Here is a 57671-nt window from a genome sequence, read left to right on the forward strand (position 1 = left end):
GCCTTGCAGGCTCAAACCCCTGCGGCGTTGCAGATGCGTCAACAGGTGCGGACCGAGTTCCCCCGTTACTGGCAGGAAATCGAGGGACTGGCCGACGGATTGCAACTGCCACTTGACGAAGTGTTCATGTGGAATTGCCGAGGTGACTACGTACATGAACAGAGCGTGGACGGCTGCACGACAGTGTTCGGTCCAACCCGCGCCGGTACGCTGATCGCCCATAACGAAGACGGCCTGCCGCAGCTCAAGGGGCATTGCGCGCTCTTGCATGCCACGCCCGAATCGGGGCTGGCGTTCAGCAGCTTTATCTATCCAGGATCCTTGCCAGGGCACACACTGGCGATCAATGAGCGCGGCCTGGTGGCGACCGTCAACAACATTCGCCCGGCACGCATTCCTGCCGGCATTCCTCGACAGATCCTGGCGCGCGCGACCCTCGACGCCGGCAGTATCGACGAAGCCATTGCCGTGGTGACCCGCACGGATCGCGCCGGAGCGTTTCACCACACCTTCGGCCAGGTAGGGAGCGCCCGAGTCGTCAGTGTCGAGGCCAGCGCCGAGGGCAGCAATGTCAGCGAAATCCAATGGCCGGCGGGGCATTCAAACCACCTGGTATCGCTGTCGTTGAACCAGGTGAAACAGCGCATCACCGCCAGCTCAGGTGCCCGACAGCGGTGTATCGACCAGCGCCTGCAACAGCTTCCTGGCGATCTGGACGCCAGCGTAGCGCTGAGTATGCTGCGCGACACTTCGGGGGAGGACCTGCCTGTCTACCGTTGCGCAGCGGATGATTCGGACAACGAAAACACCCTGGCAACCGGTGTTTTTCTGATCAGCGCCAACACTGTAGAGTGGCGCGTCTATACGCAACCGAACCCTGACCAGCCCGATGCCGAAGGTGTGGTCCACCGCTCATTGATTGACGCTTGTTCGGGTCGTTGAGGGTGGAGCGCAGGCGCTCACTGAATAATGGATACCGTTAATGAATAAAGTCCCGGCAGCACTTCCCGACACGTTGGACGGCCTCAAGCAACTGCTCGCGGCCATCGAGCGGCGTGAGGTCGATATTGCCTTGGGCAGCAGCTCCAGGCGCGTGCTGATGGCGCTGATCGAATCCCCCCAACGCACGGCAGTGTGTTCGATCAGCGAGCTGGCGCAGCAACTGGATGTCAACGCCTCGACCCTGTCCCGGCTCGCGCAACGGCTGGGCTATGGCGGTTTCAGCAAATTGCAGGATGTGTTTCGCCGAGAGATTACCGAGGGCAAGCATTTCTATAGTGATCAGGCCTCACGGCTGGTCATCAATCATGAAGACAAGGACATCCTCAATCAGCTGACGCGCCTGGGCCGCCAGGAAAACGCCAACATCGCCAGCATGATCGAGCAGGTCGATCCCGATGTGTTTGTACAGACGGTGGAACTGCTGGCCAGTGCCCGCCGGGTTCGGATCCATGGCATGCGCCAGTTCAATTCACTGGCGCTGTTCATGTCCTACGGCTTGGGGATGTTGCGTCCGGATGTGGCGGCCCTGGATTCCAGTCGCCAAGGTGTGGCGGATGCCCTCGCACAACTGGACAAGGGTGACGTACTGGTGGTGTCCAGCTGCTTTCCCTACACCCCCAGCGTCCTCGCGACTGCCGAGGTCGCCGCTCGCCATGGGATCAAGGTCATCGCACTGACCGACTCTGCCAGCTCGCCACTGGCGAAGGTGGCCTTGCACAGCTTCTATGTCCCCAATCACAGCTTGTTCTTCAGCAACAGCATGTGTGCCTTTATGTTGCTCGCGCAGGGTTTGTTAAGCGCGGTTGCCAGCAAGCTCGGTGAGCTGTCGATATCGGCGCTGAAGTACCGAGAGACGCTGATCGACGAACTTAACGCATCGCTGTAAGCGCGCTCATGAGCCTTCGAGTACTGTTTATCCTCGCCGTGGCGTTAATCGCGGCGGACGTGCTGATTAATCTCTTTTATTCGTGAAGCAAGCAACAACTGCCGGCCCAACGCATTGGGTCGGGCCCACAACACACGCCCGCCGTTCGCAGTATGGCGACGATGTGACACACCCCTCATTTTGCTGCCAGTGCCTGCGCGAACAGTTGTGTGTAACAGCGCAACAGCTGAAAATCGCGCGCCCATCCATTGAGCACTACAGGGATATTCCGCACATGGCTGCTTCCAATAAATGGCTGATGTCGTCAGTCGCTTATTACCTCGATTTTTTTACCGTTCCGCTGTTCGTCGTCCTGGCCCTTTACCTCGCACCGTTTGACCTGGCCCTCGCCCTTGCAGGCTTGCTGGCCTGGACGTTGGTGGAGTATTCGGCGCACCGTTTCCTGTTCCACTCGCTGTATCGCCGCGAGCATTGGACCCACCATATCGACGTGCTGGCCTACATCGGCGTGTCCAGCTGGAAAACCAGCTCGACCTTTGCCCTGCTGTTGCTGCTCGCCTGGTTCACCGGCCTCACCTCGGCCTTTATCGGCGCCGTAGCCGGCTATTTCGTCTACATCTCGCTGCACTACGTGATGCACCGCCCGCAGCATTGGGCCTACGCTTTTATTCCGGGGCTGGTGGCCAATCACGATCTGCATCACCGCAAAGGCATCGAGAAGAACTTCGGGGTTTCTTCGCCGCTGTGGGACCATGTGTTTCGCACTTATATTCGAACAGAGCGCGCCTGAACCTCTTCTTGGCGATTGTTTTTATTACGAACAAATCTAGCCGCCCATACACCTGCGCCGCCAACCTTATCTACGCTCTAGCCCGTGCCAGGAGGCGCATTGAAGAGTCCATGACGGACCCACTGTCTCCTGGCGTCTGATGCCTAGGAGATACCGATGAGAATGGAAACCCATCGCCCCCGGCCCGGGTTCGGCTGTGCGCTGTTTGGCGCGTTGCTGAGCCCCCTGGTCGTCGCGGCCCCCACGTTGTCTACGCAAATACCCTTCGATGTCACGGCGACCCCGCCCTTCTCTCTCGACAGCCTGCAAGCCAACTTCGATGAAATGTCGTGGCAGACGTTCATTGCGTTGAACTGGCCGGCGCTGGATACGGGTCAACCCAATAGCGGTGTGCAGATCGGCCAGCAGGACGCGGCCACCGTGTGGGAAAGCTATAAGGAGAGCTATCAGATATTCCTGGCCCAAGGGCAGAAGCCACTGCCTTTTCACGCGCCCGCCAGCGTACCGAAAGCCTGTGAAGGCAAGGGCTCCGGGCGCTTGCTGCAACAGATGGGCAAGGTTCCGGATGTGCTCGACGAGTTTATCCAGCCGTTTGAAAGCGGCCCTCTGGTGGATCAGAGCGGCGTGTACACGCGCAATGAAATCGTGGTCAACCAATCGATGTTCGACGGCATCGTCAACAACGGTCTCTACAGCATCCAGGGCCAACAGGCGTTTTTTGCCGCCAGCCCGACCAATGCAGTGGCGTTCAGTTGCGGTAACCCGAACACCAGTGAGGTGGGCTCGCTGATGGTCAAGGCATCATGGAAAGTGCTGGACGGCAACGACAATCCCGCCAGCTTCCATAGTGTCGACGCGCTGGTGTATACGCCAGGCAACAGCGACCCGAGCAAGGGGCCGGTGGTGGCCGAGTCCTGCGTGGCCGAGCCGGTCGGGCTGGTGGGCCTGCATATCGTGCACAAGACCACCAGCGCGCCGCAGTGGGTGTGGTCGACCTTTGAGCACGTCGACAATGTGCCGGAAAAAACCACGCCGCCCGCCGAGCGCAAAGGCCCGTACCTGTTCTACAACGCCAGCAGCCAGGCCGAGGTCAATCAGCCGCCGCCCAGGCCGTGGAACCCGGCGGTGAAGGCCACGCCCTCGCAGATCGTGCGCGAGATACCGTTGACCAATGAAACCAAGGCCCTCAACACCACCTACCAGACCCTGCTGCGCACGGTTAACCCCGACAGCGTATGGGCCAACTACCAGTTGATCAGCACCCAGTGGCCGACACTCAGCGGCCAACCGCCGTGCCAGATCTCCGCAACCAAGCCTTTGGGTAACCCGGCACCTTCGTTCCTCGCCAATGCCACGCTGGAGACCTATATCCAGGGCACTGTGCCCCAGGCGTCGTCCAGTTGCATTGCCTGTCACGGCAATGCCGCCACCCACGTGACCCAGTCGCCGCGCACCAGCTTCGCGGACTTCACCTACCTGCTCGAGCGCGCCCAATCCACCGGTGTGACAAGGAGTCAGCCATGAGTACCGACCTGGACAATTTCACCGGCCTGAGTGTGGTGCTCACCGGCATCAATCAGGAACTGCTGGCGCCGTCGGTAGACCCCATCGGCCTGCCCACGACCTTTCTCGCGTTCATCGGTCCGCGTGTCGGCCAAAGCGTGCTCAGCACCCTGCTCGCGCAATACGCAACGCTGGTGGCCGAGCAGGCGACACCGCAGCAAATCGGCACAGCGATTCTGATGCAGAACGGCCAACCGGCACCGACGCAAACCGCCCAGGTGGCACGCGCGATCATGAAGCTCTGGCTGCTGGGCGTGTGGTACCAGCCGTATACCCAGGGTGCATTTCCGGTCGGCGAGCAAACCGTGGTCAGTGACGAGGCCTACACCCAAAGCTGGGCGTGGAGTATCGCCCAGGCTCACCCCATGGGCTACAGCGAGTTTTTCTTTGGCTACTGGAACAGCCCGCCGCCCAGCCTGGAAGACTTCACCGGGGTCACCGCCAGCACTCAGCCAGGAGCGTCGTCATGAGTAGCGAACAAGCAGATGTGGTGATTGTCGGTGCGGGCCTTGCAGGCAGCATCATTGCCTATCAACTGGGCCTGGCCGGGGTGCAAGTGCTGGTGCTGGAGTCCGGCCCGGAAATCCCGCCCAATCGAAACCAGTACTTGGAGCGTTTCTACACCGCCACACTGAAGACGCCCGAATCGCCCTACCCGCCGGTGAGCACCCTGAGCCCGGCGCGCAGCCCGGCTGAGCAGAACGCACCGCGCGCGACCATCGCCGACCTGATCAACGGCTGGAACAACCCCGATATCAGCTACCTGGTGCAAAAAGGCCCGCTGCCGTTCACCAGTACCTATGAGCGCGTGGGCGGCGGCACCACCTGGCATTGGGTCGCCACCTGCCTGCGTATGTTGCCGAATGACTTCAAGATGAAGACGCTGTACGGCGTGGGGGTGGACTGGCCGATCAGCTACAACGACCTGCAAAGCGCGTACTGCCGTGCCGAGGCGGAAATCGGTGTGGCGGCGAACGTGGCCGACCAGGCGTACCTGGGCATTACCTTCCCGGCCAACTACGAATACCCGATGACCAGCATCCCGCTGTCGCTGGTCGATGGCAGCTTCGTCAGCGCGGTGCAGGGCCAGGCGTTCCAGGGCCTGCCCCTGGTGGTCAGCCCGACGCCGGCCGGACGCAACTCGCAACCGTATGCCGGGCGACGAGTGTGCGCGGGTAACACCAACTGCACGCCGATCTGCCCGATCCAGGCCAAGTACGATGCCACGGTGACCATGAACAACGCGCTCAACACCGGCAATGTGCGGGTGCTGTACAAGACCGTGGCGAGCAAGGTCACTGTGGCGGCGGACAACAGCATCAGCGGTATCGAGTTCATCCAGTATCAGCTCGGCGATGGGCCACCGACCGGCACTGGCGTTGCCGTGGGGCAACGTTACGTGATCGCCGCCCATGCCATCGAGACGCCCAAGTTGCTGCTCAACTCCACCAGCAGCGCCTGGCCCAACGGCGTGGCCAACAGCAGCGGCCAGGTCGGGCGCAGCCTGGCGGACCATCCGATCTACCTGGCCTGGGGCCTGATGCCCGAAGGCAAGACGGTGTTCCCGTATCGCGGCCCGGTGTCCACCTCCGGCATCGAAAGCCTGCGCGACGGCGCGTTCCGCAGCCAGCGCGCGGCCTGGCGGATCGAGATCGGCAACGAGGGCTTCAACTGGCCGATCGGCGATCCCTACACCACCGTCGCCGACCTGATTGATGGCACCAACGTGAGCAAGACCAACCCGCTGCCAAACGCCCCGGGCGCGCCCCAGGTGCTGTTCGGCACGGCACTGGTGCAACAGCTGAACAACCTGCTCACGCGGCAATTTCGGATAGGTTTCCTGGTGGAGCAAGTGGAGGAAGATCCCAATAACGCTAACTGCTACATCGTGCCGTCCAGCCAGTACAAGGACCGCCTGGGCATACCCCGCCCGGAAATCCACTACGACCTGTCCGACTACACCAAGGAGGGCTTCAAACAGGCACGGATCCTGGCCAGCCATATCATCACCGAACTGCTCGGGGCCACCGAACTGACTGCCGACATCCCGCCTGGGGTGTTCACCTACCAAGGGCAATCCTATTCGTTCCAGGGTGCCGGGCATTTGATGGGCACCTACCGCATGGGGGACGACCCCAAGACCTCGGTGGTGGACAAGACCCAACGCAGTTGGGACCACGACAACCTGTTCCTGGTGGGCGATGGCGTGTTCCCCACCACCGGCACCTCCAACCCGAGCCTGACCATCGCCGCGCTGTCGATCCAGGCCGGCGACACCCTGTGCAACGAGCTTAAAGCCGCGACGCTACAGGTGCAGGCCAACCAGCCATGGCAAGGCACCGGCGTGCAGATCAGCGGCCCGAGCCCGCGCCTGGTGCGTTATGTCAGCGGCAAGTGGCTGGCCAGCCCGGTGGGCGGCATGGTCGATGGTAATGGCAGCCCAGGGTTGATCGCCAAGGCAGGCTACACCTTGCCGGGGGCGAATGAGGGGGCGCTGATTGGCCGTGTGAGCAGCAGCGGGACACCGTTTCTGGTGGGTGACCTGGCGCAAATTCCGGCGGGACAGACCGGTGAGCTGCAACTGTGCATCAACGATGATCTGGACGGACGTTATGGCATTGGCTTGGGGGATAACCAGGGAGCGCTGACGGTGCAGGTGGGGTTCGGTACCGTGTAAAAACCAGGGCTGCGAGTGAGGTTGGCTCGCAGCCCTGTTGCTCTCAAGCGAATGCCAGGCAGGCCCTCGGCATTTCACATACGGTGACTGTACTCAAGCTCGTCCCCACCCATCTGTTTCCTTTCTTTCTTAGTCAGCGGCATGTGCAGGTCCACATAGCGTTCACGCACACGCTGCGCAAGCTCATGAACGTACGCCTCATCTTCGATCGCGATCATGAACAGGCGCAGGGGTAGCTCACCGGTCTCGCCACTGCCCAGAATCTGCAGCGCCTCATCAATGGTTTCGAACGGCTCACCGATGCCCGAATGGGCGTCACACAGGCCAAAACTGATAAAGCTCGCCCAATCCCACCCCGTCTCGCGCACGTCCACGGGCAGGTAAGTGCCATCCGGCTTTTTGCCCGCCGTGAGCAACAGCTGCTCCAACGCTTGAGCAGAGCTGACCGTTGGAACAGCGCAGGCCAATTGCAGGTTCGCCGACTCGTGATAGAACAGGTAATACCCTCCCCGCTGCAACGTGGAGAGCTTGGGTAGCTGGCCTTTTCTACTGCCAACATCGGCAACCCAGTCCTTTGCCCGCTTGGCTTGCAAAAGCACGGCTTTGCGACAGACCAGACCACCAATATTCAATGAAATGATTACGCCAAGATCGGCACCCAAGCGACTTTCTTCGGGGGTACCCGCCAGTTGTAACGTGCCGAGGAAAGACTGGGACATGGGGTAACCGAACTGTGGGATCTGTTTGGATGCCCAGCCCGTGAGCCAGTGTTCGACGTAGGCACTGAACCGGCCATTCAAAAGATCTTCAATAGCCGCCGCGCTGTTCAGGAACCTGGCCATTTCCTGTTCGCACTGAAACATCGCCCAGTAGATCGCCCAGAGCACATCGTTGGACAGGTGAGTGGGTGACGTTGCCAATTGGCTCAACAGTTGCCACTGATCGGCAGTTTGACGACATTGCAACAGCTCACTGGCTGGGCCGCTGTGCATGTTGGCCGCCGCCAGGCTGGCGCAAGCCGCAACAATGTTGGGAAAGCCGCCCGTCACCGCGACGCCGAAGTGATCCTGATTGGCGCGTTTGCGAATAGCTTCGGCCCCCTTGTGCAACGCGCCATAGGCTGCCATATCCGGTGTTTTTTGAAATATCAGTTGTGCCAGATAGTGGTGGGCCTGTGGCATATCTGCCTTGCGCACAGAGTCTATGACGCGGGCGAAGGTGATGGCGAAATCAGGGGCCAGCCATCCGTCCCCACTTGCGGCGGCCAACGCCTGCGTCGCCGCCAATTTGAAGTCATTCAACTGACGCTGGGCTTTAATCAGCTTCTCCAGTAGCGCCTTGAGTCTGAGCTGTTCCTCGCGCTGGGCGGCGACGTAACGGTTGTGCTGGTCGATGTCACTGTCGCGCTTCGCAGTGATGGTTGGCTCATCGAACGCCAAGACAGCCTGCTCATGCTTGAGCCGGGCGGCCTTGAGTTCACGGGACGCCTGACGCGTACCCAAAGGGTTGAGCAGCCAACCGAGCCCGTACCCTTTGCTTTTCTGCTGTTTGAACCTCTGCAGGCACTTCTGCACACGCGCCAGGGTCGGTGCCAGGGCGTCGAGGCGTTCCCTTTCGGCGCTGCGCGTACTCAGGCCGTTGATGGAGGTAACTGTCGCTTGAGCCTGGGTGATGCGCTCGGACAAGACTGTGAGGGTCCGGCTGAGCGAAAGCGAAAAAGCGTTGCTCTGTGTCCTGAGTTTCTTACGGAGCGACGTTTGGAGCGTGGTCATGAATGACTTCCTGGTCGAAATAACGGCGTGCGCCATAGTAACCATACGGCTGCCGAAATCGACGTTACTTGCACGCTGCGCAACAGTCCTTTGTCATCACGCCCATTGATAGCTCCCTAACGAAAGCCCCATGCTAGAGGGCTAATCTCGCGCTTATATCATTCCGAATGATAGTTACCTTTGCTTCATTCGATTCGTGACATACCGCCTCGCCGCGCATGATCCGCCCATCTCAAATACATTGGCGGATGCACCTCATGGAACAGTCACTCAAACATTTGCGCTTCCCCCTGGCGATCTTGGCCGTGGTGGTGATGAGCGCGTGCGGCAAGACCCCGGAACAAGCGGCCGCCATGCCTGCGGCGAAAGTCAGCGTGGCCAAGGTGCTTGAGCAGCCGGTCAACGAGTGGGATGAGTTCACTGGTCGCCTGGAAGCGCCCGAAACCGTACAGATTCGTCCACGGGTCTCTGGCCAGATTGACCAAGTCGCTTTCACCGAAGGCGCTTTGGTCAAGAAAGGCGACCTGCTGTTCCAGATCGATCCGCGTCCGTTCCAGGCCGAAGTGCGCCGCCTTGAAGCCCAGTTGCAACAAACCCGCGCCGCTGCTACCCGCAGCGACAACGAAGCCCAGCGCGGCGAACGCCTGCGCCAGAGCAATGCGATCTCCGCCGAACTGGCCGACTCGCGCACCACCGCCGCCCAGGAAGCCCGCGCCGCCGTCGCCGGGATCCAGGCGCAGTTGGACCTGGCCAAGCTGAACCTGAGCTTCACCCGCGTGACCTCGCCGATCAGCGGCCGCGTCAGCCGTGCCGAAATCACCGCCGGCAACCTGGTGACCGCCGACGTCACCGCGCTGACCAGCGTGGTCTCCACCGACAAGGTCTACGCCTACTTCGATGCCGATGAACGCGTGTACCTCAAATACACCGAGCTGGCTCGCCAAGGCCGCCGTGGCGCCACCACCCCGGTGTACCTGGGCCTGTCGAATGAAACCGGCAACCCGCACCTGGGCCAGATGAACTTCGTCGACAACCAGGTCAACCCGGCCACCGGCACCATCCGTGGTCGCGCCGTGTTCGATAACAGCAAGGGCGAATACACCCCTGGCCTGTATGCGCGCCTGAAGCTGGTCGGCAGCGGCACCTACTCGGCCGTGTTGATCAACGACGAGGCCGTCGGCACCGACCTGGGCAAGAAGTTCGTGCTGGTGATGGAAGGCGACAAGCCAGCGTACCGCGCGGTGGAACTGGGGCCGAAGATCGAAGGCTTGCGCATCGTGCGCAGCGGCCTGAACAAGGACGACACTATTATCGTCAAGGGCCTGCAACGCGTGCGCCCAGGCTCGCCGGTCGCCCCGGAAACCATCCCGATGGCCAGCCAGGAAACCCTCGCCGCCTTGGCCCAACAACGACAAGCGCTTGAAGCCAGCAACCTGGAGCAAGTGGCGCCGGAAAAAACCGCGCCCAAGCTCGCAGCCGTTGCGACTCCACGCGGTTAAGGGATACGACTCAAGATGAATTTTTCCAAGTTCTTCATTTCGCGGCCGATCTTCGCAGCAGTGCTGTCGCTGCTGATCCTGATTGCCGGTGCGATCTCGCTGTTCCAATTGCCGATCAGCGAATACCCGGAAGTGGTGCCGCCGACCGTGGTGGTGCGTGCCAACTTCCCCGGCGCCAACCCCAAGGTCATCGGTGAAACCGTAGCCGCTCCGCTGGAGCAAGCCATCACTGGCGTCGAGAACATGCTGTACATGTCCTCGCAGTCGACCGCCGACGGCAAACTGACCCTGACCATCACCTTCGCCCTGGGCACCGACCTGGACAATGCGCAGGTGCAGGTGCAAAACCGGGTGACGCGGACTCAGCCAAAACTGCCTGAGGAAGTGACACGCATCGGTATTACCGTGGACAAGGCCTCCCCCGACCTGACCATGGTGGTGCACTTGACCTCCCCGGATCAGCGCTACGACATGCTGTACCTGTCCAACTACGCGATCCTCAATATCAAGGATGAGCTGGCCCGCTTGGGCGGCGTCGGCGACGTGCAGTTGTTCGGCATGGGCGACTACTCCCTGCGCGTCTGGCTGGATCCGAACAAGACTGCCTCGCGCAACCTGACCGCGACCGATGTGGTCACGGCGATCCGCGAGCAGAACCGCCAGGTCGCGGCCGGTGCCTTGGGCGCGCAGCCTGCACCGTCTGACACCAGCTTCCAGTTGTCGGTGAATACCCAGGGCCGTCTGGTCACCGAGGAAGAGTTCGAGAACATTGTGATTCGCGCCGGCGCCAACGGCGAAATCACACGCCTCAAGGACATCGCCCGGGTCGAGCTGGGCTCCAGCCAATACGCACTGCGCTCGCTGATCGATAACCAGCCGGCCGTCGCGATACCGATTTTCCAACGCCCCGGCTCCAATGCCATCGACATCTCCAACGATGTGCGCAACAAGATGGCCGAGCTGAAAAAGAGCTTCCCGGCAGGCATGGATTACCGCATCGCCTATGACCCGACGATCTTTGTACGCGGCTCCATCGAAGCGGTGGTGCACACCCTGTTCGAAGCGCTGATCCTCGTGGTGCTGGTGGTGATCCTGTTCCTGCAGACCTGGCGCGCCTCGATCATTCCGTTGGTGGCCGTGCCGGTTTCGTTGATCGGTACCTTTGCGGTGATGCACCTGTTCGGGTTCTCGCTCAACGCGCTGTCGCTGTTCGGATTGGTACTGGCCATCGGCATCGTGGTGGACGACGCCATCGTGGTGGTGGAGAACGTCGAACGTAATATCGAGCTGGGCCTGGAGCCGTTCCCGGCGACTGAAAAAGCCATGAGTGAAGTGACCGGGCCGATCATCGCCACGGCGCTGGTGCTGTGTGCGGTGTTCATTCCAGCCGCGTTTATCAGTGGCTTGACCGGGCAGTTCTACAAACAGTTCGCCTTGACCATTGCGATCTCGACGGTGATCTCGGCGTTCAACTCGCTGACCCTGTCCCCTGCCCTTGCCGCCGTGTTGCTGCGCAGTCATGACGCACCGAAGGATCGCTTCTCGAAGGTCCTCGACAAGCTCTTCGGCGGCTGGTTGTTCCGTCCGTTCAACCGCTTTTTCGAAAAGGCCAGCCATGGCTACGTGGGCACTGTGCGCCGGGTGATTCGCGGCAGTGGGATTGCCCTGTTCGTGTACGCCGGCCTGATGGTGCTGACTTTCTTCGGATTTGCCCACACCCCGACCGGTTTCGTACCGGCCCAGGACAAGCAATACCTGGTGGCCTTCGCCCAATTGCCCGACGCTGCGAGCCTGGATCGCACCGAAAACGTGATGAAGCGCATGTCGGACATCGCCCTGAAACAGCCCGGCGTGGAAAGCGCGATCGCCTTCCCTGGCCTGTCGATCAACGGTTTCACCAACAGCCCGAACAGCGGCATCGTGTTCGTGACCTTGAAGCCGTTCGATGAGCGCAAAGACGCAAGCATGTCCGCCGGTGCGATTGCCGGTGCACTGAACGGCCAATACAGCAATATCGAAGAAGCCTACATGGCGATCTTCCCACCGCCGCCGGTACAGGGCCTGGGCACGATCGGCGGGTTCCGCCTGCAGATCGAAGACCGTGGCAACCTGGGTTATGACGAGCTGTACAAAGAAGTGCAGAACGTCATCACCAAGAGCCGTGGCGTGCCCGAGTTGTTCGGCCTGTTCACCAGCTACACGGTCAACGTGCCCCAGGTCGATGCCGCCATCGACCGCGAAAAGGCCAAGACCCACGGCGTGGCGATCAGCGACATCTTCGACACCCTGCAGGTTTACCTGGGCTCGTTGTATGCCAACGACTTCAACCGCTTCGGGCGTACCTATCAGGTCAATGTGCAGGCTGAGCAACAGTTCCGCCAGGACTCCGACCAGATCGGCCAGCTGAAAGTGCGCAACAACAAAGGCGAGATGATCCCGTTGGCGACCTTTATCAAGGTCAGCGACACCTCGGGCCCGGACCGCGTGATGCACTACAACGGCTTTATCACCGCTGAAATCAACGGCAACGCGGCACCGGGCTACAGCTCTGGCCAGGCCCAGGTGGCGATTGAAAAACTGTTGAAGGATGAATTGCCCAACGGCATGACCTACGAGTGGACCGACCTGACCTATCAGCAAATCCTCTCGGGCAACACCGCACTGTTCGTGTTCCCGCTCTGCGTACTGCTGGCGTTCCTGGTACTCGCCGCCCAATACGAAAGCTGGAGCCTGCCGCTGGCGGTGATCCTGATCGTACCGATGACGCTGCTGTCGGCCATCACCGGGGTGATCATCTCGGGCGGCGACAACAACATCTTCACCCAAATCGGCCTGATCGTACTGGTGGGCCTGGCGTGTAAGAACGCGATTCTGATCGTCGAGTTCGCCAAGGACAAACAGCAGGAAGGCCTCGACCCGCTCGCCGCGGTACTGGAAGCCTGCCGCCTGCGTCTGCGGCCGATCCTGATGACCTCGTTCGCCTTCATCATGGGTGTGGTGCCACTGGTGTTGTCCAGCGGTGCCGGTGCCGAGATGCGGCATGCCATGGGCGTGGCGGTGTTCTCCGGGATGATCGGTGTGACCTTCTTCGGTCTGTTGCTGACGCCAGTGTTCTACGTACTGATCCGTCGCTATGTAGAGCGCAGCGAAGCGCGCAAAGCGGCCAAGGCCTTGAAGCTGGAGACACAGCAATGAGTGTGAAAGTATTCCTGCCGAGCTTGCTGGTACTGGCGCTGAGCGCCTGTGCCGTGGGCCCGGACTACAAGACCCAGACCCCGGAGGCGGCGAACATTACCGCCGCCGCGGATGCCAAGCAGTATGACCACGCCAAGTTCGAAGGCATCTGGTGGCAGCAGTTCGACGATCCGACCCTCAACCAGTTGGTCACGCAATCGCTGCAAGGCAACCGGGATCTGCGCGTGGCGTTTGCCCGTCTGCGGGCCGCGCGGGCGATCCGTGATGACGCCAGCAACGACGCCATGCCGACAATTACCAGTCGCGTCAGCAGTGACCAGGGCAAGGGCCAGATACCCGGCCAGACCACCAGCCGGGTCAAGACCGAGCGTTACGACCTGGGCCTGGACATGGCCTGGGAACTGGACCTGTTCGGGCGTATCCAGCGCAACCTGGAAGCCACCGACGCCGACCAGCAAGCCGCCGAGGCCGACCTGTACCAACTGCAAGTCACCATGATTGCCGAACTGGTGGACGCCTACGGCCAACTGCGTGGCGCGCAACTGCGTGAACGCATCGCCCTCGACAACCTGAAGAACCAGCAGGACTCGCGCACCATCACCGTCAGCCTGCGCGACGCCGGTGTGGGTGACCAACTCGACGTGGAGCGTGCCGACGCACGCCTCGCAGCAGTGGAGGCCAGCGTGCCGCAACTGCAAGCCGAACAGGTGCGTGAGCGCAACCGCATCGCCACCCTCCTCGGCCAGCGCCCCGACAAGCTGACCGTGGACCTGGGCCCGAAAGACCTGCCGGCGATTGCCAAGGCATTACCGATCGGTGACCCAGGGCAACTGCTGCAACGGCGCCCGGACATCCTCAGCGCCGAACGCAAACTGGCCGCCGCCACCGCGCGCATCGGCGTGGCCAAGGCCGACCTGTTCCCACGGGTCAGCCTCAGCGGCTTCCTCGGCTTTACCGCCGGGCGCGGTTCGCAGATCGGTTCGTCCGCCGCAAATGCCTGGGCCCTGGGCCCGAGCATCACCTGGGCCGCCTTCGACCTGGGCAGCGTACGTGCCCGGCTGCGTGGCGCAGACGCCGAAGCCGACGGCGCCCTGGCAAGCTACGAGCAACAAGTGCTGCTGGCGCTGGAAGAATCCGAGAATGCCTTCAGTGATTACGGCAAGCGTCAGCAACGCCTGGTCTCGCTGATCCGTCAAAGCGAATCCAGCCGTGCCGCCGCCGACCTCGCCGCGATCCGCTACCGCGAAGGTACCGTGGACTTCCTCGTCCTGCTCGACGCGCAACGCGAACGCCTGGCCGCCGAAGACTCCCAGGCCCAGGCCGAAGTGGACCTGTATCGCGGGATTGTGGCGATCTACAAGGCGCTGGGGGGTGGCTGGAAGCCAGACACCGTCGTAGCGACTGCCAAGTAACGTAAAGAGCTCCTTTGGTTGGTCGCATCCAGCCAATTTTTAGCCCCGTGGTCCATTCGGTCATGGGGCTTTTTTTGGTTTTAATTACGCGCTTAGCCATTTGTAAAAGGTGTCGGCTATGGCAACCGACATAAAAATTATTCCCCCAATAGTCATTCCCTGAAGTACACGCTTTAGACCGCGGGGGAAATCCTGCACTTGCTGCCGGTCCACGGTACCGCGCTTTATATTCCACCACGGCATTGCAACCGTCGACATCACGACACACAGACGAACCATTCTTCCTCGAATCGAGTTGCCCCAGAACCCTTTACTAAAGGTGACAAGCTTGCATTTACTTAAACGCGTCTCCATTTCATCCAATCGTCGATACGCTAGGAAAACGCTTAATATATTGAAAACAAGGGCAATAAACAGGATGCCCGCACTAAACCAGAACTTCATAGGAAGGTTGAGTAAGCGGTCAATATTCATATATTTTTTCTCCTAGGTGCTCACCGAGCTCCCCCCCATAACTCCCCATAACTGCACCTCCGGTTCCACCGGCGATCAACAAGCAACTCAATGACACAGGCCCAGTTGTAATGCCCAATACGGTTACGCATAGGACTGTCGCGATGGTCCCGCCTGCCATCCCACCCAAAACACCTCCGCCCAGCTTACCCACCTCCACATACTTCGCCTTACTACACTGCTCCTCCCTCCCCGTTGAACACGCCTCCTTGATCTCCAGCGCAGTAGATGCAGTACTCAAGGCAATCCCCAACGGCGTCCCGGCTTTAAGCACCTTCGCCGTCCTGGCAATCTTCGTAATCCTCTCGGCATACCGACTGATCGCTCCGGTATGCAGATAGCTCCTGGTGGAAATCCCCAGCATCTTCTTGATCGATCCGTCATTACGCAAGCCGGTGCCGTAACGGGCGAACCCACGCATTTGCTTTTCCAGTTGGGTAAACAAAACCTGGCGACGTGCCAGGAACTCATCGCGCGCAGCACCGCCGCCTCGGCGCAGGGACTGTTTGTGCAAGGCGTCAATGTCTTCCAGGGTCTTGGCGATGTCCTTCAAGTGCCGACTCCACGCATCGCCCGCCGTTCCGACGCCGAGCGAGGTGTAGCCCAGCAAACGCTGCAACAGGTCATAGTTCTGCAAAGCAAACTCAGCTCCGCCTTCGGCCATTACGCTATGGCGAATGTCCCATGCAGACTGCATCAACCGCGACTCTTGCGGCGTGCACATGGCCGTCGAGTCGTCTCCGATGATCACCAGTTGGCCCGGTAGAACCACTACGTTGCGGATATGGCTGTTGAGTAAGTCGAACTTCTTGGCGGCGGGTCCGCTCAGGTCAAGACGGGCCTTGAGTTCGGTCGACGTTTGTTGGCGTTCGTTGATGAACGCATAGGGCTGAGGCATCTGCAGCTCCATCGAATAGAAAGAACTGCGAAATCTAAGTAACGCTCAGTGGAGATGTCGTGATTTTACCGGGCGAATTTGCCGGCTATTTTTCACTTTAGGAAATGGGCTACGCGGTGAATTCCAATATATGTCAGGCATTGCACTTTTTTTGGACATTTATGGGGGCGTTTTGGCGGCCGACTTGCAGATGGACTAACGGAATATTGATAGCTCGGAGACGTGAAAACACATTCAGGAAGTGCCCGTCTCGTAAAGTCGATTTTTCCGACATCTCGCTGCCGAAACCCCGCTCGCCCGGGACGCCTGTTTCAGCCTGCACGGCGTGGTCATTGGCTTTGAGCGCCAGTCCGGCTCCAACGACCAGGCCAGTTATCCATACTGATAAAGCTGGGCGCATCCAGCCATTCCCAACCTCCCGATCATTTCGCCGAAGTCGATCTGCGATTCATCCAAGCCGTTTTTACCCTATGCATTCGAACATGCGCTTCAATGCCACTTGAACACCTCTTGAACAACATCACTCACAGTCCGCGGTGCTTGACGACCGTGCACCACCGGCCGGGGGACCCGCTCCAGCACCTGGACGATGTTGCCCGTCTGGTCGTGGCGCATCAGTACAAAGCGCGGCAAAGGAGCGCTGCTGACTGCACGCTTGCGAATGATTCTGACGGGCAAGTGTTCGGTAATCACGCCGCCATTGGCCTTGGCCTTGTCCAGTGCCTGTTGAATCGCCTTCACATTTTCCTCGTACAACGCCCGGTTGTTTTTAGCCTGGTCCAGCAACGCAATGCCGAACAGGGTCGAGTCGGCGTTATGCGCCTGGGGCGTCTTGGCGAACAAGCTCAAGGTCGCCTCCTGCACCTCGTCACCCAAGTGGCGAAAATGTTTGGGGTCCGTGGTGTTGCCCAGGTTGAGCAGGTCTGCAATGTCCTCGCGTCCGCCTTTGATCGCGCCGGAATAGACATAATCCTCATCGCCGGGGAAACCATGGGCCTGCTCGTGGATCAGGGTGTTGGCCATGGCGTCGTCGCTACGCCCCATGTAGCGGTAATAGTGCGTGGCGCCGTCCACATTCACTTCAATGTATTTTTCCTGAAGGTTGCCTGCTTTGTAGCGGCTATAGGACGACGGCAGGAGTTGGGCCTGCCACTCCGTGCCCTCGTTTTCGAGGAAATTGATGTTGGAAAGATCGAGCTTATCCAAATCCACTTTCATCGTGCGCTGCTTGCGCGCAAAGGCCGCCAAGGCTTCCTCGGAATCCGCGCCGAAGAAGGTTTTGCAGACGAATTTAAGGTCTTTTTCGAACTCAGGATCGGACAACGTACTCAAGGCGCCATTGAGTCGCTCCCGGGCGATGGGCAGTGCTCGTTCAATGGCTTGGCGGCTTTGTTCAAGCGCAGGTGTCGCGGTGGTCGCTTCGGCAGTTTTCAGGATCGGCAGTTGAGCCGAATCGTGTGGACGCGATTGCTCACCCTCAACGGATGGCCTGCGCATTTTCCGGGGACGTTCAGTGGCAACCGGCTGGGCATTCAGTTGCTCCTTCATCGTGGTCTTCCAGGTCGCACGGAGCTCACCCAACGGTCTGTCCAGACGATGAACACTGCGGCTGCTCAACCATTCGTAACCTTCCCGTAACGGTTGCTCCAAACCCGCAACAGGATTGAACAGGTTATTGCTCAGCGTGCCGAACGCTCTAGTAGCCGCCGACACCTTGGACGATAGGGTTTCTGCCCGCCCGATAGCCTGCGCCCCTTCAACCACCTCGCCAGCGACCACGGACCCCATCATCACGGCGTCGAGCGCACAGCCGGTAAGCGCGCCCAGGTCGGTCTTTACACGACCGGAGGCGATGTCGTCGTAGCATCCCTTAAACGGAATAAGCAGGTCTTCAATGGTCGTTACCGCTTTCTGCGTACGCGCCGCGAAACGCTCGCGCGGCGTCGCACCCATGGCGGAGTCCAGGAGGTCCTGGCGATTGAGCACCAGATCATGGCGCCGCACATAGGCGGCAAAATCCCTGGTTTTCTGCGAAAAATAACCGCCGTCTGCCAACGATCCGCGCCCGCTGCCGGCCGGCAGGGTTTCGCGCAAGGCTCGTATCTGTACCTGGGACTCCCCAGCCCCATGGCCATCGGCATGGGATTGCAGTTTTGTCACCCACACACGGGGCACGACCGCTTCGCCTTGGGCCAGTGTCTTCAGGAATGCGGGACGCTCGAAGTACTCGCCCCTCTGGGGCCAAAACTCGAAACACCTTGCGTCCTCACCCTGTCCCGCCTGGACGATAAAACCATAGCGCCCCTTGACCCGTTCCGTTTGTTCATCGGCACCGTTGATGGACTTTCCCTCAGCGGTGATGGACTCGCCCTCCACCCGGTAAAACGTCAGTTCTTCTCGCTCCAGCACTTGTCGGTCCTGATGGGGCATTTTGCTGAAAAGGTCCTTGAGACGTGTCGTGATGGCCGAACTGAACGCGTCGACACCCGACCTTACAGACCGATTGAGCTCGTCTTTGGTAAACCGAAGCCGATTAAAACCCGCTTGCAGATCAGCGAGGTCCCCGCCCAATGCTGTCGTCGTCCCGCCAAAGGGACCTTTGGCCACTTTTTGCGCATACTCACCGCTCTTCAGCACCCCCATCATATGCAGGTCGATCAAGCTCAATTCATGCGAGGGATCAGCCATGAAAAAGGGCATCGGATAAGTGTCTCTTTGCACGGGCTTGTCCAGGTCCCGTTCCGGGAACACCGCCTTGAGGTCCGGTTGGGCCAAGGCTCTGCGCGTCACGGGCAGGGTCTGCAGAGCCGCCGTGGCCTTTTCAGTGGTCTCGATATAGTTTTTGTATTTCTCAGCGCTCTTGCGCAGATCTTCCACGGTGTAACGGTCATCCGCACGGCGCGCGATCACCCCGTTGAGCACGCTCCAATCCAGCAACGGATCGGCCTCGGCCGCCTGGAACAACGGCACCAGTGCGGGTGTGGGAGGCTGGAGAAGCGCGCGCTCCAGCACTTGAGCATACGTCAGGGTCCGACTCGATCCTGGCGCGTGCATTTCAAGCAGGGCAACGGTTTTCCTCAACACCAGCCAGGCGGGAGAACCGATGTGCAGGGTGTCAGGGATATCCCGCACCAGAAATTCCGGCGCGGCAGTCGCCAGGAATAAATGGCTCACCATGTCCACGGCGTCCGGATGCACGCCCTTGCTGCGCATCAGGTGCATATGCAGGTCTTCGCGGACATCGGCCATCTTGAGCCCGGTATTTTGTACCGAGTACAGGTCATAACCCGCCACGTGGTTTCGCTGCTGCCCCAGGTGCGGATCAATGCGTAACAGGTGCGCGGTGATCAGCAACTGATTGAATTGCTGTTCGCGAAAACCATCGCGGGACACCTTCAACCCCTCCAGCAAACGATGCTGGCGATACGCATTGAGCTTTTTCTGGGAGCGTAACAGTCTAAGCATGTGCGCATCGACGTTACCGGAAAGAGACTGCTGCTTATCCAGCCACTGCGGGCCGACGAAGCGGTCAAAGGCCTCAACCAGCGTTTTGCGGTCTTGCAGGCTCAGTCTCAGAGGCGAGTCCAGCCCCAGCCAAGGCCCGGTGTAGTTGCCCATCGGCGGGCTGGACGGTAACGGATGACGCTGCCAGCCAATCAGATTGCGAATGTCCTTGACCGAGCGGGGTACGTCCTGCCCGTCTGCTTTGGGTAGCATCACGCGCAGTGTCTGCAACGCGTCGACCTCGCCCGTGGAGTGCAGAATATGGCCGGTGTTCTGCGCGATTTTCAGCAGCCGGTCGAAGCGTTTCTTCAAGTCTGGCTGGGCTGATACGGCGCCGCTCAGATCGATCCAGCGCCCTGCACTGCCCAATGCCTCCAAACGTCCATCGAAGAGGCGTAGAGGGGCGGTTTGGCGGTCGATTCCATATTCGCGCCAGACCCCCTGCATGCCTGGACGATTCGCCAAAGCGCCCAGGGCCTTGCGCCCACGCTGGACGTCGGTAGCCAGCGCAGATCCGGTGACCGTTGAGAAACGGATGTCAGCGAGGTCGATACTGTCCTGATCCGCCTTGCCCTGCACCCAGTGCTCCAAGGCCACGATCCAGCGTTCTTGATTGCGGGCATTGAGTACCGCCTTGTCGAGCATGGCTTGTGAAAAATCGCTGATGCCCTGCAATTGGCCTGGGATGTGATGGACCAGCGTCGAAGCGCGCAGCCAGGGCTCCGGACGGATGACCTCAAGGGAACGATCTGGCTGAATGCCGGTGACGGAGGACAGGGGACCCACTACAACAGGTTCAGCCGTAGCAACGACCTTGTGCATCAGGGGGGCTCGCTTTCAAAATTTGAAGAGCGTCTACCCTGCCCCGGAAAACGAATGGATGGGATCGGAAAAATCTTGGCCGTCAGCAGTCCAATGCGCCGTTCAACGGGATTCCCCCAGGATCAAGCTGCGGTAATGCCCAGGATTGGACCCCACCCACTTACGGAACGCCTTGTAGAACGAACTGGCATCGGCAAACCCCAGCCGCGCTGCAATTTCGGCGAAGCTGATCTGCGGTTCAGCCAGCCACACAATCGCCAGTTCCTTGCGCACGCTGTCCTTGAGCCCCTGATAGCTCTGCCCTTCTTCCGCCAGGCGGCGGCGCAACGTGGAAGCGGAGATGCACAGCGTGGCCGCGAGGCCCTCGGTTTCAGGCCAGGTCTCGGGGGGCATTTGGCGCAGGTCATGCTTGATACGGGTGGCCAGGCTGTCGGGGTCGCGGTATTTGACCAGGATGTTGGCGGGCGCGTGGGCGAGAAAACGCTTGAGCTCTTCGGCAGTGCGTTTGATCGGCAGGTCCAGGCACTCGGCGGAGAAGATCATGCGCGTGCGCGGCCGATCAAAACGCAGGTTGTCAGAGAACATCACCCGGTAATCGTCACAAAAATCCGGCTGCGGGCAACGCAACTCGATCGCCAGGATCGGGATGCGCCGCCCTGCCAGCCAACAAGCGACGCCGTGCACGATCATCCAGTAGGTGAAATAGGTGAAGGCGCGATTGGGTTCAGGCTCGGGTTCGTGCAACACGATTTCCGCCAGGCTTTGTTGACGCACCAGTTGGGCTGGCAGGTGTTCGAGCATCAGCGAGAGGAAACCCAAGGCGGTTTCCAGACCGGCCGCCAGGCTCGGTTGCGCCATGGCGGCGCGACAGAGGAACGCGAGGCTGCCGGACTTGAGCGCGCGCGGGTCCATGCCGAAGAACTCATCGTCCCGACGCCTTGCCAGCAGACGCCACAACCGTGCGTAGGCGGTGGCCGGAACACGGGCGTCGGGTTGCTCCAGCAGTGCCGGATCGATCCCGACCTTGCTCAAGGCTTCGACGGTGGCCGCCCCAGGCGCGCAGCTCTGCAGCAAGGCTTCACGCACGAGGTGGAGGGAGATGGTGTCTTTTTCCGACATGGGACGTTGGGCAATCCGGCGGCACTCTAGATGCCGTGCATCATAAGGTGGCTTGCGATTCGCCACCACCGTTCAGCCATTGTTCAGCAATCGTCAAGATTTCCTGTTTAGCAATGAGTATCATTATGTTACAACTTAGCTTCCTATCTACTTAGCTGCGGTGCCCGATGCTTGTTCCCTTTTTAATCATGCTGCGCGAAGGCATTGAAGCCGCGCTGATCGTCGGCATCATCGCCAGCTACCTGCAACAGACCGGCCGTGGCCAATGGATGCCCGCCGTGTGGATCGGCGTGTTTCTTGCCGCTGCGCTGGCCTTGCTGGTGGGCGGTGGCCTGGAACTGGTCAGTGCTGAATTTCCGCAAAAGCAGCAAGAGTTGTTTGAAGGCGTCGTCGGTCTGGTCGCCGTGGGCATTCTCAGTTCCATGGTGTTCTGGATGCGCAAGGTCGCGCGCTCCATCAAGCATTCGCTGCACGAATCCCTTGATCACGCGTTGGCCGGCTCCAAACACCAAGTGACCGCGCTGATCCTGATGGTGTTTTTTGCCGTGGCCCGCGAAGGCCTGGAAACCGTGTTTTTCCTGCTGGCCGTGTTCCAGCAGAGCGAAGGGCCAGGCGCACCGATTGGCGCCCTGCTCGGCCTGATCCTGGCGATCATCGTCGGCTTCCTGATCTACAGCGGCAGCATGCGATTGAACCTCGGCGCGTTTTTCCGCTGGACAGGCCTGTTCATCCTCGTGGTGGCCGCCGGCATCCTGGCCAACTCGGTGCAGGCCCTGCACGAAGCAGGCGTGTGGAACCACTTGCAGACCGTGCTGTTCGATTTCAGCGCCGTGCTGCCGATGGACAGCCCGCTCGGTTCGGTGCTGGCCGGCATGTTCGGCTACCAGGAAGCCCCGACCATCAGCACCCTTGGCGCCTACCTGATCTACCTGGTGGTGGCACTGGTGATGTTCTTCCTGCCTGCGGCACCGGCCAAGCCGGCCGCCACATCTTCTTCCGTTTCCAGCCAGTAAGGACCGTCCTTTGTCCAACCCAACTCCCCAACCGGCTTCGCCACCCCGCGCCCTGCGCTGGGCCGTGGCGGGCTCGGTGGTCGTGATGATCGCCGCCGGTGGCCTGTTCTATTACGCCTCGCAACTGGCGGCCAGCAAGCGCCAGACCAACCACAATGAAATCGCCGTGACCATCCATGGCCACGCCTGCGAGCCCAATGCATTGACCGTTCCGGCCGGGCGCGCGAGCTTTCGCATCATCAACCGTTCCGACCGCGCGGTGGAATGGGAAATCCTCGACGGCGTGCTGGTGGTCGAAGAGCGCGAAAACATCGCCCCCGGCCTGAGCCAGGTAATCAACGCCAACCTGTTGCCCGGGGACTATGCGATCACCTGCGGCCTGTTGAGCAACCCGCGCGGCACCCTGCATGTGACGCCGACCGCTGAATCCGATGCCCAGGCCAAGGCCAAGCCGTCGATGGTGGCGTTTATCGGCCCGCTGTCGGAATTTCGCGTCTACCTGAGCAGCCAAGGCAGTGCCTTGGTCAAGGCGGTGACCGCCCTGCAACAGGCCATCGACGCCGGCGACCTCACCCAGGCTCAAGCGCTGTACGTGCCGGCCCGTGAGGCTTACCAGCGCCTGGCCCCAGCGTCCCAACGCCTGGCCGAGTTGGACAACGCCATCAACGCCCGTGCCGACTACTTTGAAAAGCGTGAGCAAGACCCGGCCTTCAGCGGCTTCCATCGCCTTGAATACAGCCTGTTCCAGCAACGCAGCCTTGATGGCCTGGCGCCGATTGCACAGCGCCTGGTAACGGATGTCACCACCCTCAAACAGCAGTTATTGGCGCAGTCGCTGCCGCCGGAACAACTGGTGAGCATCGTGGTGCGCAACCTCAACAGCCTGGCGGACGTCCGCGCCATCAGCGGTGAAGAAGAGCGCTACAGCCACGTCGACCTGAACGGTTTCGCCGCCAACCTGGAGGCCGCGCACAAGGTGGTCGAGCTGATGCGTCCGCTGCTGACCAAGTCTGCCGCCGAGCTGCTGCCGACAGTCGACAGCGCCCTCGCCGCCTTCGATGCCGAGCTCCAGGGTTTCAAGCTCGACAAAGGCTACGCCACGTACGACAGCGTTACCGCCGATCAGCGCAAGCAGATCGCCGACAAGGCCAAGGCTCTGGCCGCCGCACTCGATGGAATCGACCCCGCCCTTGGCCTCTCCGGCCTGCAGTGAAGACGACCGCACACATGAGTGATTCAGAACAGTTTTCAGCACAACGCCGCCGTGTCCTCTTGGGCATGGCCGCCACCGGTGCTGCCATCGCCGGCAGCACCCTGACCTGCCCGGCCATGGCGGCGGCAGCCGAGCAAGTCACCACCGCACCGCGCAGCGACAAGACCCAGGACCACCACGATTTCTTCGGCAAGCACCAAAGCGGCATCGTCACCCCGCGCCCGGCCTGCGGCATGCTCGTGGCGTTCGATGTCCTGGCCAGCGACCGCGAAGACCTGGAGCGTCTGTTCCGCACCTTGAACGAGCGCATCGGCTTCCTGATGACCGGCGGCACCGTGCCCCAGGTCGACCCGAAACTGCCGCCCACCGACTCCGGCATCCTCGGCCCGGTGGTCACGCCGGATAACTTGACCATCACTGTATCGGTCGGCGAATCGCTGTTCGATGAGCGTTTCGGCCTGGCTGCCGTCAAACCCAAGCGCCTGAGCCGCATGGTCGGTTTTCCCAACGACGCACTGGAGCCGGCGCAGTGCCATGGCGACCTGAGCCTGCAGTTCAGCTCCAACACCCCGGACACCAATATCCACGCCCTGCGCGACATCGTGAAAAACCTGCCCGACCTGCTGCTGGTGCGCTGGAAACAGGAAGGCAGCGTGCCGCCCCAGGCGCCGAGTAAACCCGGAGAGCCGGCGCAGAGCGCGCGCAACTTCCTCGGTTTCCGCGACGGCTCGGCCAACCCGAACTCCAACGACAACCAGGCCATGGACCAGATTGTATGGGTCCAACCTGGCAGCGACGAACCGGCCTGGGCCGCCAATGGCAGCTATCAGGCGGTGCGGATTATCCGCAACTTCGTCGAACGCTGGGACCGCACGCCCCTGCAAGAGCAAGAAAGCATCATCGGCCGCGTCAAGACCACCGGCGCGCCCATGGATGGCCAGAAAGAATCCCAGGTGCCCGACTACAGCAAGGACCCGCAAGGCAAGCTGACCAAGCTCGATGCCCATATCCGCCTGGCCAACCCGCGCACACCGCAGACCCAGGCCAACCTGATCCTGCGCCGGCCGTTCAACTACTCCAACGGCGTCAATAAAAACGGTCAGCTGGACATGGGGCTGTTGTTCATCTGCTACCAGGCTGACCTGGAGAAAGGCTTTATCAGCGTGCAAACGCGGCTCAACGGCGAGCCCCTGGAGGAATACCTCAAGCCGGTCGGCGGCGGGTACTTCTTCACCTTGCCGGGGGTCACCGGACCTAAGGATTTCATTGGGCGCACGCTGCTCGCTGCCACGCACCCTCAAACCACTGCCAACACCTAAACCACACCAGAGCGGAAAACGTCCCATGAAGAAGTCGACTATCGCGTTGTCGTTGTTAATGACCCTTTCGCCGCTGGCAGCGTTTGCCGCTACCGCACCATTGGACCTGGTAGGCCCGGTGTCGGACTACAAGATCTACGTGACCGAGGAAATCGGCGAGCTGGTCACCCAGACCCAGGCGTTCACCGACGCCATCAACAAAGGCGACCTGGCCACCGCCAAGAAGCTTTACGCCCCGACCCGTGTGCACTATGAATCCATCGAGCCGATCGCCGAGCTGTTCAGCGACCTGGATGCGTCCATTGACTCGCGTGTCGACGACCACGAAAAAGGCGTAACCGCCGAAGACTTCACCGGGTTCCACCGCATCGAGTACGCGCTGTTCTCGCAGAACTCGACCAAGGGCCTGGAAGCGCTGACGGCCAAGCTCAATACTGACGTCAACGACCTGAAAACCCGTGTCGACGGCCTGACCTTCCCGCCGGAGAAAGTCGTCGGCGGGGCGGCGGCGCTACTCGAAGAAGTCGCCGCCACCAAGATCTCCGGTGAAGAAGACCGCTACAGCCACACCGACCTGTATGACTTCCAGGGCAACATCGACGGCGCGAAGAAAATCGTCGACCTGTTCCGTGGCCAGATTGAGAAGCAGGACAAGGCGTTCCTGGCCAAGGTCGACAAGAACTTCGCCGCCGTGGACAAGATCCTGGCCAAGTACAAGACCAAGGACGGTGGCTTCGAGACCTACGACAAGGTCAAGGAAAACGACCGTAAGGCGCTGGTGGGCCCGGTCAACACCCTGGCCGAAGACCTGTCGACCCTGCGCGGCAAGCTCGGCCTGAACTGATCTCACCTCCCGCACCGGGCGCGGCAGGTCTCGGCTCAACGAGCTGGCTGGAAACCGTTCAGTGGCGTGCCGAAAGGCGCGCCGCTGCGCGGGTCAATCGCATACCAGCGGCCGTTGTATTGTGTGGCGTGCGTGTCGACCTCCTGATAACGCCCGGCCGTGCCCACTGTCGGTGTCACCACGGGCGCCGCTGTGTCGCTCGCCTGCCCAGCTGCAATCAGCATATAGGCACGCAACTTCTCCTCGGCTGTCACCAGATGCGGCGCCACCTTGCCCCACTTCAGCGCGCCCCCGGCCATAAGCGCCGGCAGTTTTACCAACCCTTTGGTAGCGGCATTGATCAACTGCGGATAACCGTCCAACGGATTCAACGCTGCGCTGGTAAACAAGCCCGACTGTTTGATGAAATCAAACGCACGGTCGCTGAAGCTCGCGGCAGGCTTGAGCGGTGACAGCGTAGCCGCAGACGGTTTGAGCGTTGCAACAAGCCGAGTCAGGCGACTGGGCACCAAGGCCTTTGCCGAACGGATCAGCGCTCGGGCCTGACCGCCCGCACCAATGGCCACGCCGACGGCATCCAGCGCCAGCGTGGCCAGGCCTGTGCCGATATTGCCTTGCCTGAACTCCTGATACGCCCCCACGAACGGCACGAACCCCAATATAAAGGCATGATCGCGTGCACGTGCTTCACGGCGCTGCTCCAGCGGCAGTGCCTCGCTTGCGCGTTGCAACATGGCCTCGGCGGGCTCGTAAAAGTTGTCCTTGGCGATCCTGTTGACAATACTCGCCGTTTTTCGCGAGCTGTAGGTGTCCGGGACGAACGATTGCAGCGTATGGCTCGGGGGTAATTGCTGCGCAGCAAACGCACTGCCCAGCGCCTCGACGATCACCGCCTGAGACACCGCATTGGGATCAGGATGAGAGCCGTTGCGATAGGCGTCGAAATCAAGGTCCATTTGCGAGCCGCGCACCATCGGTAGATATACCGGAGCGTGGGGTGATGGAAAGCGCTCGCGGCGAATGACGCCGTCAAGTTCAAGCGCTTCGGGCAAATCCGTGCGCTTGATGATCTTGCCGTTGGCGAACACCTCGAAATACACCACCTTGGGTCCATGCTCCACGCGCATCAGGGTGCCTTGGCGCGCCCTGCGGGCGTTTTTGAGTGCGTCAGTTTCCCTGGCCTGGGTCACCCCGGTTTCCGCGCGTAAGGTGAAGAGCTCGACCTTGCCCAGCTCCAGCAACTTGCGATCCTCCAGAGGCAACTCGGCAAACATCAGCTTGAGCTTGGTGGCGTAGGCCTCCTGAAGTTTTTTCTGGTGCTGGAGCACCGTGGTCTTGAGCAATCCCTCCAGTTCGGGCAAGCGTCGAATACGCGTATCAAGCCTGGCCCGCGCCTCCTCGCTCACCTGCGGCACACGGACTGGCTTGTAGGGTGTTTTCGCCGCAGGGGGCGCTGCCGGCATGTCTTCGCTGAGGACCCACTTGCCCGGCGTCAGGTCGCCGGTCATGTAGGTTTCCACCAACGAACGGCTGCGCGGCTCGGTGATCGGCAGGTTGCGACGATCGTCGGCGCTGGCCAGGTACACGGTCATGCTTTCGAGCTCGGCCGGCGTCGTACCACGGAACACGCGCAGCAGTTCCTTGACGGCAAGTGCCTTGCGCGTCGGCAGCTCGGCGCTTGCGCTGGTGAAGGCGCTCGCGGCGTCTTCGCGCTGTTTGAAGAATGCCCGAGCGGCCCCCTGGATATCCTGCTGAGAATACTCACCGTCGGTGCGCTGCCCGATGCTGCCGTTCAACACCCCCCAATCAGCGATGATTTTCAGGGCATTGAGTTGCATCAACTTCGCTTGCCCGTCACTGGTAGGTACCAGGGTGGTCAAGGCGGTGACCTGCTGTTCATTCATCATCCGGGACGTACCCGGCGCGTTGTGATCGGCCAGTGCGCAACCCAGGCGCAGTTCCATCCAGGCCGGAGTGCCGATGTGCACCGACGCCGGCACGTCGCGCACCAGCATTTCCGGCGCCGCCTGTGCCAGGCACAGGTGCGCAGCCAGCACCGCCAGCTTGGGGTCCAGGCCTTTATTGTCCTGGAGGTGGCGCTCGATATCCCGGCGTACCTGGTCAAACGTGCGGCCCATGTTCGCTGGCTGATAGATCGAGTAGCCCGCGATTTCGCCGGGTTTGCCGGGCATCGCCGGGTCAACCTGCAGCTTGATCGCGGCGATCACCAACTGTTGGCGTAGCGTCTTGGGCAGCGTTGCAGCAGCGCCTTGCCCCTCCTGCCAGCGCAGCGCAGCAGCCATTTGCTCGCCGAATGCCAAGGCGTCGGGGCTGTCGAGCAGCCTGTCCAGATGGGCCTGCGGATCGGCCCGCAGCGCCTGCTGGGTAACACCCGACAACGCACTGAACCCGCGGGGCTGGGCGCCGCCCAGGCGAATCTCGGCCATCGCGCGGACATGCCGTTGATCTTCCTGGGTCAGGGTGCCGGGCTGCCAGTCCTGCGTCATCAGTGCGCCGTAGTCCCCCAGCGGAGCCGGCGGCGGCAGAGTGGTGCGCAGCCAGGCAATCACATTACGCGTTTGCGCCACGCTGCCCGGCGAGTCCAGGCCCTTGAAATCCAGGAGCTGGCGGATGTCGTGGCGTGGCGTCGAGTACAAAGCGTTGCCCAGCGGCACGCTGAGCGCCACCAACGCCTGGAGTTCATCACCCAGTTCAGCCACTGCTTCCACGTAGCGGGTCAGATCCACCCAACCACCCACCGGGCTCAGGCGCTCAAACCGGCCTTCAGACACCCGAAACGGCGCGTCAGGCCACGCGAACCCTTCGCGCTCCAGCAGGCTGAGCATTTCAGGACGCGCGACAAAACGCTGCAAATGCGCCACCGCCGCCTGGCTATGTCGGAGTAACGGTGATGCCGGCGAAGTATCAGCCGTGTGGGTCGACCAGTCCGTACGCGCAATGTCCGGCAGTTTTTCAAGTTCGGCTTCAAGGCGATCGGCCAGAGCGTCGCGCTCCTCCAGTTCGCTGATCACCTGCCACGCCTGCTCAAGATTATCGACGTTGATCTGGCCGACACTTTCGCGCGGCAACCACAATCCGTCGTCCCGACCGATATAGGGCAACCCCTGGTCCGCAGGGTCCAGCTGTTCGAGGATCGGCCTTAAGGTCCGCGACACCTCGTTCCAGCCGGAGTTGTCGGTCAGGCTGAACCTGACCGCGGCACGCACGCCATTGTGGCTGGCGTAGCCCTCGATATGGTCGCGATGAAAGGTCAGGGTCGCAGTTTCAAGGCGCTGGTCGGCAATCCACTGTTGCACCGCTGGCCGGTTCAGTAACTGCTGGTACAGGCGCAGTGCAGGGCCGGGGCGACTGTCCGGGGGCACCTCAACCATGGTGCTGCCCATGCCTTGTGCGGCAGCGATACGCTCAGCCAACTGGGCGTCGGCGGCGGGCGTGCGGCCAGGATCCTGGTGGGGCAGTCGTGTCCATGGATCGCCCGCTGCGACAGGCGCATCGTCAATGGCACGCCGCGTACGCTGGGAGGCTGGTTGGGTCCATGCGGGCTCAGGGGCGGCCGGCAGTGCGGTGGGGGGCAGGACAACTGCAGGAATAGGGGAGCGGTTGCTCGACAGGTGCATCAACATAATCATTGCCCTCTCGGAAGGGTCCATAAAAAAATGGGTCCGCCCATCCGTGGACTGTGAGAGGCAATGTACGGCCGCTTATCCGAGGCTGATGTAAGCCTTATCCGACGCCCTTTACCGTTGCGTTGCCGATGATTTCATCCGGCGGCTTAAAGGATTCGATACAACAATCGCTCGATCCGCACCCGGCTGACCCGGCGGAGAAACTTGCCCACCGCTTCGGGGTAATCCACCAGGGTTTGCAGATCCTGGTAACGCTCGATCCGCGTGGTGTGCTGGAAAATCTGCGCAAGCTCCGTACGTCGTGGCGCCAGCCACTGGCCTTGTGGATCATCGACGAGCAAGGCGTTTTCCAGGTCGAGGCGGAACGCCCGAGGGTTGAGGTTGTTGCCGGTGAGCAACGTATAGCGCTGGTCGATCCACATGCCCTTGAGGTGGTAGGTGTTGTCGCCGTCGCGCCACAGGTGCAGGTTCAACTGGCCGCTGTCGATCATCGACTGATGACGCTTGGCAAAGCGGCGCAGGCTGATTTCGTAGAGGTAAGGCAGTGCGGCGATAACCTTGAACGGCTCGCTGGGCGGGATGTAGAAGTCGTTGGCGGTTTTGTCGCCGACGATGATGTCGATCTTGACCCCGCGCGCCAGGGCGCGGTTGATTTCCCGGGTCACCGGCAACGGCAGGTTGAAATACGGCGTGCAGATGGTCAGTTGCTGCTGGGCACTGGCGATGAGTTCCAGGATCACCCGGCTCAACGGGTTGTTCTTGCCCACCCCGAGCAACGGGCTGACCGACAGGTGACCGTTGGGCAACTGCCCTGCCGTGGTGTCGTAGGCCGCGTGCTTCAGGCGACTGCGCAGGTCGCCGATATCGTTGCGCAGGCTGCGGGTGGTGGGCGGGTTCGGCAGGTCGAGGCGGTGCACCGCCTTGGAGGCCACCAGGCCGTGTTCGACCAGGTGCTGCATCGAATCGGCCAGGGGCTGGCTGTGGATCAGGTGGTAACGGTCGAAGCGGTATTTATCGAACTTGTGCAGGTACACGTTGTTCAGGCTGGCACCGCTGTACAACACGCTGTCGTCAATCACAAAGCCCTTCAGGTGCAGCACGCCGAACAGCTCACGGGTTTGCACCGGCACGCCGTACACCGGCACTTCACTGGCATGGCTTTGCGTCATGGCCTGGTACCAGGCGCTGTTGCCCGGCTGCTTGCCGGCACCGATCAAGCCGCGCTGGGCCCGCAGCCAGTCGACCACCACCACGATGTCCAGCTCCGGCCGCGCGGCCTTGGCGGCGTGCAGGGCGTCATAGATCTCCTGCCCCGCTTCGTCCTGCTGCAGGTACAGCGCAACGATGTAGATGCGCCGGGTGGCCTGGGGGATTTTTTCCAGCAGGCAGCGACGATACGCATCAGCACCGGACAGCACCTCAATGGCGTCAGGAGTGAGGGGGAAACCGCGCAGTTTGGGCAACAGGGAGCGTTTGAAGAACGACGGCATAGGGCTCGCAATGGGTCGAATCCGAAGAGGCCCCGAGCTTACACCATGGGGGTGCTCAGGTCTTGCTGTCGCCAAGCAGAAAATTTTGTTGACCAAGAAGAACGATCGTTCTACTTTCATGAGCATGAACGACAAAACCTGCAGCGACACCCGCGACATTATCCTCGACGTCACCGAGAAGTTGATCTATCGCCATGGCATCGCCGCCACGGGCATGGACTTCCTGGTGAAAACCGCCGGTGTCTCGCGAAAAAGCATTTACCGTTACTTCGCCAATAAAGACGAGTTAGTCATCGCAGCCCTGCAACGCCGCGACGAGCGCTGGATGCATTGGCTGCGCAGCGAAGTTGAACATGTGAATGGCAGCGGCGAACGCTTGCTCGCCCTGTTCGATGCGCTCAAGGCCTGGTTCGGTTCGGCGGATTTTCGCGGCTGCGCGTTTATCAACACCAGCGGTGAAACCGGCGACCCGCACAACCCGGTACGCCTGCTGGCCAAGGCGCATAAACAGAAACTCTTCGAGTATCTGCTCGAACTGTGCCAAGCCCACGGCACCCCCGACCCCGAACGGCAGGCCGCGCAACTGCTGATCCTGATCGATGGCGCCATTACCGTTGCCCTGCTCATGGGCGATTCAACGGCCGCCGATAACGCGCAACGCATGGCGCAAACGTTATTGGGGCTTCACGCAACTTCGTCTTAACAGGAGCCAGACCATGTCATCTACCGCAGAAACACGTCCCCCGTTGCCGCCGTTTACCCGTGAATCAGCGCTTGAAAAGGTGCGCCTGGCCGAAGACGGCTGGAATTCGCGCGACCCACAACGGGTATCCCTGGCCTACACCCTGGACACGCAGTGGCGCAACCGCGCCGAATTCGTCCATAACCGCGAAGAGGCCAAGGGTTTTCTCACCCGCAAATGGGCCAAGGAACTGGATTACCGACTGATCAAAGAGTTGTGGGCCTTCACCGACAACCGCATCGCCGTGCGTTATGCCTATGAATGGCACGATGACGCCGGCAACTGGTTCCGTTCTTACGGCAATGAAAACTGGGAGTTCGACGAGAACGGCCTGATGGCCAATCGTTTTGCCTGCATCAACGACCTGCCCATCAAGGAAAGCGAGCGCAAGTTCCACTGGCCGCTGGGTCGACGCCCGGATGAGCATCCGGGACTGTCGGAGCTGGGGCTGTAGCTTGAAGCCGCAAGCCTGAAGCTTCAGGCTTGCGGCTTATCGCTTAATCCTGATTAAGCCCGACCCGGTACAACACGCCATCATCCTCATCCGTCAGCACATACAAAAAGCCATCCGGCCCCTGCCGCACATCGCGAATCCGCGCCTTCAGCCCACCCAGCAAACGCTCTTCATGGACCACCTTGTCACCCTCGAACTGCAAACGGATCAGTTCCTGGCTGGCCAGCGCGCCGATGAACACGTTGTGCTGCCATGCCTTGATACGGTCGCCGTCATAAAACGCCATGCCACTGATGCCCGGTGACTGTTCCCACACATGATGCGGCGCCACGGTGCCCTCCGCCGTCTTGCCCTTGGCCTCCGGAATTGGCGTGAGGGAATAGTTGATGCCGTGGGTCGCCAGTGGCCAACCGTAGTTTTTGCCACGCTCGATGATATTGATCTCATCCCCACCACGCGGCCCGTGCTCGTTTTCCCAGATCGTGCCGCTCCACGGGTTCAGCGCCAGGCCCTGCGGGTTGCGCTGGCCGTAGGACCAGATCTCGGGGCGCACGCCCTGCTGGCCGACAAAGGGGTTGTCATCGGGCACACGGCCATCCGGGTAAATGCGCACGACCTTGCCTTGCAGTTTGTCCAGGTCCTGGGCCGTCGGCCGGTCGTTGTTTTCTCCCAAGGTCACGAACAGGTAGCCATCGCGGTCGAAGGCCAGGCGCGAGCCGAAGTGATTGCCTGTGGACAGTTTCGGCTCCTGGCGCAGGATCACCTTGAAGTCGATCAGGCCGCTGAGGTCCGCCGCCAAGCGTCCACGACCGACCGCCGTACCGGCCGTGCCACCTTTGCCGCCACCTTCGGCGTATGACAGGTAGACCATGCGGTCCTGCTTGAAGTCAGGCGACAGCACCACATCCAGCAAACCGCCCTGCCCCTTGGCCCAGACCTCTGGCACGCCGCTCAACGGCGCCGAGAGCTTGCCATCCGGGCTGACCACACGCAGGCGGCCCGGGCGTTCGGTGACCAGGAAGCCTTGCTGGTCCGGCAGAAACGCCAGCGCCCACGGGTGGTCGAGGCCTTTGGCGATCGGGGTGACGCTGATGCTGCCTTGCTCACTGGGGAACTGCTGGGCATCGGCGGCGTAAACGGTCGTCAGGGTCGTTGCGCACAGAACGGCTAACAGGGTTTTGCGTAGAAACATAAGACAAGTCCTTACCGGCGATTGCCGTTGGCATCATAAGTGGGGGCTTTGGTGTCGGTAGCCGGGCGGCTGGGCGCGGCCTCGCGCTGGGGATAGCGGTTGCCGATGCCACCGTTTTCCAGGGTCGGCGTGCGGGTGGCAGGCGCGGTCTGGATACCGCGAATCGCCGGCGCATTGGGCTGGGTGCCCTGCATGCTGTTGGGGTTGGCCCGGTGGATGGGGCCGTTGTTGGCGTTATTGTTGCCAGGCAGGTTCTGCGCCTGGGCGGTGGCTGCAAGTGCCAGACCCAATGCCAGGACTGCGAGGTGACGCACACGGGTGATCATGACAAAGCCTCTCTGGGGCGAGGAGTACCTGCTTTCGATAACACGCTACGCCCGGGGTTCGGGTTTGGTAACTAAATACTTTCTGAACAGGTGTAACACGATCTGTCCGCGCATCTGTCCAGGGAAACTTTTCACGCACCTGTCGAGTCAGCCGAACACAGCCACTTGCTTAGAGGAATCGCACTTATGCCACGGGCAATATGGAAAGGCGCTATCAGTTTCGGCCTGGTGCATATCCCCGTCTCGCTGGTCTCGGCCACGTCCGCCCAGGGTGTGGATTTCGACTGGCTCGACAAGCGCAGCATGGACCCGGTGGGTTACAAGCGCATCAACAAGACCACCGGCAAGGAGGTCACCAAGGAGAATATCGTCAAGGGCGTGGCATTTGAGAAAGGCCGCTACGTGGTGCTCAGCGAAGAGGAAATTCGCTCAGCCCACCCTAAATCGACCCAGACCATCGAGATCATCGCCTTTGTCGCCAGCGACCAGATCCCCCTGCAGAACATCGACACGCCCTACTTCCTGGCCCCGGACAAACGCGGTGGCAAGGTCTACGCGCTGCTGCGCGAAACCTTGAAGAAAACCCGCAAGGTCGCCCTGGCCAATGTGGTGTTGCACACCAAGCAGCATCTGGCAGCGCTGATGCCCCTGGAGTCGGCGCTGGTGCTGGTGATGCTGCGCTGGCCCGCCGAGGTGCGCAGCCTGGATGAACTGGAACTGCCCAGCGACGTGACCAAACCCAGCCTGGCCAAGGGCGAGCTGGACATGGCCAAGCGCCTGGTGGAAGACATGAGCGCCGACTGGCAGCCTGAGGACTATCGCGACAGTTTCCAGGAAAAAATCATGGCGCTGGTGGCGAAGAAGGCCAAGGCCGGCAAGATCGAAGACGTCGAATCCCAGGAAGGCAGCGAAGAGCGCAAGTCAGCCGATGTGATCGACTTGACCGAGCTGCTCAAGCGCAGCCTGGCGGGCAAGCCGACGAGCAAAAAACCGGCCGCGAAAAAAGCGCGCAAACACGCCTCTTGAGCCTGCGATGTGCCGGAGAGCCCCATGGCAAAGCCCCTGAGCGAATATCAGCGCAAACGCGATTTCCACATCACCAGCGAACCGGCAGGCAGTTCGCCCAACCGTAAATCCAAGGCGTCGGCGCTGAGCTTCGTGATCCAGAAGCACGATGCGCGCAACCTGCACTATGACTTTCGCCTGGAGCTCGACGGCGTGTTGCTCAGTTGGGCAGTGCCCAAGGGGCCGAGCCTGGATCCCAGCCAGAAACGCCTGGCGGTGCATGTGGAGGACCACCCGCTGGGCTATGGCAGTTTCGAAGGCAACATTCCAGCGGGCCAATACGGTGCCGGGGATGTCATCGTGTGGGACCGTGGCGTGTGGCAACCCCATGACGACCCGCACAAGGCCTACGCCGCCGGCAAACTCAAGTTCACCCTGATCGGCGAGAAACTGACCGGCGCCTGGGCGCTGGTGCGTACGCGTCTCAAGGGCAGTGGCGACAAGGAGCAGTGGCTGCTGATCAAGGAACACGACCAACAGGCCCGTCCGGCGGACGACTACAACATTGTGGAGGCGCAGCCAAATAGCGTGCTCAGTGACGCATCGGTCGGCAAACCCAAGGCCAAGCCGCGCGCCAAACCGGCGAAACACGCCACCGCCCTCCCCGAGCAATTCGCGCCGCAATTGGCAACCCTGGTAGACCGTGCGCCCGAGGGCGATTGGCAGTATGAAATCAAGTTCGACGGTTACCGCATGCTCGCACGTATACACGACGGCGAGGTTCGCCTGTGTACGCGTAACGGCCACGACTGGACCGAACGCCTGCCACGCCAGGCCAAGGCCCTGCGCGCGCTCAAACTCAAGGACAGCTGGCTGGATGGCGAGGTGGTCAGCCTCAATGGCGACGGCCTGCCGGACTTTCAGGCGCTGCAAAATGCCTTTGATATCGGCCGCAGCCTGGACATTGTCTACTACCTGTTTGACGCGCCGTTTCTAGACGGCAGCGATCAGCGCCAGGTGCCGCTGGAGGCGCGTCGCGCCGCACTCAAAGAGGCCTTGTCTGGCAGCCGCAGCAAACTGCTGCGGTTCTCCGAAGCGTTTGCCGCGAACCAGCGCGACATTTTCGAAAGCGCGTGCGACCTGGGCTTGGAAGGCGTGATCGGCAAGCGCAAGGGCAGCCCCTACGTCTCCAGTCGCAATACCGATTGGATCAAGCTCAAATGCCGCCTGCGCCAGGAATTCGTGATCGTCGGCTACACCCGGCCCCAGGGTTCGCGCAGCGGATTTGGCGCGCTGCTGCTGGCGGTCAATGACGATTCCGGGCTGGTCTACGCCGGGCGGGTGGGCACTGGATTCGACCAGGCCTCATTGAAAAACATTTACGCCCAACTCACCCCGCTGGAGCGCAAGGCATCGCCCCTGGAAAAGCCCCTCACCAGTACCCAGGCCCGTGGTGTGCATTGGGTAGAGCCGCGCCTGGTCGGCGAAGTGCAGTTTGCCGAGTGGACCCGTGAAGGCGTGGTGCGCCAGGCGGCCTTCATTGGGTTGCGAACCGACAAGCCCGCCGCGCAGATCATCCATGAACAGCCGCGCACGGCAAAATCCCTCAATGCCGTGAAAGCCCGCAAGCCCAGCGCAGGCGTGAACATCACTCACCCCGAGCGCGTCATCGACCCGCAAAGCGGCACGCAAAAACAGCAATTGGCGCAGTTCTACGAGGGTATCAGCGAGTGGATCCTGCCCTTCCTGCACCATCGCCCGGTGTCCCTGCTCAGGGCGCCGGAAGGCATCGAGGGTGAACAGTTCTTCCAGAAGCACGCTGAGCGCCTGGCGATTCCCAATATCAAGCAACTGGACCCGGCACTGGATCCAGGCCATGCGCGCCTGATGGAAATCGACAGTACGAAGGCGCTGATTGGGGCCGTGCAAATGGGCACCCTCGAACTGCATACCTGGGGCGCCACCTCGGATAAGATCGAAACCCCGGACCTGTTTGTGCTGGACCTTGACCCGGACCCGGCGCTGCCGTGGAAAACCATGCTGGAGGCCGCGCAGCTCACGCTGTCGGTACTCGACGAGCTGGGGCTCGACGCGTTCGTCAAGACCAGCGGCGGCAAAGGCCTGCACCTGGTCATACCGTTGGCGCGTCGGGATGGCTGGGACACGGTGAAAGCCTTTGCCAAAGCCATCGCCCAATTCATGACCGAGCAACTGCCGGAGCGCTTTACCGCGACCTCCGGGCCGAAAAACCGCGTCGGCAAGATCTTTATCGATTACCTGCGCAATGCGCGAGGCGCAAGCACGGTGACGGCCTATTCGGTCCGCGCACGCCCAGGGCTGCCTGTATCGGTACCGGTCAGCCGCGAGGAATTGACCGGCTTGCGCGGTGCCCAGCAATGGACGGTGGCCAACCTGCACCAACGCTTGCAGGGGCTGAAGGTTGATCCGTGGGCCGGGTATGCCAATCGGCAAAAACTCAGCGAGAAGATGTGGGACAAGTTGGGCGCCACCCCACCGGAGTGACGCGCGCCCAGGTCGATCTCAAATCAGCACAAAGATGAGTGCCAATACGGCGAAGATCGCCCATTTTTCCAGGTAATAACGCGTGCGGTTGCGTTTTTTCAACGCTTTGCCGCGCAAGCGAATCTTGTACAGCCGGGTAAATGCACGGTTGAGTGCACCGGTCTTGTCACCGGCGTCATTGGGCGAACCTGCGGCAGCCATGACATGACGGCTGAACCACCGGTTGAACGCGGCAGCCCAGCGATACTTCATCGGCCGCTCGATATCGCAGAACAGGATGATGCGGTTCTGCTGTGTGGTGTTTTCGGCGTAGTGGATGTAGGTCTCATCGAACATCACCGGCTCACCGTCACGCCAGTAGTAGTGCTCGCCGTCCACATTGATATAACAACCGGGATCATTCGGCGTATCCAGGCCCAGGTGATAACGGTAGGAGCCGGCATAGGGATCGCGGTGGCGCACCAGCTTGGACCCCGGTGGCAACTCGGCGAACATGGCCGCCTTGATCGAGCCAATGCTCTGCAGCAGTTCAGTGGTGCGCGGGCACAGCTTCATCGCCGAAGGGTGGCTTTCGCCGTACCATTTCAGGTAAAAGCGCTTCCAGCCAGATTTGAAGAACGAGTTGAAGCCCACATCGTTGTACTGGTCGGAACGCTTGATTTCGCCCGCCCGCATCAGGTTCAGGCCCTCTTCGCGAATATCCTTCCAATGCGTCTGCAGCGGGCTCAGGTCGGGGAAATCACTGAGCGACAGGTAAGGTCTGCCGGGGAGCCTGGAGCACAGGTACAGCAAACAGTTGATCGGGGCCAGGAAGGTCGAATGATCACTGAGCTGACGGCCCAGTGTGTGTCGCACCCGACCACGCAGGTGTACATACGCAATAGAGGCCACATAGAGAACAACAATGATCAGTTTCAAGGAATTTCGTCACACGTCAGAAGATAACAGACTGCACCTGCGTGCCCACGACGGCCGAGGATGGATAGCAGTACCTGAAATCACAATTCACACGTTTGCCACCAGCGGCTGAATACAACCCGGCTCGTGGCCATTGGCAGTTATTTAGCCATAGTTTGTAACCAAAAGTTAATCAACAATTGTGAAAAGCTGTCCACAGAATGTACTCATCGAACGCCTCAATGCGCAGCGTTCACCTCCATGGAAAAAGGAAATTACATGTCATCTATTTCAGATCCCGACTTTCAGGCGCTCCAAGGTGCCTGGGAGCAAACCTCGCTGGAAGACAGTGGCGTACTCAACCCCGTGGATGCGCACAGCGCGCCGGGGGCGATCACCACGATTGCCGGCGACCGCTTCGAGGTAAAGACCGTCAGTGGTGAGGTATTGCTGGAGGGCCGGTTTTTCCTCGACAGCACGACCGCACCCAAAAGCATTACCTGGGTGGACAGCATAGGGGATGACGCTGGCAAGCATTTGCCCGCCAGCTATCGCCTCGAAGGGGATACGTTTGTGTTCATTGCTGCGGATGAGGGTATGCCCAGGCCGCTCTCATTCAAGACGCATGCAGGCCAGACCATGCGCAGTTTCATACGGCGCGCCTGAGGCGTACGAAACTGCGACAGCCTTTTCACAAAGGCTTCACTTCCTGCGCTATAGGTTGAAGCCTACCTACTCCAGTGAATCCCTTGGCCCGCCTCCTCCGCGGGCATTTTTTTGCCTGGGAAATCCCGTTCAGGGGCGATGCTTGGTGGCGGTCAGGGTAAAGCACAAGGGCAACTGGGCAGGCTGGTGCTCGTACTGGTCGTACAGTTCCTCACGGTTGGAGTGGGAATACTCCTGCAAGTGGGCGATCTGCAAGTCGGCACCAATCGCCGCGCTCACCACATCCCCCAGGGTGTGCATATACCAATAGGAGGTGGGTCCGGCCACGTCGCCCTGGCCTTCGTAGACAATCGACTCCTGCAGTACAAAAGGCTCGCGCTGGAAATACGAACTGGCAGGCAGCAACGGGTTTGGCGCCTTAGGATCGAACACCTCCAGGAACGGATGGGTTTCATACATCACCAGCGTGCCGCCGGGCTTCAAGGTGCTGGCGACATGACGCATGAACAGCGCCACATCCGGCATCCAACCGAGTACACCGATGGTCACCAAGGCCAGATCGAAGCGCCCGTGCAAGCGTGGCGGCAACGCATGGATGTCACTTTCGATAAATTCCGGGTCATGGGGCGACATAGCGGCAAGCTCGCGCGCCTGCAGGAGAAACGCCGAGGATTGGTCCACCCCGACCACCGAACGGGCGCCCAGGGCGAACAGCGACAGGCTTTCGCGACCGTTGTTGCAGCACAGTTGCACCACATCCTTACCGTCGACACCGACGTCCTGCAACAAGCCGGTGATGGTGGGGTCCAGGCACGAAAAACCAGGGTCGCGGACGCCGCTGAGCAGTGCGCTCCAGGTCTCGGTGGTTTTGTGCAGGTCGGCGGATTGGTCCCAGGCGTCCTTGTTGCAGGCAATCGCCTGTTGAGCTGAGGGCATGTCCATTGCGTCTCCAGATAATTGTTACAGCGAGACTCAGAAAGTAAGCCAAGTGCACGCGGATTAAAACCCCGGGGAGCGCGCGAAACTTAACGCCAGCCGTACAGGTCATTAGCTCATCGTGCGTTCAGCCGTTGAACGCCCACTCCCTGAAGACTGTGCCATGGCCAACACCGCCGACCTGCGTAATACCCTGTCCCTGGATGGCCTGAATTTTTTCCTGGCGGATGTACGCGACGGCCTTGGCCCTTACCTGGCCATCTACCTGCTGGCGGTGCACAAGTGGGACCCGGCCAGTATCGGCGTGGTCATGACGCTGGCAGGTATCGCCGCACTTATCACCCAGGGCCCGGCGGGTGCATTGATCGACCGTACGCGCAGCAAACGCGCGGTGGTTGCGATTGCCGCCCTATTGGTGACCGGCAGTTGCCTGCTGTTGCCTTTTGTCAGCTCCTTCAGCCTCGTCGCCTTGACCCAGGCGGCCAGTGCCGTCGCCGCTTCGGTGTTCGCGCCAGCGATCTCCGCGATTTCCCTGGGCATCACCGGGCCACGCGCCTTTACTCGCCGCACCGGGCGCAATGAGACCTTCAACCATGCCGGCAACGCGGTGGCTGCGTTGCTGGCCGGTGGCCTGGCGTATCTGTTTGGGCCGGTGGTGGTGTTCTACCTGATGGCTTTTATGGCGGTGGCCAGTGTCGTCGCGGTCAGTTGCGTCTCGGCCAAGGCTATCGACCATGAGGTCGCCCGCGGCTTCGACCCCGCCCACTCAGTCGATCACGAGCAGCCGTCCGGGCTGAAAGTCCTGCTGGCCAACCGCCCGCTGTTGCTGTTCGCAATCTGCTGCGCCCTGTTCCATTTGGCCAATGCCGCCATGCTGCCGCTGGTCAGCCAGAAGCTCTCGCAGATCAACCTGCAGATGGCCACGCCGCTGACCTCGGCCTGCATTGTCGCAGCGCAATTGGTGATGGTGCCGATGGCCTGGCTGGTGGGCAGCAAGGCCGACGTGTGGGGACGCAAACCGCTGCTGCTGGCCGGCTTCATGATTTTACCCCTGCGTGGCGTGCTCTATACCTTATCCAGCGATCCCTATTGGCTGGTGGCCGTGCAAATGCTCGACGGTATCGGCGCGGGGATCTTCGGTGCGTTGTTCCCGGTGATCGTCAAGGACCTGACCCAGGGCACCGGGCGCTTCAATGTCAGCTTGGGGGCGATCTCAACCGTGTTTGGCCTGGGCGCAGCATTGAGCAGCAGCCTGGCCGGTTTCGTGGTGCAACAGGCGGGCTACAACGCGGCATTCCTCACCCTGGCCGGTGTGGCTGGCGTTGCGTTGGCACTGTTATGGCTGGCAATGCCAGAGACCCTGGCGAAACCCGTCTTCGCGCCCCACGCCTCTGCTGCCTGATATGAACGACGCCAAGAACTGTGCAGACGAAATCCGAGCGGGCGCCAAATTTCGGCCCAAAAAAAGTCTCACCCACTTTCGGTGAGCTGACCCAGCGTTTGATTGCTGGGCCAGAAGCGCAAGTTATAGCAGTACAGTGGACAGCATTCCCAAGGCTCCCAAGACGAACCCGATAAGGGCGCCTCGTCCTGGTGCTTCATGAAACAGCGACCAGACCACCAAGGGCTCAAGCAGCAACAAAGAGGTGACGGAGACCACGGTGACGATCCAGATATCACCGACAGCAACGTACCCCAGCCAATACGCACCCAACAGACAAAGCCCTGCAAAACACATCAGCACAACAGGAAGGACGAACCCTTCCCATGAACCATTTCCTGTCTGGGCAAGCTTGGCGGTGACCACCTCACTGTAGATTGCACAAAACTCGCCGAGCACCATCAACCCTAGAGCAGAAACTCCGAGTAGTTCTTTGGACATATCAAAAACTCCTTCGTATTCAGCGCAATATTTTTCAGCTCCCAGCCAGCGATGCCGCAGCCCAGGAGTTCGTTGCAGTGATACGAAGCAGCCTTGAACAGGCCTGAATTACCGAAGTGCTTTTCCATGCTCATATCCTTCATAGGGGGTGAGTCTTGGCGTCCACATTGGGGACGCGTGGCGATCATACGTTCCGCTATCCGTTCTGAACAACCCGCCACCTTGGGGTGACCAAGCGCCACATGAGATTGAAGGCGCTCAACATCCGTCGTCGGCCGCCATACAACTGTCGCCTGACATATGCGACAATGCGCGCCAAATTCCAACACACATCCCCCATTTTTTGCTCAGCGACCGGGTTTCGCGCCTTGATGTCGCTGTTGATGCATGCCTGAAGGCTCCTGCCGCCACGCTCGCAACCCATTGATAGGTAAAGTAATTGATCTCCACAGCTAACATCACCATGCAGTTCGGCGCCAAGCCGCTCTTTGAGAACGTCTCGGTCAAGTTCGGCGCCGGCAACCGGTATGGTCTGATCGGTGCCAACGGTTGCGGCAAGTCGACCTTCATGAAAATCCTCGGCGGCGACCTCGATCCGTCCGGTGGCCAGGTCATGCTGGAGCCGAATGTGCGCCTGGGTAAGCTGCGCCAGGACCAGTTCGCCTACGAAGAATTCACCGTGCTCGACACCGTGATCATGGGTCACGAGGAGCTGTGGAAGGTCAAGGCCGAGCGCGACCGTATCTACTCGCTGCCGGAAATGAGCGAAGACGACGGCATGGCCGTGGCCGAGCTGGAAACCGAGTTCGCCGAAATGGACGGCTACACCGCCGAATCCCGCGCCGGTGAACTGCTGCTGGGCCTGGGTATTCCCCTGGAGCAGCATTTCGGCCCGATGAGCGAAGTGTCTCCGGGTTGGAAATTGCGTGTACTGCTGGCTCAGGCGCTGTTCTCCGATCCTGAAGTGCTGTTGCTCGACGAACCGACCAACCACCTGGACATCAACACCATCCGCTGGCTGGAAAACATCCTGACCCAGCGCTCCAGCCTGATGATCATCATCTCTCACGACCGTCACTTCCTGAACAGCGTGTGCACCCACATGGCTGACCTGGACTACGGCGAGCTGCGCCTGTTCCCGGGCAACTACGACGAGTACATGACCGTGGCGACCCAGTCCCGCGAGCAACTGCTGTCGGACAACGCCAAGAAGAAAGCGCAGATCTCCGAGCTGCAATCCTTCGTCAGCCGCTTCTCGGCAAACGCCTCGAAAGCCAAGCAGGCAACGTCCCGTGCCAAGGCGATCGACAAGATCCAGCTGGCCGAGGTCAAGCCTTCGAGCCGTGTGAGCCCGTTCATCCGTTTCGAACAAACCAAAAAGCTGCACCGCCAGGCGGTCATCGTCGAGCGCATGGCGAAAGGTTTCGACGGCAAGCCGCTGTTCAAGGACTTCAGCTTCCAGGTTGAAGCCGGCGAGCGCGTGGCGATCATCGGCCCGAACGGTATCGGCAAGACCACCCTGCTGCGTACCCTGGTCAACGAACTGACCCCGGATGCCGGCAGCATCAAGTGGACCGACGCCGCAGAACTGGGCTACTACGCCCAGGACCACGCCAGCGACTTCGAAACCGACATGAGCCTGTTCGACTGGATGGGCCAGTGGACCCAAGGCGAACAAGTGATCCGTGGCACCCTGGGCCGCATGCTGTTCTCCAACGACGAAATCCTCAAGTCGGTCAAGGTGATCTCCGGTGGTGAGCAAGGCCGCATGCTGTTCGGCAAGCTGATCCTGCAAAAGCCGAACGTGCTGATCATGGACGAACCGACCAACCACTTGGACATGGAATCCATCGAGGCGCTGAACCTGGCGCTGGAGAACTACCCGGGCACGCTGATCTTCGTCAGCCATGACCGTGAGTTCGTATCGTCCCTGGCGACGCGCATCATCGAGTTGAGCGCCAATGGCGTGATCGACTTCAGCGGCACCTACGACGATTACCTGCGCAGCCAAGGCGTAGTGTTCTAACAGCAGCGACCTGAAACCCTGGAACATGCTCGTTGTGGCGAGCGGGCTTGTTGTGGCGAGCGGGCTTGCCCCGCGTTGGGCTGCGCAGCGGCCCTGAAAACGAACACCGCGTTTTGCCTGGCAGAATGCGGTGTTTTTTATTGGGGCTGCTGCGCAGCCCAACGCGGGGCAAGCCCGCTCGCCACAGTAAGCGTGCTCATCACACCAAGCCCACTCCCACCGGCAAGCCTCTTCATCAGTCAAAGTAGTTAGGCTGCTTCCTTTTCCCCCAAGCCCTTGCCATGATGCATTCACCGCCCGCCCGCGAACGAGTGCCCATGTCCGACGCAGCCCCCTCCTCCTTGTCGATCACCCTGCAGATCGTCTCCATCGTCTTCTACACCTTCATTGCCTTTATCTGCATCGGCCTGCCGATTGCGGTAATCCCAGGCTATGTACATGAGCAACTGGGCTTCAGCGCGGTGGTGGCCGGGATCACCATCGGTTCGCAGTACCTGGCGACCCTGCTCAGCCGTCCCATGGCCGGGCGCATGTCCGACAACGTCGGCACCAAGCGCGCAATTGTGCTGGGGCTGGCGGGCATCCTGATCAGCGGTGTGTTGACGTTCTTCGCCACCTTGTTAGAGAGCATGCCCAGCCTGAGCCTGGGGATTCTGATCGTCGGCCGGCTGTTGCTGGGTGTGGCCCAGGGCCTGATCGGCGTGGGCACCATCAGTTGGTGCATGGGCCAGGTCGGTGCCGAACATACGGCACGCTCGATTTCCTGGAATGGCATCGCCTCCTACGGTGCCATCGCCATTGGCGCGCCGCTGGGGGTGGTGATGGTCGCCGAATATGGCTACACCAGCCTGGGTATCGCGCTATCGGTATTGGCGGCGCTGGGCCTGGTGCTGATCCGCAATAAACCCTCGGTGCCGGTAGTGCGCGGCGAGCGGCTGCCGTTCTGGGCGGTGTTCGGGCGTATCGCGCCCTTCGGCGCCAGCCTGTGCCTGGCCTCCATTGGCTACGGCACCCTGACCACCTTTATCACCCTGTATTACCTGAGTCGCGGCTGGGTCGGCGCGGCTTACTGCCTCACGGTGTTTGGCGTGTGCTTTATCCTGGCGCGACTGGTGTTTATCTCGGCAATCAGCCGTTTTGGCGGCTTCACGGCGGCGATTGCCTGCATGATCATCGAGACCTTGGGCCTGACGCTGCTGTGGTTGGCACCCTCCACCGGGGTGGCTCTGATCGGGGCGGGGCTGACGGGTTTTGGTTTGTCGCTGGTGTACCCGGCGCTGGGCGTAGAAGCCATCAAGCAAGTGCCCAACAGCAGTCGCGGGGCGGGCCTGAGTGCGTATGCGGTGTTTTTCGACCTGGCCCTGGCGATTGCCGGGCCGTTGATGGGCGCCGTGGCGCTGAACCTGGGTTATGGCTGGATCTTCTTCTGCGCGGCACTGTTATCGGTCACGGCACTGGGCGTGACCTTGCTGCTCAAGCGCCGCGCTTACTGATCGGCGGTCTGCAAGCCGGCGCGGGTGGTCTGGCCGAGGGTGTGGGTGAAAAAACGCCCGGCTTCGGAGATCAGGTCGCGGTGGATGCCTTCACGGTCGACGCCATCGGCATCGGTGCAGATCGCCGGCATGGCGGCCAGTTGATCGCTGTCACACGGGGCCATGAACACGAAGTGCCCTGCCCCCGCCAGCAACTTGAAGTCCGGCGGCTCCGGCAGCTTGCGCGCCAGGGCGGCGGCGTTCTTGTCTACCGCCACCAACTTGTCGCCGTCGCCGCTGTAGAGCAGCACCGGCACATGCACATCGGCCAGGGTATGGCGGCCGAACATCAGGCTTAACGGCGCCATCAACATCAGTGCGTGGATACGCGGGTCGGATTGCGGTTGCAGGTCGTCACGGTCCACCACCAGCTCGCCTTTGGTGGTGCAGGCATCACGATCTTCGGGACGTTCCTGGCAATAGCGGCGCAGGCGATCGAAGTCCGGCTTTGCCCCCGCCAGGATCAACGCGGTCTCGCCACCGGCCGAATAACCGATAACCCCCACCTGGTCGACGTTGACGAATGGCGACAGCATCGGGTCGGCCAGGGTGGCGGTGATCGCTTCGGAAATCTGGATCGGCCGGCCGTAGAGATTACTCACCGTGCCCAGGCGGCTGTGATCCTTGTAGTTATCGCCAGGGTGCAGCACCGCGACCACCACAAAGCCTTTGCGCGCCAGCGAGGTGGCCAGGTCATGCAGGGCCAATGGCGTACCGGTGTTGCCATGGGACAGCATCAGCATCGGGAAGCGGCCAATGGCAATCTTGGAATCTTCGGTGGCAGCGACGTGATAGGGACCCAGTTGCGTGCTGTGTTCATCGTCGGTGGACGGGTAAAACGCCACCGCCTTCATCGGCTGCAGATCCAGCGGGTCGAGAAACGTCATGCGATGGAAGCCCACACTCCAATGGGGGTGCGGCGCAGGCGCGGCGTGCACTGAAATCAGGCCGCCGAGGAGGGAAAGAACCATAACGGCACAAAGACGCATCATGAGGATGTCCACCTTTGCTGTGTAACCACGTTCAACACCCGCGGCATGTCTATTTGAAAAGTCCATGGTTCAAGGCACTCGCATCGGGTGATAAACCCATGCGTGCATAACCTGGGCCAAAGTAATGACAGCGGGTAAACGAAAAAACTCCGTACTCCAATCGATTTAAGGCGATCAGAATACAGAGTTTAGGCGCACGGCTTCAGATTGAAACCGCGCAGAGGCGAAATTTACACAAGTCTTACGCGGCGGCGAACAATTGTTCGTTGATGACTACGTTGGCATCGCTCAAGGCTTTTGCACGCACTTCATCACCGTAGGCCAGGCCTTCGGCACGCACGATTTCAATATCGGTAATACCGAGGAAGCCAAACAGCAGTTTCAGGTAGCCTTCATGGGCTGCGCCAGACGCTTGCCCGGCGTGCATGCCACCGGCCGTGGACACGATAATGACTTTCTTGTTGCCGCACAGGCCTTCCGGACCGGCTTCGGTGTAACGGAAGGTCTGACCGGCGACGGCGATGCGGTCGATCCAGGCTTTCAACTGGGTCGCGATGGTGAAGTTGTACATCGGCGCACCGATCACAACCGCATCGGCGGCGAGGAACTCAGCCAGCGACGATGCGCTCAGTTCGGCCTCATGCTTTTGCGCCGCATCACGCAATTCGGCAGCGGTGCCCAAGGCCCCCAGGGTCGCGCCGGAGAAGTGGTTGATGCCTTCGCTGGCGAGGTCACGGTAGGTCACTTCCACACCTGGCTGGGCCGCTTGCCAGGCCTTGACGACGCCAGCGCTGAGCTGACGGGAAGCCGAGTTGTCGCCGAGAATGCTGGAATCGATGTGCAACAGTTTCATGGTGGATCTCCGAGGTGGGATCGACAGGGGCGATCAGATGGCGGTGATGCTACGCATGAAACCAATAGTCGATAAGCCGGCTTTAATGCGATAGTTTGTCCCACTGACAGGACAATAGGCCCAGCATGCAAGACCTCAACGACCTCTACTATTTCGCCAAAGTCGTCGAAGCCGGCGGCTTTGCGGCGGCCGGGCGGCTTTTGGGGATTCCCAAGTCGCGTCTGTCGCGGCGCATCGCCGAGCTGGAAGAGCGCCTCGGCGCACGCCTGCTGCAACGCACCACGCGGCAACTGACCCTGACCGCCGTGGGCGAGCGCTACCTGCGCCATTGCCAGGCCATGCTGCTGGAAGCGGAAATGGCCGATGAGGCCGTCGCCAGCATGTCCAGCGAACCACGCGGGCGGCTGCGGGTGAGCTGCCCGGTGGGCATGGCACAACATATCCTGCCGGAGGTGGTGGCCGGATTTCTCGCCGCGCACCCCCAGGTCCAACTGGAGATGACCCTGGTCAACCGCCGCGTCGACCTGGTCGCCGAAGGCATCGACGTAGCGCTGCGCGTGCGCGAACTCGGTGATGAAGACCCACTGCTGGTCACCAAGCGCCTGCGCCAGGCCCAGACCGTGCTGGTCGCCAGCCCCGCACTGATGCTCGGGCGCCAGGTGAACACCCTCGACGACCTCAAGCAACTGCCGATACTCGGCGCACTGGAGGCGGATCGCCTGGTGCACCAGCGCATCCTCGACCCCCAGGGCAAACCCCACGACTTGGCGATGGAAGCCCGCCTGGGCATCGACGACTTTATCGTGCGCAAGACCAGCGCCATCATGGGCCTGGGCTTTACCGTACTGCCGATGATGTATTGCGAAGAGGAATTGGCCAGCGGCCGCCTGGTGCAACTGCTGCCGCAATGGTCATTGCCGGGCGGTTGGCTCCAGGCCGTCTACCCGCATCGCCGTGGCGTGCTGCCTGCGATTCGCGCCTGGATCGATTACCTGGAAGAAGGCTTTAAAAGCTGTGGAGACCGCTTGCTATGAAGATGACCGAAGCGCAAGTTGCGACGTTCTGCCTGAGCCTGCCCGGCGCCCGGGAAGACTACAAATGGGGCGGCGTGCGGGTGTTCTCGATCGCCGGCAACAAGATGTTCGCCCTGCAAAACCTGCGCGGTGATTCGCTGGCGTTCAAGGTCGACAAGGAATTGTTCCTCGGCCACGTGGACCGCCCTGGCATCCACCCGGCGCCGTACCTGGCACGCGCGCAGTGGATCATCATGAACACGCCCTACCCGCTGGGCGCCGAGGAACTGCGCGGCTTGTTGCAGCGCTCCCACCAGTTGGTGGTGAGCAAGCTGCCCAAGCGCACGCAGGTCGGCTTGCTGCTAGAGAACTGACAGTAGCGTGCCGCCGAGGAACAACTGGTCCAGCCAGAACACCTGGTGCAACAGCACGATCACCCAGAACAGCACCTGGTAAGACACCTTGCGCGTCTTGTGCCGGAACACCTGCTGGGCAATCAATGCCCCCGGCCAACCGCCCGCCAGCTCCACGGCGTGGAGGATGTTCTCCGGGGTGCGCCAGCTGTCGGTGCGGGCCTTGCGCTTGTCGCTCCAATACAGGAAGAACGCCAGCACGCTGACCACGCCGTAGGCCGCCAACGGAAGTACCGTTTCACCGCGCAGCCACACCAACACCGAACCCACCAGCGGCGCCGCGCACAGCAGCACAAAAATCGCCGCTTTCAGGCGTGGGTGCTGAATCATCATGCCTTGGCCGCCGCCCAGTCGATCCAGCCGAATTGCCAGGTCGCCAAGATCAGCAGGCCGAACGCGATGCGGTACCAGGCAAACGCCGCATAGCTATGGCTGGCAATGAACTTGAGCAGGCCCTTGACCGCAATCATCGCGAAGATGAACGAGGTGACGAAGCCGATGGCAAACACCGGCAGGTCCGCCGGCTGGAACAGGTCGCGGTACTTGTAGCCCGAATACACCGCCGCACCGACCATGGTCGGCATGGCCAGGAAGAACGAAAACTCGGTGGCAGTCTTGCGCGACAGGCCGAACAACAGGCCGCCGATGATGGTCGAGCCGGAGCGCGACGTACCCGGGATCATCGCCAGGCACTGGGCAAATCCGACCTTGAGCGCGTCTTTCCAAGTAATGTCATCGACGCTTTCGGCGTGCACTTCATGCTCGCGGCGCTCGGCCCACAGCATGACGACGCCACCGATCACCAACGCGGTGGCCACAGTGATCGGGTTGAACAGGTAATGGTGGATCAGGTCGGCAAAAATCACCCCCAGCACCACGGCCGGCAGGAACGCGATCAGCAGGTTGAGCGTAAAGCGCTGGGCGTTGCGCTGAGTCGGCAAACCGGTCACCACATCGAGGATCTTGCGCCGGAACTCCCACACCACCGCCAGGATGGCGCCCAACTGGATGATGATGTTGAACGCCATGGCGCGCTCACCGCCGAAGTCGAGCAAATCGGCGACGATAATCTGGTGGCCGGTGCTGGAGATCGGCAGGAACTCGGTGAGCCCCTCCACCACGCCCAGTATCAATGCCTGAATGGCGGTCCAAAAATCCATGCTTCCCCCAAAGGTCATGCCCTGTGGCATGCCTTATCAATCTTTTTAATGGTTCACTGACGAGCGCACTTAAGTGCCCGGTGTTGACCATGGTCAACACCGGTCTGCAAAAATTCTGTGAAAAATCAGGCAGTACTCAGGTTTTACGGTTTCAGGCCGAAAGCCTATCAGACAAGGCGTAAAAGTCGATGCGACGCCCACAATTATAAAAAGCCCGGAGTGACAGGACGATGAACAGTTTGCGCAATATGTCGATCAGCCGACGCCTCTGGATGATCCTGATCGTCGCCGTGCTGATGCTGATGGCCCTGGGTTTGCTGATGCTCAAGCAGATCCACGACGACCTGTACCAGGCCAAGCGCCAGCAGACCCAGCACGTGGTCCAGACCGCCAGCGGCATCCTGACGTTTTATCACAGCCTCGAAACCACCGGCGTGATGACCCGCGAAGCCGCACAAAAACAAGCCCTGAGCGCGGTGCGCGGCTTGCGCTACGACCACGACGACTATTTCTGGATCAACGACCTCACACCCGTGATGATCATGCACCCGGCCAACCCCAAGCTGGACGGCCAGAACCTCTCGGCCATCCGCGACCCCGACGGGTTTGCCGTGTTCAACGAGTTCGTGATCCTCGCCAAGGCCAAGGGCGCCGGCATCATCAACTACCGTTGGCCGAAGCCGGGTGCGGAGGCGCCGGTGGCGAAAACCTCGTATATCCAGTTGTTCGAGCCGTGGGGCTGGATCATCGGCTCCGGCGTGTATGTCGATGATGTGCAGGCCGAGTTCAACAGCCAGGTGTGGAAAGCCTCGTTTATCGTCTTGGGCATTGCGCTGGTAATGGGCCTGCTGGTGTCGCTGATTGCCCGCAGCATCGTGCGCCCGTTGCAGGACGCGGTGAACGCCATGGGCAATATCGCCAGCGGCGAAAGCGACCTGACCCGCAGCCTCGACACCCACGGCCGCGACGAGGTTACCCAGCTGTCCCAACACTTCAACAGTTTTACCGCCAAGCTGCGCCAGGTAGTGGGCCAGTTGCAGGTGTGCGCCAATGCCTTGGGCCAGTCCTCCACGGAGCTGGGCAACAACGCGACCCAAGCCCATGACCGCAGCCAGCAACAGTCCCAGCAGATGGAACTGGTGGCCACCGCCATCAATGAAGTCACCTACGGCGTGCAGGACGTGGCCAAGAACGCCGAACACGCCGCCAGCGAAATGCGCGACGCCCAGGCCCAGGCGCAGCAAGGCCAGGTCAATATCGACAGCAGCCTGCAGCAGATCGACCAGCTCTCCACCACCATCAGCCAGGCCGTGGAAGTGATCCGCACCCTGTCCAGCGAAAGCACCCAGATCGGTGGCGTGCTGGAAGTGATCCGCTCCATCGCCGACCAGACCAACCTGCTGGCCCTCAACGCCGCCATCGAAGCCGCACGCGCTGGGGAACAAGGCCGTGGCTTTGCCGTGGTGGCCGATGAAGTCCGCCTGCTGGCCCAGCGTACGCAAAAATCCACTGCCGAGATCCAGGCGATGATCGAGCGCCTGCAAGGCCACTCGGAAGCGGCGGTCAAGGTGATCAGCGACAGCCACAGCGCCTCGCAACTGACCATCGAACAAGCCGGCCAGGCCGGTGCCAGCCTCACCGCCATCGGCCAGGCGCTGCACAACCTCAATGGCCTGAACGCGTCGATTGCCAGCGCCACCCTGCAACAGGCCCATGTGGTGGAGGACATTAACCAGAACGTCACCCAGGCGGCGAGCTTGTCCCACAGCACCGCATTGGCAGCGGAGCAGTCCAGCGTCGCCAGCGTGCATTTGCGCGGGCTGAGCGAACAACTCGACAGCCTCTTGCGCCAGTTCAAGGTCTAACACCGCTCCAAATGTGGGAGGAGGCTTGCCCCCTCCCACATTTGCCCCCCGATGTTTTGAAGATTGCGTACCTCTGGTTACAATCCCCGCCCTCTCCCACTCTCCCAAGGATCCGCCATGTCCGGGCTTGAACTGTTCGCCGCCGCCCTGGGGGTGATCGCTGTCTGGCTGACGGTCAAACAGAATCCCTGGTGCTGGCCCATCGGCCTGGTGATGGTGTTGCTGTACACCTGGGTGTTTTATGACGTGAAGCTCTATTCCGACATGCTCCTGCAAGTGGTCTACGCCGCCCTGCAAGTCTACGGCTGGTGGCAATGGACCCGCGCCGGCGAGGTCAAGCAAGGACGCCAGGTCACCCGCCTGGGTTGGCCCGCAATCATGACCAGCCTGGCCATCGGTGCGGTCGGCAGCTTGCTGCTGGGGGCTGCGATGGCGCACTGGACCGACGCAGCGCAACCCTGGCTGGATGCGGCTCTCACCGGTTTCAGCCTGGTGGCGCAAATGTGGATGGCGCAAAAACGCGTGCAATGCTGGCCGCTGTGGATCGCCGTGGACGTGATTTTCGTCGGGCTGTTCCTCTACAAGGGCTTGTACCTCACTGCTGCGCTCTACGCACTGTTCACCGTGATCGCCGTGCAAGGCTGGCGTGAATGGCGCGCCGACCCGGCGTTGCGCGCATGAAGGTGGTGGTCCTGGCCGGTCCCGAGTCCAGCGGAAAAAGCTGGCTGGCTGCCGAGTTGCACGCGCATTTCGGCGGGCTGATGGTCGGTGAATACGTGCGGTATTTCATCGACCAGCACCAGCGCGACACCCGCCTGGCGGATATCCCGGCCATCGCCCATGGCCAACTGGCCTGGGAAGATGCCGCCCGCGCCCAACAACCGCGCCTGCTGGTCCTCGACACGCACCTGCTGACCAACAAACTGTGGAGCCAGACCCTGTTCGGCGACTACCCGGCGTGGCTCGACGATGAACTGCTGGCGCGTCACTACGACCTGCACCTGCTGCTGTCGCCGGACGATGTGGAATGGACCGCCGATGGCCAACGCTGCCAGCCGGAACTGGCCGACCGCCAGGCGTTTTTCCAGGGCAGCCTGGCGTGGATGCAGGAGCATCGACAGGCGATGGTGGTGATTCGGGGGGATTGGGAGGAGCGCCGGATCGCGGCGTTTACAGCGGTAGAGCAACTGCTCGCCCAACCCCTGTAGGAGCGAGGGGGACGCCTGGTTCTTGCTCGCGAAAAACCCAAGAACACATCGGGGCATCAAGTACCCCGCGTTATCGTTGACGATCTTCGCGAGCAAGCTCGCTCCTACAGGGAATTGCAGCGGTTAGTAGCCCAGCGACAGCCCCGTGTTACGACGCGGGTCATTCGCGCCATAGAAGCGGTTATTACCCACCGGCTTACCCTCCAGGGACGGTGCCCCTACCAGGATCGCCGCCAAGTGGTTGGCATCCTGCGGCCCGGCGAACTTATGGCCCCAGCTTTCCAGAATCTTCTGGGTGTCCGGGCTGACCGCAAAGGTTTCAAGGTTGGTGGTTTCCGGCATCCACTGCTGGTGGAAACGCGGCGCGTCCACGGCTTCCTGGATGTTCATCTTGTAGTCGATGACATTCAGGATGGTCAGCAAGGTCGCAGTAATGATGCGGCTGCCGCCCGGCGTACCCACCACCATCACCGCCTTGCCATCCTTGGTCACGATGGTCGGGCTCATCGACGACAGCGGCGCCTTGCCCGGTGCGATGGCGTTGGCTTCACCCTGGACCAGCCCGTACATGTTCGGCACGCCGACCTTGACGGTGAAGTCGTCCATTTCATCGTTGAGGATCACCCCAGTCTTGCTCGCCATCACGCCCGCACCGAACCAGTCGTTGAGGGTGTAGGTCACCGAGACCGCGTTGCCCCACTTGTCGACGATGGAATAGTGGGTGGTGTTGTTGCCCTCATGGGGTGACACACCCGGCTTGATCGCCTGGGAATCCCCGGCCTTTTGCGGCTCGATGGCGTCGCGCAGTTTGGCCGCGTAGTTCTTGTCCAGCAGATGCTCGATCGGGTTCTTCACAAAATCCGGATCGCCCAGGTAGCTGTTACGGTCCACGTAGGCGTGGCGCATGGCTTCGATCTGGTAGTGCAGGCCCTGGGCCGAGTGATAGCCCAGGTCGGCCATCGGGTAGCCTTCGAGGATGTTCATGATCTGGCAGATCACCACACCGCCCGAGCTTGGCGGCGGTGCCGAGACCACGTGGTAGCCACGGTAGTCGCACTCGATGGGCGCCAGTTCGCGGGTCTTGTACTTGTCGAGGTCGGCCTGGGTGATGATGCCCTTGCCGGCCTGGCTGGAATCCACCAGGGCCTTGGCGACCCAACCTTTATAGAAGCCGTCGCTGCCCTTGGCGGAGATTTCCTTCAGGGTTTTCGCCAGGTCTTTCTGCACCAGCTTCTGGCCGACCTGCAGCGGTTGGCCGTTGTGCAGGAAGATCCCGCGCATATCCTTGTCTTTTTCGAACTCGCCGGTGGCGGTGTGCAGCAGGTCGATATCGCCCTGCTCCAGGGCAAAGCCGTTTTCCGCCAGCTTGATCGCCGGGGCAATCACTTGGGCGCGCTTGAGGGTGCCGTACTTGCTCAGCGCCAGCTCCATGCCGGAAACAGTGCCGGGCACGCCGACGGCCAGGTGCCCCTTGGCACTCAGGCCTTCAACCACATTGCCGGCCTTGTCCAGGTACATGTCAGCGGTGGCCGCCAACGGGGCTTTTTCGCGGAAGTCGAGGAAGGTCTTGCGTCCGTCCGCCAGTTGCACGGTCATGAACCCGCCGCCGCCCAGGTTACCGGCCGCCGGGTACACCACCGCCAGCGCGTAGCCGACCGCCACGGCCGCATCCACCGCGTTACCGCCGGCCTTGAGTACATCCACACCCACATGCGTGGCCAAATGCTGGGCGGTTACCACCATGCCATTTTCACCGGCCACCGGGGCCTGGGACGCGGCTTGCACGCCGCTGACCGTCAACACTAAGGCGGTGGCAATTAACGTGCGGCTGAAGGGTTGGTATTTCATCCATGGCTACTCTAGTTATTGAGATGCACCAAAATAGCCCCTCGCGAATTTAATCCCCAGCGCAATGGCGTTTTTATTACAGAACTTGTCGGTCACAGAACGGCACGTGCAAAGCCGCGTTGCAGATCCTCGATCAACGCCGCTGCATCTTCCAGACCGATATGCAGGCGTACCACCGGGTTCAGCGCACGGTCGGCCGCACTGTCGCGGTCGCGGGTGTCGGCCACAGTGACCAGGCTTTCATAGCCGCCCCACGAAGCGCCCAGGCCAAACAGCTGCAAGCCGTCGATAAAACGCTCGACGTAAGCGGCGTCCGCATTCATCAGTTCAAACGACAACAACCCATTGCTGCCGGTGAAGTCCCGGCGCCACACCCCATGCCCCGGATGCTCGGGCAAGGCCGGATGGAACACGCGCTTGACCTGCGGTTGCGCCTGCAACCAGTGGGCGATCGCCACGGCCTGGCGCTCGTGCACATCCAGGCGTGATGCCAGGGTGCGTGCGCCGCGCAGGATCAGGTAGGCGTCGTCGGCACTCACCGCATTGCCGAAGGTGTCGCTCATCCTGCCCAGCGCCGGCCAGGCCGCTGGTGTGGTGCACACGCAGCCCATCATCACGTCGCTGTGGCCGCCGAGGTATTTGGTCAGGGCCATGATCGAAATATCCGCGCCCAACGCCAGGGGCCGGTACAGGTAGCCCGAGCCCCAGGTGTTGTCGACGGCGAGCAGGATGTCGCGTGGTTTGCACAACGCCGCAATCGCCGGCAGATCGCACAGTTCATACAACAGCGAGCCCGGCACTTCGGCGTAGACCAGCCTGGTGTTGGCTTGCAGTTGCGCTTCCAACCCTTTGCCATCGGGTGCGAAGTAGCTGACCTGGATGCCGAACGGCTGGAGGAATTCACGCGCCAGCTTGCGCACTGGCGAATACACCGCATCGGTAATCAGCACATGGTCGCCGGGGCGAAGGTAGGCCAGGAACACCTGCGCCGCTGCCGCCAGGCCAGTGCCGTAGAGCCGCGTGCGAAAGCCGCCTTCCAGCTCGGTGACCAGGTCTTCGAGGGCATGTGAGGTCGGGTTGCCACGCGCACCGTAGGTCAGCACCCGCTCGCTGTCGCGGCGGGCACGGGCGTCGCGCATCTGCGCCAGGTTGTCGAACAGCACGGTGCTCAGACGCGTGATCGGTACGTTGACGGCACGGCCGCCGTGGCCTTTTTCGGTACGCGCGGCGTGGATCAAGCGCGTGCGCACCCGCGAGGGCGCGGCCAACGGCTTGAGGCTGGCGATTTCCGCTTCGCTCATTTGCGCGAGCAAGCCGATTTCCCAGGCCAGGTACTGGCGCGCGGCGTCCTTGTTGCCGCTGTGACGGTCGTGGGTGAAAAACAGAAAGTCGATGCACTCGGCGTCGGGCGGCGTGTGCGGGTCTTCGTTGACCGGCAGGCCGGCCGAGACCCACGCGACGAAGCCACCGTCGAGCAACCTGGCCGACAGGCCTTCGGCAGCAAACGCCGCCAATGCCGGGTCATCCGCCACCAGCACCAAGGGACGATGATCGGTCTTGAGCCGCGCACGAATCGACCAGCGCGAACCGGCAATATGCCCCTTGCGATAGGCCATGCTCGGGCGCAGGTCGATCAGGTTCACATCGTTCAATTCCAGCGCCAAGTCCTGGGCACTGATCAGCGGCAACGGCTCATACGCCACCGTTGGCAACACCGGCAGCGCCAGGCCGCTGTCGATACCACCGCTGAGCACATAGGCTTCGTGCCCGAGTTGACGTAGCCAACTGGCGACAATCGGCGCACGCACGCCATCGCTGTCCACCAGCACGATGCGCGCCTGGCGCACGCCGATATACAGGTCGGTGGACTGGATCAACTGCCCGCCCGGCGTGTGTTGCGCGCCCTGCAAGCTGCCCGCGGCAAACTCTTCAGCAGTGCGCACATCACACAAGAACAGACTGCGCTGCGCGTCATCCGCCCATTGTCGAACCTGATCCGCCGATACCGTCACCACCCCTGCCCGCTCGGCCAATTGCCGCGCAGCCAGGCGCTGCCGAGCCAGGTCAGTGCTGACCTGATCGGCATAACGCCGAGTACTGCCATGTTCCAGCTGGAAATCTTCCAGGTACCAGCCCTGGGTACCGTTTTCCAGGGCATAGATAGGGTTTTTCAAGCCCAGGTTGATCAGGGTCTGGGCGCCGATAATGCTGCGCGTACGCCCGGCGCAATTGACCACGATGGGCGTGCTGTCATCCGCCACCAGATCATGCACGCGATAGCCCAACTCACCGTTGGGGCAGCAGATGGAACCGGGGATGGTCATCTTGCGGTATTCATCGAACGGTCGCCCGTCGAGCACCACCAGCGGCGCGCCACTGGCTTGCCAATCGGCCAGTTGCCGAGCGGTGACGTGAGGCGTATGGCTGGCCTCTTCGACCAATTCGCCAAAGGCCTTGGACGGCACATGCACGCCGGCAAACAACTGCAAGCCCGCCGCCTGCCAACCATCGGCGCCCCCCTCCAACACATGCACGCGGCGGTAGCCCAACACTTGCAAGCGCGCGGCGACAAGCGCCGCCACCGTACCGCCGTCCTGGTCATAGATCACCAGCCGCACCTGCGGGTTGGGCGCCAGGCGGCGTACCTCCAGCTCCAGGCGGCTATAGGGCAGGTTCACCCCATGGAACAGGTGGGCCTCACCGTATTGCCCGTGCTCGCGCACGTCGAACACGGCAATTTCCTGCCCGTCGAACAGCCATTGCTGCAGTTGACGTGGGGTGATGGTCTGGCTCATGGAAGTCCCAACAATTAAGAGAAAAGTGACTGCAACGCGTCAGGCATAGGCCTTGATCGACGGCGCCATCTGCGAGGCGTTGTAGTTGAGGATGCGGCCGTCCGCGTCCACACCGTAGCGGCCGTTCAGGGATTCCAGCGGCAAGCCATACAGGTGGAAATGCAA

46 protein-coding genes (2 of these 46 running past the window's edge) are annotated in these 57671 nt (G+C 61.3%); 26 read left to right on the top strand and 20 right to left on the bottom strand.

The window, feature by feature from the left end:
* The 6 genes from J1G35_RS02760 to J1G35_RS02785 form a co-directional block, all read left to right on the top strand.
* Positions 1-942 carry the 3' portion of a C45 family peptidase gene (locus J1G35_RS02760; RefSeq protein ID WP_223013329.1) on the top strand. It extends 120 nt beyond the left edge of the window, so the window shows 942 of its 1062 coding nt (coding positions 121-1062); the start codon falls outside the window, past its left edge; it ends in the stop codon at positions 940-942.
* Between the two features lie 40 nt (positions 943-982).
* Positions 983-1888: a MurR/RpiR family transcriptional regulator gene (locus tag J1G35_RS02765; protein ID WP_027605664.1), complete on the top strand. Its 906-nt coding sequence runs from the start codon at positions 983-985 to the stop codon at positions 1886-1888.
* A gap of 274 nt (positions 1889-2162) precedes the next feature.
* On the top strand, positions 2163-2678 hold the full coding sequence (locus J1G35_RS02770; protein WP_223013331.1) for a sterol desaturase family protein: 516 nt from the start codon (positions 2163-2165) through the stop codon (positions 2676-2678).
* A 156-nt stretch (positions 2679-2834) separates the two neighbouring features.
* Positions 2835-4202, top strand: a complete 1368-nt coding sequence (locus J1G35_RS02775; RefSeq protein WP_223013333.1) for a cytochrome C — start codon at positions 2835-2837, stop codon at positions 4200-4202.
* Positions 4199-4711 (top strand): sorbitol dehydrogenase, encoded by a 513-nt coding sequence (locus tag J1G35_RS02780; RefSeq protein WP_223013335.1) that lies wholly within the window; start codon positions 4199-4201, stop codon positions 4709-4711. Before J1G35_RS02775 ends, J1G35_RS02780 begins: the two co-directional genes overlap by 4 nt.
* Positions 4708-6918, top strand: a complete 2211-nt coding sequence (locus tag J1G35_RS02785; RefSeq protein WP_223013337.1) for a GMC family oxidoreductase — start codon at positions 4708-4710, stop codon at positions 6916-6918. Before J1G35_RS02780 ends, J1G35_RS02785 begins: the two co-directional genes overlap by 4 nt.
* 74 nt (positions 6919-6992) lie before the next feature.
* Here the strand turns inward: J1G35_RS02785 and J1G35_RS02790 are convergent, their stop codons facing one another.
* Complete coding sequence (locus J1G35_RS02790) at positions 6993-8690, bottom strand: hypothetical protein (RefSeq protein ID WP_223013339.1); 1698 nt, start codon at positions 8688-8690, stop codon at positions 6993-6995.
* Between the two features lie 257 nt (positions 8691-8947).
* Between J1G35_RS02790 and mexE the strand changes: the two genes are divergently transcribed.
* The 3 genes from mexE to J1G35_RS02805 are packed head-to-tail and all read left to right on the top strand — an operon-like array spanning position 8948 to position 14796.
* Positions 8948-10189, top strand: a complete 1242-nt coding sequence (mexE, locus tag J1G35_RS02795) for a multidrug efflux RND transporter periplasmic adaptor subunit MexE (protein ID WP_053130485.1) — start codon at positions 8948-8950, stop codon at positions 10187-10189.
* Positions 10190-10204: 15 nt separating this feature from the next.
* Positions 10205-13384, top strand: coding sequence for an efflux RND transporter permease subunit (locus J1G35_RS02800; RefSeq protein ID WP_223013341.1), 3180 nt, complete (start codon positions 10205-10207; stop codon positions 13382-13384).
* The gene (locus J1G35_RS02805; RefSeq protein WP_053130465.1) at positions 13381-14796 is read left to right on the top strand and encodes a TolC family protein; all 1416 of its coding nucleotides are present in this window, start codon (positions 13381-13383) and stop codon (positions 14794-14796) included. Before J1G35_RS02800 ends, J1G35_RS02805 begins: the two co-directional genes overlap by 4 nt.
* Positions 14797-14880: 84 nt before the next feature.
* On the opposite strand, the gene J1G35_RS02810 is transcribed toward J1G35_RS02805, so the two are convergent.
* The 4 genes from J1G35_RS02810 to J1G35_RS02825 all read right to left on the bottom strand — a co-directional run bounded on the left by J1G35_RS02810 (position 14881) and on the right by J1G35_RS02825 (position 21652).
* Complete coding sequence (locus J1G35_RS02810) at positions 14881-15270, bottom strand: hypothetical protein (protein ID WP_223013343.1); 390 nt, start codon at positions 15268-15270, stop codon at positions 14881-14883.
* A complete protein-coding gene (locus J1G35_RS02815) occupies positions 15260-16207 on the bottom strand; it encodes a hypothetical protein (RefSeq protein WP_223013345.1) in 948 nt (315 codons plus the stop codon). Before J1G35_RS02815 ends, J1G35_RS02810 begins: the two co-directional genes overlap by 11 nt.
* Positions 16208-16696: 489 nt before the next feature.
* On the bottom strand, positions 16697-20533 hold the full coding sequence (locus tag J1G35_RS02820) for a hypothetical protein (RefSeq protein WP_223013347.1): 3837 nt from the start codon (positions 20531-20533) through the stop codon (positions 16697-16699).
* Between the two features lie 102 nt (positions 20534-20635).
* Positions 20636-21652, bottom strand: coding sequence for an AraC family transcriptional regulator (locus J1G35_RS02825; protein ID WP_053130452.1), 1017 nt, complete (start codon positions 21650-21652; stop codon positions 20636-20638).
* 167 nt (positions 21653-21819) lie between these two features.
* Between J1G35_RS02825 and efeU the strand changes: the two genes are divergently transcribed.
* From efeU to efeO (J1G35_RS02845), 4 genes are read left to right on the top strand one after another with little or no spacing between them, the layout of a single operon-like run.
* Positions 21820-22665: an iron uptake transporter permease EfeU gene (efeU, locus tag J1G35_RS02830; protein WP_053130449.1), complete on the top strand. Its 846-nt coding sequence runs from the start codon at positions 21820-21822 to the stop codon at positions 22663-22665.
* Between the two features lie 10 nt (positions 22666-22675).
* Positions 22676-23878, top strand: a complete 1203-nt coding sequence (gene efeO, locus J1G35_RS02835) for an iron uptake system protein EfeO (protein WP_223013349.1) — start codon at positions 22676-22678, stop codon at positions 23876-23878.
* A 14-nt stretch (positions 23879-23892) separates the two neighbouring features.
* Positions 23893-25197 carry an iron uptake transporter deferrochelatase/peroxidase subunit gene (gene efeB / locus J1G35_RS02840; protein WP_223013351.1) on the top strand — a complete coding sequence of 435 codons (1305 nt, stop codon included), beginning with the start codon at positions 23893-23895 and terminating at the stop codon, positions 25195-25197.
* A gap of 25 nt (positions 25198-25222) precedes the next feature.
* Positions 25223-26041 (top strand): iron uptake system protein EfeO, encoded by an 819-nt coding sequence (gene efeO, locus J1G35_RS02845; protein WP_131696467.1) that lies wholly within the window; start codon positions 25223-25225, stop codon positions 26039-26041.
* A 35-nt stretch (positions 26042-26076) separates the two neighbouring features.
* Here efeO (J1G35_RS02845) and J1G35_RS02850 read toward each other — a convergent pair whose 3' ends face one another.
* Positions 26077-29691 carry a hypothetical protein gene (locus J1G35_RS02850; protein WP_223013353.1) on the bottom strand — a complete coding sequence of 1205 codons (3615 nt, stop codon included), beginning with the start codon at positions 29689-29691 and terminating at the stop codon, positions 26077-26079.
* Positions 29692-29834: 143 nt separating this feature from the next.
* A complete protein-coding gene (gene pssA / locus J1G35_RS02855) occupies positions 29835-31178 on the bottom strand; it encodes a CDP-diacylglycerol--serine O-phosphatidyltransferase (protein ID WP_053130438.1) in 1344 nt (447 codons plus the stop codon).
* Positions 31179-31302: 124 nt separating this feature from the next.
* Here pssA and J1G35_RS02860 point away from each other — a divergent pair, with 124 nt between their 5' ends.
* Both J1G35_RS02860 and J1G35_RS02865 read left to right on the top strand, forming a co-directional pair.
* Positions 31303-31881: a TetR/AcrR family transcriptional regulator gene (locus tag J1G35_RS02860; RefSeq protein ID WP_223013451.1), complete on the top strand. Its 579-nt coding sequence runs from the start codon at positions 31303-31305 to the stop codon at positions 31879-31881.
* Positions 31882-31894: 13 nt separating this feature from the next.
* Complete coding sequence (locus J1G35_RS02865) at positions 31895-32374, top strand: nuclear transport factor 2 family protein (protein ID WP_223013355.1); 480 nt, start codon at positions 31895-31897, stop codon at positions 32372-32374.
* A gap of 43 nt (positions 32375-32417) precedes the next feature.
* On the opposite strand, the gene J1G35_RS02870 is transcribed toward J1G35_RS02865, so the two are convergent.
* Positions 32418-33566 (bottom strand): PQQ-dependent sugar dehydrogenase, encoded by a 1149-nt coding sequence (locus J1G35_RS02870; protein WP_053130432.1) that lies wholly within the window; start codon positions 33564-33566, stop codon positions 32418-32420.
* A gap of 11 nt (positions 33567-33577) precedes the next feature.
* A complete protein-coding gene (locus J1G35_RS02875; protein ID WP_053130428.1) occupies positions 33578-33892 on the bottom strand; it encodes a hypothetical protein in 315 nt (104 codons plus the stop codon).
* 186 nt (positions 33893-34078) lie between these two features.
* Between J1G35_RS02875 and J1G35_RS02880 the strand changes: the two genes are divergently transcribed.
* Together J1G35_RS02880 and ligD are read left to right on the top strand one after the other, a co-directional pair.
* Positions 34079-34918, top strand: coding sequence for a Ku protein (locus J1G35_RS02880; RefSeq protein WP_053130425.1), 840 nt, complete (start codon positions 34079-34081; stop codon positions 34916-34918).
* 24 nt (positions 34919-34942) lie between these two features.
* A complete protein-coding gene (ligD, locus tag J1G35_RS02885; protein WP_223013357.1) occupies positions 34943-37420 on the top strand; it encodes a DNA ligase D in 2478 nt (825 codons plus the stop codon).
* Between the two features lie 18 nt (positions 37421-37438).
* Here ligD and lpxO read toward each other — a convergent pair whose 3' ends face one another.
* Positions 37439-38338 (bottom strand): lipid A hydroxylase LpxO, encoded by a 900-nt coding sequence (gene lpxO, locus J1G35_RS02890; RefSeq protein WP_223013365.1) that lies wholly within the window; start codon positions 38336-38338, stop codon positions 37439-37441.
* A 258-nt stretch (positions 38339-38596) separates the two neighbouring features.
* On the opposite strand from lpxO, the gene J1G35_RS02895 reads away from it, so the two are divergent.
* Positions 38597-38983, top strand: coding sequence for a TIGR03067 domain-containing protein (locus J1G35_RS02895; RefSeq protein WP_223013394.1), 387 nt, complete (start codon positions 38597-38599; stop codon positions 38981-38983).
* A gap of 129 nt (positions 38984-39112) precedes the next feature.
* On the opposite strand, the gene J1G35_RS02900 is transcribed toward J1G35_RS02895, so the two are convergent.
* Positions 39113-39925: a class I SAM-dependent methyltransferase gene (locus J1G35_RS02900; protein ID WP_053130412.1), complete on the bottom strand. Its 813-nt coding sequence runs from the start codon at positions 39923-39925 to the stop codon at positions 39113-39115.
* A gap of 157 nt (positions 39926-40082) precedes the next feature.
* Between J1G35_RS02900 and J1G35_RS02905 the strand changes: the two genes are divergently transcribed.
* Complete coding sequence (locus J1G35_RS02905; RefSeq protein WP_223013395.1) at positions 40083-41321, top strand: MFS transporter; 1239 nt, start codon at positions 40083-40085, stop codon at positions 41319-41321.
* Between the two features lie 123 nt (positions 41322-41444).
* Here the strand turns inward: J1G35_RS02905 and J1G35_RS02910 are convergent, their stop codons facing one another.
* Together J1G35_RS02910 and J1G35_RS02915 are read right to left on the bottom strand one after the other, a co-directional pair.
* Positions 41445-41762, bottom strand: coding sequence for a hypothetical protein (locus J1G35_RS02910; RefSeq protein WP_053130406.1), 318 nt, complete (start codon positions 41760-41762; stop codon positions 41445-41447).
* Between the two features lie 5 nt (positions 41763-41767).
* Positions 41768-41929: a hypothetical protein gene (locus tag J1G35_RS02915; protein WP_168208991.1), complete on the bottom strand. Its 162-nt coding sequence runs from the start codon at positions 41927-41929 to the stop codon at positions 41768-41770.
* A 311-nt stretch (positions 41930-42240) separates the two neighbouring features.
* Here J1G35_RS02915 and J1G35_RS02920 point away from each other — a divergent pair, with 311 nt between their 5' ends.
* Together J1G35_RS02920 and J1G35_RS02925 are read left to right on the top strand one after the other, a co-directional pair.
* Positions 42241-43827 (top strand): ABC-F family ATPase, encoded by a 1587-nt coding sequence (locus tag J1G35_RS02920; protein ID WP_082340930.1) that lies wholly within the window; start codon positions 42241-42243, stop codon positions 43825-43827.
* A gap of 317 nt (positions 43828-44144) precedes the next feature.
* The gene (locus J1G35_RS02925) at positions 44145-45320 is read left to right on the top strand and encodes an MFS transporter (RefSeq protein ID WP_053130402.1); all 1176 of its coding nucleotides are present in this window, start codon (positions 44145-44147) and stop codon (positions 45318-45320) included.
* Here J1G35_RS02925 and J1G35_RS02930 read toward each other — a convergent pair.
* Positions 45314-46351 carry a dienelactone hydrolase gene (locus J1G35_RS02930; RefSeq protein WP_223013397.1) on the bottom strand — a complete coding sequence of 346 codons (1038 nt, stop codon included), beginning with the start codon at positions 46349-46351 and terminating at the stop codon, positions 45314-45316. The two genes, J1G35_RS02925 and J1G35_RS02930, sit on opposite strands and share 7 nt — an antisense overlap.
* A 241-nt stretch (positions 46352-46592) precedes the next feature.
* The gene (locus J1G35_RS02935; RefSeq protein WP_053130394.1) at positions 46593-47204 is read right to left on the bottom strand and encodes an FMN-dependent NADH-azoreductase; all 612 of its coding nucleotides are present in this window, start codon (positions 47202-47204) and stop codon (positions 46593-46595) included.
* 125 nt (positions 47205-47329) lie between these two features.
* Here J1G35_RS02935 and J1G35_RS02940 point away from each other — a divergent pair, with 125 nt between their 5' ends.
* Both J1G35_RS02940 and J1G35_RS02945 read left to right on the top strand, forming a co-directional pair.
* The gene (locus tag J1G35_RS02940) at positions 47330-48238 is read left to right on the top strand and encodes a LysR substrate-binding domain-containing protein (protein WP_053130392.1); all 909 of its coding nucleotides are present in this window, start codon (positions 47330-47332) and stop codon (positions 48236-48238) included.
* Complete coding sequence (locus J1G35_RS02945; protein WP_090404843.1) at positions 48235-48591, top strand: MmcQ/YjbR family DNA-binding protein; 357 nt, start codon at positions 48235-48237, stop codon at positions 48589-48591. Before J1G35_RS02940 ends, J1G35_RS02945 begins: the two co-directional genes overlap by 4 nt.
* On the opposite strand, the gene J1G35_RS02950 is transcribed toward J1G35_RS02945, so the two are convergent.
* Both J1G35_RS02950 and J1G35_RS02955 read right to left on the bottom strand, forming a co-directional pair.
* A complete protein-coding gene (locus J1G35_RS02950; RefSeq protein WP_053130387.1) occupies positions 48580-48963 on the bottom strand; it encodes a DUF1294 domain-containing protein in 384 nt (127 codons plus the stop codon). The two genes, J1G35_RS02945 and J1G35_RS02950, sit on opposite strands and share 12 nt — an antisense overlap.
* The gene (locus tag J1G35_RS02955) at positions 48960-49790 is read right to left on the bottom strand and encodes an undecaprenyl-diphosphate phosphatase (RefSeq protein ID WP_053130479.1); all 831 of its coding nucleotides are present in this window, start codon (positions 49788-49790) and stop codon (positions 48960-48962) included. Before J1G35_RS02955 ends, J1G35_RS02950 begins: the two co-directional genes overlap by 4 nt.
* A gap of 230 nt (positions 49791-50020) precedes the next feature.
* On the opposite strand from J1G35_RS02955, the gene J1G35_RS02960 reads away from it, so the two are divergent.
* From J1G35_RS02960 to J1G35_RS02970, 3 genes are all read left to right on the top strand, one after another.
* On the top strand, positions 50021-51655 hold the full coding sequence (locus J1G35_RS02960) for a methyl-accepting chemotaxis protein (RefSeq protein WP_223013398.1): 1635 nt from the start codon (positions 50021-50023) through the stop codon (positions 51653-51655).
* Between the two features lie 117 nt (positions 51656-51772).
* Positions 51773-52336, top strand: a complete 564-nt coding sequence (pnuC, locus tag J1G35_RS02965) for a nicotinamide riboside transporter PnuC (protein ID WP_053130383.1) — start codon at positions 51773-51775, stop codon at positions 52334-52336.
* Positions 52333-52863 carry an AAA family ATPase gene (locus J1G35_RS02970; protein WP_223013453.1) on the top strand — a complete coding sequence of 177 codons (531 nt, stop codon included), beginning with the start codon at positions 52333-52335 and terminating at the stop codon, positions 52861-52863. Before pnuC ends, J1G35_RS02970 begins: the two co-directional genes overlap by 4 nt.
* 123 nt (positions 52864-52986) lie before the next feature.
* On the opposite strand, the gene ggt is transcribed toward J1G35_RS02970, so the two are convergent.
* From ggt to J1G35_RS02985, 3 genes are all read right to left on the bottom strand, one after another.
* Complete coding sequence (gene ggt / locus J1G35_RS02975) at positions 52987-54711, bottom strand: gamma-glutamyltransferase (protein WP_141155078.1); 1725 nt, start codon at positions 54709-54711, stop codon at positions 52987-52989.
* Between the two features lie 92 nt (positions 54712-54803).
* Positions 54804-57506 (bottom strand): cystathionine beta-lyase, encoded by a 2703-nt coding sequence (metC, locus tag J1G35_RS02980; RefSeq protein ID WP_223013399.1) that lies wholly within the window; start codon positions 57504-57506, stop codon positions 54804-54806.
* A gap of 39 nt (positions 57507-57545) precedes the next feature.
* Positions 57546-57671 carry the 3' portion of a cysteine dioxygenase gene (locus tag J1G35_RS02985; RefSeq protein ID WP_223013401.1) on the bottom strand. The gene runs 471 nt beyond the window's last position, so only the last 126 of its 597 coding nucleotides appear in the window; the start codon falls outside the window, past its right edge; the stop codon is at positions 57546-57548.

This window comes from Pseudomonas sp. SH10-3B (assembly GCF_019891415.1).
Classification (GTDB): domain Bacteria; phylum Pseudomonadota; class Gammaproteobacteria; order Pseudomonadales; family Pseudomonadaceae; genus Aquipseudomonas.

What these genes read in the sequence shown, in the direction of transcription:
- J1G35_RS02765 (WP_027605664.1), top strand. Translation starts at nt 983, where the DNA reads ATGAATAAAGTCCCGGCAGCACTTCCCGACACGTTGGACGGCCTCAAG.
- J1G35_RS02770 (WP_223013331.1), top strand. Translation starts at nt 2,163, where the DNA reads ATGGCTGCTTCCAATAAATGGCTGATGTCGTCAGTCGCTTATTACCTC.
- J1G35_RS02775 (WP_223013333.1), top strand. Translation starts at nt 2,835, where the DNA reads ATGAGAATGGAAACCCATCGCCCCCGGCCCGGGTTCGGCTGTGCGCTG.
- J1G35_RS02780 (WP_223013335.1), top strand. Translation starts at nt 4,199, where the DNA reads ATGAGTACCGACCTGGACAATTTCACCGGCCTGAGTGTGGTGCTCACC.
- J1G35_RS02785 (WP_223013337.1), top strand. Translation starts at nt 4,708, where the DNA reads ATGAGTAGCGAACAAGCAGATGTGGTGATTGTCGGTGCGGGCCTTGCA.
- J1G35_RS02790 (WP_223013339.1), bottom strand. Translation starts at nt 8,690, where the DNA reads ATGACCACGCTCCAAACGTCGCTCCGTAAGAAACTCAGGACACAGAGC.
- mexE (WP_053130485.1), top strand. Translation starts at nt 8,948, where the DNA reads ATGGAACAGTCACTCAAACATTTGCGCTTCCCCCTGGCGATCTTGGCC.
- J1G35_RS02800 (WP_223013341.1), top strand. Translation starts at nt 10,205, where the DNA reads ATGAATTTTTCCAAGTTCTTCATTTCGCGGCCGATCTTCGCAGCAGTG.
- J1G35_RS02805 (WP_053130465.1), top strand. Translation starts at nt 13,381, where the DNA reads ATGAGTGTGAAAGTATTCCTGCCGAGCTTGCTGGTACTGGCGCTGAGC.
- J1G35_RS02810 (WP_223013343.1), bottom strand. Translation starts at nt 15,270, where the DNA reads ATGAATATTGACCGCTTACTCAACCTTCCTATGAAGTTCTGGTTTAGT.
- J1G35_RS02815 (WP_223013345.1), bottom strand. Translation starts at nt 16,207, where the DNA reads ATGCCTCAGCCCTATGCGTTCATCAACGAACGCCAACAAACGTCGACC.
- J1G35_RS02820 (WP_223013347.1), bottom strand. Translation starts at nt 20,533, where the DNA reads ATGCACAAGGTCGTTGCTACGGCTGAACCTGTTGTAGTGGGTCCCCTG.
- J1G35_RS02825 (WP_053130452.1), bottom strand. Translation starts at nt 21,652, where the DNA reads ATGTCGGAAAAAGACACCATCTCCCTCCACCTCGTGCGTGAAGCCTTG.
- efeU (WP_053130449.1), top strand. Translation starts at nt 21,820, where the DNA reads ATGCTTGTTCCCTTTTTAATCATGCTGCGCGAAGGCATTGAAGCCGCG.
- efeB (WP_223013351.1), top strand. Translation starts at nt 23,893, where the DNA reads ATGAGTGATTCAGAACAGTTTTCAGCACAACGCCGCCGTGTCCTCTTG.
- efeO (WP_131696467.1), top strand. Translation starts at nt 25,223, where the DNA reads ATGAAGAAGTCGACTATCGCGTTGTCGTTGTTAATGACCCTTTCGCCG.
- J1G35_RS02850 (WP_223013353.1), bottom strand. Translation starts at nt 29,691, where the DNA reads ATGATTATGTTGATGCACCTGTCGAGCAACCGCTCCCCTATTCCTGCA.
- pssA (WP_053130438.1), bottom strand. Translation starts at nt 31,178, where the DNA reads ATGCCGTCGTTCTTCAAACGCTCCCTGTTGCCCAAACTGCGCGGTTTC.
- J1G35_RS02860 (WP_223013451.1), top strand. Translation starts at nt 31,303, where the DNA reads ATGAACGACAAAACCTGCAGCGACACCCGCGACATTATCCTCGACGTC.
- J1G35_RS02865 (WP_223013355.1), top strand. Translation starts at nt 31,895, where the DNA reads ATGTCATCTACCGCAGAAACACGTCCCCCGTTGCCGCCGTTTACCCGT.
- J1G35_RS02870 (WP_053130432.1), bottom strand. Translation starts at nt 33,566, where the DNA reads ATGTTTCTACGCAAAACCCTGTTAGCCGTTCTGTGCGCAACGACCCTG.
- J1G35_RS02875 (WP_053130428.1), bottom strand. Translation starts at nt 33,892, where the DNA reads ATGATCACCCGTGTGCGTCACCTCGCAGTCCTGGCATTGGGTCTGGCA.
- J1G35_RS02880 (WP_053130425.1), top strand. Translation starts at nt 34,079, where the DNA reads ATGCCACGGGCAATATGGAAAGGCGCTATCAGTTTCGGCCTGGTGCAT.
- ligD (WP_223013357.1), top strand. Translation starts at nt 34,943, where the DNA reads ATGGCAAAGCCCCTGAGCGAATATCAGCGCAAACGCGATTTCCACATC.
- J1G35_RS02895 (WP_223013394.1), top strand. Translation starts at nt 38,597, where the DNA reads ATGTCATCTATTTCAGATCCCGACTTTCAGGCGCTCCAAGGTGCCTGG.
- J1G35_RS02900 (WP_053130412.1), bottom strand. Translation starts at nt 39,925, where the DNA reads ATGGACATGCCCTCAGCTCAACAGGCGATTGCCTGCAACAAGGACGCC.
- J1G35_RS02905 (WP_223013395.1), top strand. Translation starts at nt 40,083, where the DNA reads ATGGCCAACACCGCCGACCTGCGTAATACCCTGTCCCTGGATGGCCTG.
- J1G35_RS02910 (WP_053130406.1), bottom strand. Translation starts at nt 41,762, where the DNA reads ATGGTGCTCGGCGAGTTTTGTGCAATCTACAGTGAGGTGGTCACCGCC.
- J1G35_RS02915 (WP_168208991.1), bottom strand. Translation starts at nt 41,929, where the DNA reads ATGGAAAAGCACTTCGGTAATTCAGGCCTGTTCAAGGCTGCTTCGTAT.
- J1G35_RS02925 (WP_053130402.1), top strand. Translation starts at nt 44,145, where the DNA reads ATGTCCGACGCAGCCCCCTCCTCCTTGTCGATCACCCTGCAGATCGTC.
- J1G35_RS02930 (WP_223013397.1), bottom strand. Translation starts at nt 46,351, where the DNA reads ATGATGCGTCTTTGTGCCGTTATGGTTCTTTCCCTCCTCGGCGGCCTG.
- J1G35_RS02935 (WP_053130394.1), bottom strand. Translation starts at nt 47,204, where the DNA reads ATGAAACTGTTGCACATCGATTCCAGCATTCTCGGCGACAACTCGGCT.
- J1G35_RS02940 (WP_053130392.1), top strand. Translation starts at nt 47,330, where the DNA reads ATGCAAGACCTCAACGACCTCTACTATTTCGCCAAAGTCGTCGAAGCC.
- J1G35_RS02945 (WP_090404843.1), top strand. Translation starts at nt 48,235, where the DNA reads ATGAAGATGACCGAAGCGCAAGTTGCGACGTTCTGCCTGAGCCTGCCC.
- J1G35_RS02950 (WP_053130387.1), bottom strand. Translation starts at nt 48,963, where the DNA reads ATGATGATTCAGCACCCACGCCTGAAAGCGGCGATTTTTGTGCTGCTG.
- J1G35_RS02955 (WP_053130479.1), bottom strand. Translation starts at nt 49,790, where the DNA reads ATGGATTTTTGGACCGCCATTCAGGCATTGATACTGGGCGTGGTGGAG.
- J1G35_RS02960 (WP_223013398.1), top strand. Translation starts at nt 50,021, where the DNA reads ATGAACAGTTTGCGCAATATGTCGATCAGCCGACGCCTCTGGATGATC.
- pnuC (WP_053130383.1), top strand. Translation starts at nt 51,773, where the DNA reads ATGTCCGGGCTTGAACTGTTCGCCGCCGCCCTGGGGGTGATCGCTGTC.
- J1G35_RS02970 (WP_223013453.1), top strand. Translation starts at nt 52,333, where the DNA reads ATGAAGGTGGTGGTCCTGGCCGGTCCCGAGTCCAGCGGAAAAAGCTGG.
- ggt (WP_141155078.1), bottom strand. Translation starts at nt 54,711, where the DNA reads ATGAAATACCAACCCTTCAGCCGCACGTTAATTGCCACCGCCTTAGTG.
- metC (WP_223013399.1), bottom strand. Translation starts at nt 57,506, where the DNA reads ATGAGCCAGACCATCACCCCACGTCAACTGCAGCAATGGCTGTTCGAC.